At 70.5% G+C, this 57,671-nt stretch carries 49 protein-coding genes (1 of these 49 running past the window's edge); 37 read left to right on the top strand and 12 right to left on the bottom strand.

What is annotated here, in order from left to right:
• From greA to VGO10_RS03495, 15 genes are all read left to right on the top strand, one after another.
• Window positions 1-47, top strand: partial view of a transcription elongation factor GreA gene (gene greA, locus VGO10_RS03565; protein WP_327465220.1) — the end only. It extends 436 nt beyond the left edge of the window; the window shows 47 of its 483 coding nt (coding positions 437-483); the start codon falls outside the window, past its left edge; its stop codon occupies window positions 45-47.
• Between the two features lie 13 nt (window positions 48-60).
• Complete coding sequence (gene lysS, locus VGO10_RS03560; protein WP_327465218.1) at window positions 61-1,569, top strand: lysine--tRNA ligase; 1,509 nt, start codon at window positions 61-63, stop codon at window positions 1,567-1,569.
• A 260-nt stretch (window positions 1,570-1,829) separates the two neighbouring features.
• A complete protein-coding gene (locus tag VGO10_RS03555; protein WP_327465216.1) occupies window positions 1,830-4,445 on the top strand; it encodes an ATP-dependent Clp protease ATP-binding subunit in 2,616 nt (871 codons plus the stop codon).
• A 110-nt stretch (window positions 4,446-4,555) separates the two neighbouring features.
• A complete protein-coding gene (locus VGO10_RS03550; protein ID WP_327465214.1) occupies window positions 4,556-4,948 on the top strand; it encodes a cyclic nucleotide-binding domain-containing protein in 393 nt (130 codons plus the stop codon).
• Between the two features lie 84 nt (window positions 4,949-5,032).
• Complete coding sequence (locus VGO10_RS03545) at window positions 5,033-5,257, top strand: CDGSH iron-sulfur domain-containing protein (protein ID WP_327465212.1); 225 nt, start codon at window positions 5,033-5,035, stop codon at window positions 5,255-5,257.
• Window positions 5,254-6,324, top strand: a complete 1,071-nt coding sequence (locus VGO10_RS03540) for a PLP-dependent transferase (RefSeq protein ID WP_327465211.1) — start codon at window positions 5,254-5,256, stop codon at window positions 6,322-6,324. Before VGO10_RS03545 ends, VGO10_RS03540 begins: the two co-directional genes overlap by 4 nt.
• 11 nt (window positions 6,325-6,335) lie before the next feature.
• Window positions 6,336-7,106: a VOC family protein gene (locus VGO10_RS03535; RefSeq protein ID WP_327465209.1), complete on the top strand. Its 771-nt coding sequence runs from the start codon at window positions 6,336-6,338 to the stop codon at window positions 7,104-7,106.
• A gap of 45 nt (window positions 7,107-7,151) precedes the next feature.
• On the top strand, window positions 7,152-8,003 hold the full coding sequence (locus VGO10_RS03530; RefSeq protein WP_327465207.1) for a hypothetical protein: 852 nt from the start codon (window positions 7,152-7,154) through the stop codon (window positions 8,001-8,003).
• Between the two features lie 14 nt (window positions 8,004-8,017).
• On the top strand, window positions 8,018-9,388 hold the full coding sequence (radA, locus tag VGO10_RS03525; protein ID WP_327465205.1) for a DNA repair protein RadA: 1,371 nt from the start codon (window positions 8,018-8,020) through the stop codon (window positions 9,386-9,388).
• Window positions 9,389-9,462: 74 nt separating this feature from the next.
• Complete coding sequence (disA, locus tag VGO10_RS03520; RefSeq protein ID WP_327465203.1) at window positions 9,463-10,575, top strand: DNA integrity scanning diadenylate cyclase DisA; 1,113 nt, start codon at window positions 9,463-9,465, stop codon at window positions 10,573-10,575.
• Between the two features lie 77 nt (window positions 10,576-10,652).
• Entirely contained in the window at window positions 10,653-11,228 is a 576-nt protein-coding gene (locus tag VGO10_RS03515; protein WP_327465248.1) for a CarD family transcriptional regulator, read from the top strand.
• 11 nt (window positions 11,229-11,239) lie between these two features.
• Window positions 11,240-11,914, top strand: coding sequence for a 2-C-methyl-D-erythritol 4-phosphate cytidylyltransferase (gene ispD, locus VGO10_RS03510; protein WP_327465201.1), 675 nt, complete (start codon window positions 11,240-11,242; stop codon window positions 11,912-11,914).
• Window positions 11,915-11,935: 21 nt separating this feature from the next.
• Window positions 11,936-12,778: a histidinol-phosphatase gene (locus VGO10_RS03505; RefSeq protein ID WP_327465199.1), complete on the top strand. Its 843-nt coding sequence runs from the start codon at window positions 11,936-11,938 to the stop codon at window positions 12,776-12,778.
• A gap of 5 nt (window positions 12,779-12,783) precedes the next feature.
• Window positions 12,784-13,257 (top strand): 2-C-methyl-D-erythritol 2,4-cyclodiphosphate synthase, encoded by a 474-nt coding sequence (gene ispF / locus VGO10_RS03500; protein ID WP_349258914.1) that lies wholly within the window; start codon window positions 12,784-12,786, stop codon window positions 13,255-13,257.
• A 34-nt stretch (window positions 13,258-13,291) separates the two neighbouring features.
• Window positions 13,292-14,878, top strand: coding sequence for a Na+/H+ antiporter (locus tag VGO10_RS03495; protein ID WP_327465195.1), 1,587 nt, complete (start codon window positions 13,292-13,294; stop codon window positions 14,876-14,878).
• Between the two features lie 35 nt (window positions 14,879-14,913).
• On the opposite strand, the gene VGO10_RS03490 is transcribed toward VGO10_RS03495, so the two are convergent.
• Window positions 14,914-17,757 (bottom strand): Ig-like domain-containing protein, encoded by a 2,844-nt coding sequence (locus VGO10_RS03490; protein WP_327465193.1) that lies wholly within the window; start codon window positions 17,755-17,757, stop codon window positions 14,914-14,916.
• 593 nt (window positions 17,758-18,350) lie between these two features.
• On the bottom strand, window positions 18,351-19,298 hold the full coding sequence (locus tag VGO10_RS03485; protein WP_327465191.1) for a HAMP domain-containing sensor histidine kinase: 948 nt from the start codon (window positions 19,296-19,298) through the stop codon (window positions 18,351-18,353).
• Between the two features lie 463 nt (window positions 19,299-19,761).
• Here VGO10_RS03485 and VGO10_RS03480 point away from each other — a divergent pair, with 463 nt between their 5' ends.
• The 16 genes from VGO10_RS03480 to VGO10_RS03405 all read left to right on the top strand — a co-directional run bounded on the left by VGO10_RS03480 (window position 19,762) and on the right by VGO10_RS03405 (window position 40,224).
• On the top strand, window positions 19,762-20,460 hold the full coding sequence (locus VGO10_RS03480; protein WP_327465189.1) for a response regulator transcription factor: 699 nt from the start codon (window positions 19,762-19,764) through the stop codon (window positions 20,458-20,460).
• The gene (locus VGO10_RS03475; protein ID WP_327465187.1) at window positions 20,457-21,176 is read left to right on the top strand and encodes a HAMP domain-containing sensor histidine kinase; all 720 of its coding nucleotides are present in this window, start codon (window positions 20,457-20,459) and stop codon (window positions 21,174-21,176) included. The genes VGO10_RS03480 and VGO10_RS03475 overlap by 4 nt, the downstream gene beginning before the upstream one ends.
• Window positions 21,173-21,571 (top strand): response regulator, encoded by a 399-nt coding sequence (locus tag VGO10_RS03470; RefSeq protein WP_327465185.1) that lies wholly within the window; start codon window positions 21,173-21,175, stop codon window positions 21,569-21,571. Before VGO10_RS03475 ends, VGO10_RS03470 begins: the two co-directional genes overlap by 4 nt.
• A 43-nt stretch (window positions 21,572-21,614) precedes the next feature.
• Window positions 21,615-22,334 carry a response regulator transcription factor gene (locus VGO10_RS03465; RefSeq protein ID WP_327465183.1) on the top strand — a complete coding sequence of 240 codons (720 nt, stop codon included), beginning with the start codon at window positions 21,615-21,617 and terminating at the stop codon, window positions 22,332-22,334.
• 270 nt (window positions 22,335-22,604) lie between these two features.
• Window positions 22,605-23,879 carry a nucleotide sugar dehydrogenase gene (locus VGO10_RS03460; protein ID WP_327465181.1) on the top strand — a complete coding sequence of 425 codons (1,275 nt, stop codon included), beginning with the start codon at window positions 22,605-22,607 and terminating at the stop codon, window positions 23,877-23,879.
• A 9-nt stretch (window positions 23,880-23,888) separates the two neighbouring features.
• Window positions 23,889-24,518 carry a response regulator transcription factor gene (locus VGO10_RS03455; RefSeq protein ID WP_327465179.1) on the top strand — a complete coding sequence of 210 codons (630 nt, stop codon included), beginning with the start codon at window positions 23,889-23,891 and terminating at the stop codon, window positions 24,516-24,518.
• The gene (locus VGO10_RS03450) at window positions 24,499-25,989 is read left to right on the top strand and encodes a sugar transferase (RefSeq protein ID WP_327465178.1); all 1,491 of its coding nucleotides are present in this window, start codon (window positions 24,499-24,501) and stop codon (window positions 25,987-25,989) included. Before VGO10_RS03455 ends, VGO10_RS03450 begins: the two co-directional genes overlap by 20 nt.
• Entirely contained in the window at window positions 25,989-26,732 is a 744-nt protein-coding gene (locus tag VGO10_RS03445; protein ID WP_327465176.1) for a glycosyltransferase, read from the top strand. Before VGO10_RS03450 ends, VGO10_RS03445 begins: the two co-directional genes overlap by 1 nt.
• Complete coding sequence (locus tag VGO10_RS03440) at window positions 26,729-28,063, top strand: FAD-dependent oxidoreductase (protein WP_327465174.1); 1,335 nt, start codon at window positions 26,729-26,731, stop codon at window positions 28,061-28,063. The genes VGO10_RS03445 and VGO10_RS03440 overlap by 4 nt, the downstream gene beginning before the upstream one ends.
• Before the next feature lie 47 nt (window positions 28,064-28,110).
• The gene (locus VGO10_RS03435; RefSeq protein ID WP_327465172.1) at window positions 28,111-29,925 is read left to right on the top strand and encodes a glycosyltransferase family 39 protein; all 1,815 of its coding nucleotides are present in this window, start codon (window positions 28,111-28,113) and stop codon (window positions 29,923-29,925) included.
• Window positions 29,922-30,938, top strand: coding sequence for an NAD-dependent epimerase/dehydratase family protein (locus VGO10_RS03430; protein ID WP_327465170.1), 1,017 nt, complete (start codon window positions 29,922-29,924; stop codon window positions 30,936-30,938). The genes VGO10_RS03435 and VGO10_RS03430 overlap by 4 nt, the downstream gene beginning before the upstream one ends.
• Before the next feature lie 46 nt (window positions 30,939-30,984).
• Window positions 30,985-35,730 (top strand): Ig-like domain-containing protein, encoded by a 4,746-nt coding sequence (locus VGO10_RS03425; RefSeq protein ID WP_327465168.1) that lies wholly within the window; start codon window positions 30,985-30,987, stop codon window positions 35,728-35,730.
• On the top strand, window positions 35,727-37,103 hold the full coding sequence (locus tag VGO10_RS03420; RefSeq protein WP_327465166.1) for a hypothetical protein: 1,377 nt from the start codon (window positions 35,727-35,729) through the stop codon (window positions 37,101-37,103). The genes VGO10_RS03425 and VGO10_RS03420 overlap by 4 nt, the downstream gene beginning before the upstream one ends.
• A 22-nt stretch (window positions 37,104-37,125) precedes the next feature.
• On the top strand, window positions 37,126-38,025 hold the full coding sequence (locus tag VGO10_RS03415; protein WP_327465164.1) for a glycosyltransferase family 2 protein: 900 nt from the start codon (window positions 37,126-37,128) through the stop codon (window positions 38,023-38,025).
• A gap of 15 nt (window positions 38,026-38,040) precedes the next feature.
• Entirely contained in the window at window positions 38,041-39,270 is a 1,230-nt protein-coding gene (locus VGO10_RS03410; RefSeq protein WP_327465162.1) for a hypothetical protein, read from the top strand.
• 21 nt (window positions 39,271-39,291) lie between these two features.
• Entirely contained in the window at window positions 39,292-40,224 is a 933-nt protein-coding gene (locus tag VGO10_RS03405; protein WP_327465160.1) for a glycosyltransferase family 2 protein, read from the top strand.
• Between the two features lie 367 nt (window positions 40,225-40,591).
• Here VGO10_RS03405 and VGO10_RS03400 read toward each other — a convergent pair whose 3' ends face one another.
• The 6 genes from VGO10_RS03400 to VGO10_RS03375 all read right to left on the bottom strand — a co-directional run bounded on the left by VGO10_RS03400 (window position 40,592) and on the right by VGO10_RS03375 (window position 46,910).
• Entirely contained in the window at window positions 40,592-41,950 is a 1,359-nt protein-coding gene (locus VGO10_RS03400) for a glycosyltransferase (RefSeq protein ID WP_327465158.1), read from the bottom strand.
• Entirely contained in the window at window positions 41,950-42,435 is a 486-nt protein-coding gene (locus tag VGO10_RS03395; RefSeq protein WP_327465157.1) for a glycosyltransferase, read from the bottom strand. Before VGO10_RS03395 ends, VGO10_RS03400 begins: the two co-directional genes overlap by 1 nt.
• A complete protein-coding gene (gene pssD, locus VGO10_RS03390; protein ID WP_327465155.1) occupies window positions 42,432-42,932 on the bottom strand; it encodes a PssD/Cps14F family polysaccharide biosynthesis glycosyltransferase in 501 nt (166 codons plus the stop codon). The genes VGO10_RS03395 and pssD overlap by 4 nt, the downstream gene beginning before the upstream one ends.
• Window positions 42,933-43,011: 79 nt before the next feature.
• Complete coding sequence (locus tag VGO10_RS03385; RefSeq protein ID WP_327465153.1) at window positions 43,012-44,577, bottom strand: MOP flippase family protein; 1,566 nt, start codon at window positions 44,575-44,577, stop codon at window positions 43,012-43,014.
• Window positions 44,574-46,091, bottom strand: coding sequence for an O-antigen ligase family protein (locus tag VGO10_RS03380; protein WP_327465151.1), 1,518 nt, complete (start codon window positions 46,089-46,091; stop codon window positions 44,574-44,576). The genes VGO10_RS03385 and VGO10_RS03380 overlap by 4 nt, the downstream gene beginning before the upstream one ends.
• A 9-nt stretch (window positions 46,092-46,100) precedes the next feature.
• On the bottom strand, window positions 46,101-46,910 hold the full coding sequence (locus VGO10_RS03375; RefSeq protein ID WP_327465149.1) for a hypothetical protein: 810 nt from the start codon (window positions 46,908-46,910) through the stop codon (window positions 46,101-46,103).
• Between the two features lie 128 nt (window positions 46,911-47,038).
• Between VGO10_RS03375 and VGO10_RS03370 the strand changes: the two genes are divergently transcribed.
• Window positions 47,039-48,109: a Gfo/Idh/MocA family oxidoreductase gene (locus VGO10_RS03370; protein WP_327465147.1), complete on the top strand. Its 1,071-nt coding sequence runs from the start codon at window positions 47,039-47,041 to the stop codon at window positions 48,107-48,109.
• Between the two features lie 79 nt (window positions 48,110-48,188).
• Here the strand turns inward: VGO10_RS03370 and VGO10_RS03365 are convergent, their stop codons facing one another.
• From VGO10_RS03365 to VGO10_RS03350, 4 genes are read right to left on the bottom strand one after another with little or no spacing between them, the layout of a single operon-like run.
• Complete coding sequence (locus tag VGO10_RS03365) at window positions 48,189-48,890, bottom strand: polysaccharide deacetylase family protein (protein WP_327465145.1); 702 nt, start codon at window positions 48,888-48,890, stop codon at window positions 48,189-48,191.
• Window positions 48,887-49,765: a glycosyltransferase family 2 protein gene (locus tag VGO10_RS03360; protein ID WP_327465143.1), complete on the bottom strand. Its 879-nt coding sequence runs from the start codon at window positions 49,763-49,765 to the stop codon at window positions 48,887-48,889. Before VGO10_RS03360 ends, VGO10_RS03365 begins: the two co-directional genes overlap by 4 nt.
• Entirely contained in the window at window positions 49,762-50,937 is a 1,176-nt protein-coding gene (locus VGO10_RS03355) for a GNAT family N-acetyltransferase (RefSeq protein ID WP_327465141.1), read from the bottom strand. The genes VGO10_RS03360 and VGO10_RS03355 overlap by 4 nt, the downstream gene beginning before the upstream one ends.
• Before the next feature lie 4 nt (window positions 50,938-50,941).
• Window positions 50,942-52,129, bottom strand: a complete 1,188-nt coding sequence (locus tag VGO10_RS03350) for a UDP-N-acetylglucosamine 2-epimerase (RefSeq protein ID WP_327465139.1) — start codon at window positions 52,127-52,129, stop codon at window positions 50,942-50,944.
• A gap of 193 nt (window positions 52,130-52,322) precedes the next feature.
• Here VGO10_RS03350 and VGO10_RS03345 point away from each other — a divergent pair, with 193 nt between their 5' ends.
• The 5 genes from VGO10_RS03345 (at window position 52,323) to VGO10_RS03325 (ending at window position 57,465) form a co-directional block, all read left to right on the top strand.
• Complete coding sequence (locus VGO10_RS03345) at window positions 52,323-53,783, top strand: hypothetical protein (protein WP_327465137.1); 1,461 nt, start codon at window positions 52,323-52,325, stop codon at window positions 53,781-53,783.
• Complete coding sequence (locus VGO10_RS03340) at window positions 53,762-55,366, top strand: glycosyltransferase family 39 protein (protein ID WP_327465135.1); 1,605 nt, start codon at window positions 53,762-53,764, stop codon at window positions 55,364-55,366. The genes VGO10_RS03345 and VGO10_RS03340 overlap by 22 nt, the downstream gene beginning before the upstream one ends.
• A gap of 63 nt (window positions 55,367-55,429) precedes the next feature.
• Entirely contained in the window at window positions 55,430-55,834 is a 405-nt protein-coding gene (locus tag VGO10_RS03335; RefSeq protein WP_327465133.1) for a hypothetical protein, read from the top strand.
• Window positions 55,831-56,805 (top strand): FAD:protein FMN transferase, encoded by a 975-nt coding sequence (locus VGO10_RS03330; RefSeq protein ID WP_327465131.1) that lies wholly within the window; start codon window positions 55,831-55,833, stop codon window positions 56,803-56,805. Before VGO10_RS03335 ends, VGO10_RS03330 begins: the two co-directional genes overlap by 4 nt.
• Before the next feature lie 15 nt (window positions 56,806-56,820).
• Window positions 56,821-57,465 carry a hypothetical protein gene (locus VGO10_RS03325; protein ID WP_327465129.1) on the top strand — a complete coding sequence of 215 codons (645 nt, stop codon included), beginning with the start codon at window positions 56,821-56,823 and terminating at the stop codon, window positions 57,463-57,465.
• Window positions 57,466-57,671 lie beyond the last annotated feature (206 nt).

The following is a 57,671-nucleotide window of genomic DNA, read 5'->3' as shown; positions in this document are numbered from 1 at the left end:
GCCCGGCCCGAAAGCTCAAGATCACCAAGATCGACGTCGGCGTCTAGGCTCCGGGCAGCCATGGTGGATCAGCCCGACAATCCGGCGGGCGATTCGCCCGCGGCGCCCACAGAGGCTGAGCACAACGCCCTGCTCGCGGTCCGGCGCGCCAAGCTCGACGCGCTGCGCGCCGCCGGTATCAACCCCTTTCCGCCCGACTTCCCCGGCGTCGTGCCGACCGCCGACGTCCGCGCCACCCACGAGGGGCTCGAAGCCGGCGCCGAGACCGAGGCCACCTACCGGGTCGCCGGCCGCCTCACGCAGCGCCGCGGCCAGGGCAAGATGGCCTTCCTGGACCTCGTCGACCGTTCCGGGCGCATCCAGTTGCAAGCCCGCCTCGACGTCCTCGGCGAGGAGCGCATGTCCCGCCTCCTCGACCAGCTCGACCTCGGCGACATCATCGGCGTCGACGGCACCGCCTTCGTCACCCGCCGCGGCGAGCTGAGCCTGCGCGTCGACGACTACACCGTCCTGGCCAAGGCCCTGCGCCCGCCGCCCGACGCCCACTACGGCCTGCGCGACGTCGAGACCCGCTTTCGCCAGCGCGAGCTCGACCTGATGGCTTCTGAAGAGGCGCGCGCGCTCTTCATCACGCGCGCCAAGATCGTCTCCGCCGTCCGCCGCTTCCTCGATGAGCGCGGCTTCGTCGAAGTCGAGACACCGGTGCTGCAGCCGCTCTACGGCGGGGCGGCGGCGCGTCCGTTCACGACGCACTTCAACGCGCTGGACCGTGACTTCTACCTGCGGATCGCGACCGAGCTCTACCTCAAGCGGCTGATCGTCGGTGGCCTGGAACGGGTCTACGAGCTGGGCAAGGACTTCCGCAACGAGGGCATCTCCTACAAGCACAACCCCGAGTTCACGATGGTCGAGTGGTACGAGGCCTACGCGGACTACGAGGACATGATGCATGCGGTCGAGGAGCTGTTCCCCCGCTTGGCGGCGGCTGCCGGTTACGACGGCGAGATCGATTTCAGCGCGACGCCCTACCGCCGTGTCGGCCTCATCGAGGTCATCCAGGAGGCGACCGGCATCGACGTCATGGCGCACCCGACCGGCGCCGAGCTGGCCGCCGCCATCAAGGCCGCGAAGATCGAGATGCCGACCGATGGTCTCGAATGGCCCGGCCTCGTCGACGACCTCTTCTCCAAGCAGGTCGAGCCGACGCTGATCACGCCGACCTTCGTCGTCGACTACCCCAAGGCGCTGAGCCCCTTCGCCAAGGACCATCGCAGCAAGCCGGGGCTGGTCGAGCGCTTCGAGGTCTTCGCCAACGGGATGGAGGTCGGCAACGCCTTCACCGAGCTCAACGACCCCGACGAGCAGCGCGCGCGCTTCGAGGCCCAGGTGCGCCTCGCCGAGGCCGGCGACGAGGAGACCACGCCCTACGACGAGATCTTCGTCCAGGCGCTCGAGCACGGCATGCCGCCGACAGGCGGCATCGGCATCGGGATCGATCGACTGGTCCTCCTCCTGACCGGTCACCAGTCGATCCGCGAGATCGTGCTCTTCCCGGCCATGCGTGACTAGCGCGGCGAAACGCCCGCTTCGCAGGACGTTCGCGTCCGGCAGGGCTCCGACAGGCCCTGCGGTAAACTGCCTCATGCCCGCCGAACGGACCCGATTGACTCATCCTCTCGGCCCTAGTAGCCGAATAGGTGGGTAGATCGGGTAACTCGGTGACCTCCAGCACCGTTGTATTTCCTGTCGACGAATTTTCCATCCGGACCACCTCTTCGACCGACCGCTAGCGAATCTCCCCCCGCGCAGTAGGAAGGACGTTCCCCAAGATGTTCGAGCGATTCACAGAGCGAGCCCGCCAGGTGGTCGTGCTCGCCCAGGAAGAGGCGAGGACGCTCAAGCACAACTACATCGGCACCGAGCACATCCTGCTCGGCCTTCTCCGTGAGGAGGAGGGGCTTGCCGCCCGCGTCCTTGAGTCCCTGGACATCACCGTCGAGCGCGTGCGCGCGCAGGTCGTGCGCATCGTGGGCTCGGGCGAAGAGGTCACCTCGGGCCAGATCCCGTTCACGCCCCGTGCCAAGAAGGTGCTGGAGCTCGCACTTCGCGAGGCGCTGAGCCTCGGCCACAACTACATCGGCACCGAGCACATCCTGCTCGGCCTGGTCCGGGAGAACGAGGGCGTCGCGGCCCGCATCCTCCTCGACTTCGACGCCGACTCCGAGAAGATCCGCAACGAGGTCATCCGGATGCTCTCCGGCCCCGGCGGCCGTCGCCAGGGTGGCCAGGCGGGCGCGGGCGCGGGTGCCGCAGGTGGCGCGGGCACCGGCGAGGGCAAGAAGTCCTCCAAGCTGCTTGACCAGTTCGGGCGCAACCTGACCAAGCTCGCCTCCGACGGCAAGCTGGATCCGGTCGTCGGTCGCGAGACCGAGATCGAGCGGATCATGCAGATCCTCTCCCGGCGCACCAAGAACAACCCGGTGCTGATCGGGGAGCCCGGCGTCGGCAAGACCGCCGTGGTCGAGGGCCTGGCCCAGCGGATCACCAACGCCGACGTTCCCGAGCTGCTCAAGGGCAAGCAGATCTACACGCTGGATCTCGCGGCGCTGGTCGCCGGCTCGAAGTACCGCGGCGAGTTCGAGGAGCGCCTGAAGAAGGTGATGAAGGAGATCACCCAGCGCGGCGACATCATCCTGTTCATCGACGAGATCCACAACCTCGTCGGGGCCGGTGCCGCCGAGGGTGCGATCGACGCTGCGTCGATCCTCAAGCCCGCGCTGGCGCGTGGCGAGCTGCAGACCATCGGCGCGACGACGCTCGACGAGTACCGCAAGTACCTGGAGCGCGACTCCGCCCTGGAGCGGCGCTTCCAGCAGATTCGCGTCGAGCAGCCGTCTCCCGAGGAGACGGTCCAGATCCTCAAGGGCCTGCGCGACCGCTACGAGCAGCACCACAAGATCGAGATCACCGACGAGGCGCTGGAAGCAGCCGCGGAGTTGGCCGACCGCTACATCTCCGACCGCCAGCTGCCCGACAAGGCCATCGACCTCATCGACGAGGCCGCGTCGCGCATGCGCATCAAGTCGATGACCTCGCCTCCGATCTACCGGGAGCTCGAAGAGGAGATCGAGGAGACGCGCCGCGCCAAGGAGGCCTCGATCGAGGCCCAGGAGTTCGAGAAGGCCGCCAACCTCCGTGACAAGGAGCGGCGCCTGACCAACAAGAAGCGCGAGCTCGAGGAGCAGTGGGAGGCCGGCGAGGCCGAGGGCGCAGAGCGTCCCGCCATCGGCGAGGAGGAGATCGCCGACATCGTCTCGATGTGGACGGGCATCCCGGTCTTCAAGCTCACCGAGGCCGAAACCCAGAAGCTGATGCGCATGGAGGACGAGCTCCACAAGCGCGTCATCGGCCAGCATGCCGCCGTCGAGGTCATCTCGAAGGCGATCCGCCGCTCGCGCGCCGGACTGAAGGACCCGAAGCGCCCCACGGGCTCGTTCGTGTTCCTCGGCCCGTCAGGTGTCGGCAAGACGGAGCTGGCCCGCACGCTCGCCGAGTTCCTGTTCGGCGACGAGGAGTCGATGATCCGCATCGACATGTCGGAGTACATGGAGAAGCACGCGGTGTCGCGCCTCGTCGGGTCGCCCCCCGGCTACATCGGCTACGACGAGGGCGGTCAGCTGACCGAGGCCGTGCGGCGCAAGCCGTACTGCGTGCTCCTGCTCGACGAGATCGAGAAGGCGCACCCAGACGTCTTCAACATCCTCCTGCAGATCCTGGAGGACGGCCGTCTGACCGACTCGCAGGGTCGCACGGTGGACTTCCGCCACGCGATCGTGATCATGACGTCGAACATCGGTGCCTCGGAGATCGCACGCAACACGCCGCTCGGCTTCGCGGTGAGCGACGACGAGACCGGCATGACCTACGACGACATGAAGCTGCGCGTCATGGGCGAGCTCAAGAAGGTCTTCCGGCCGGAGTTCCTCAACCGCATCGACGACGTCATCGTGTTCCACAAGCTGCAGCGCGACGAGATCAAGACGATCGTCGAGCTGCTGCTGCGTCGCATCCGTGAGTCGCTGGCCGAGCGGGAGCTCCAGCTGGAGCTGTCTGACGACGCCAAGGACCTGCTGGTCGAGAAGGGGTGGGACCCGGCGATGGGCGCCCGGCCGCTGCGCCGTGCGATCCAGCGCTACATCGAGGACCCGCTGGCCGACTTCGTCCTGCGCGCCGAGCTGATGCCTGGCGGCACGGTGATGGTCGACAAGGCCCCCGACGGCGACGACGGTCCCGAGGTCACGCTGTCGGTGGTCGCGCCCAAGAAGGTGCCCAAGCCGGTCGGCGTGGGTGCCTCGGGCGACGACGCCGCCGACGAGCCGGTCGAAGAGAAGGTGCTGCCGGGCGAGCCCGACGCATCGCGCTCCGAGACGCCGGACGTCGAGTAAGCGTCCCGCAAGACCTGAAGTGGTGCGAAGGGCGGCCTGCGAAGGCCGCCCTTCGTCGTCGTGTGACGGTTCTTGCGACGCGGCGTGCCGGTTTCGGGAAGGATGCGCTCATGGACACCGCACGGCTGAAGCGCATCCCGGTCTTCGCCGACCTGGACGACGAGTCCCTCTCGAACATCGCGGCCCTCGCGGCCGAGGTCTCGGTGCCCGCGGGCAAGGAGCTCGTCCGCGAGGGCGACTACTCCTATGACGTGCTCGCGATCGAGGAGGGCACGGCGTCGGTCGAGCGCGGCGACGAGCACATCGCCGACCTCGGCCCCGGCGACGTCATCGGCGAGATGGGCGTCCTGGAGCGCTCACAGCGCAACGCGACGGTCGTGGCGACCTCGCCGATGCTGTTGGTGACGCTGACCAGCTGGGACATCCGCAAGCTGCGCAAGTCGACGCCCGCCGTGGTCGACCACCTGCGCGGCGTCGTGGAGCAGCGCACCGACCACGCCTGATACACGGCCCGGAGGGCCGCGATCAGGTCGCGAGTGTTCGCCCAGAGGGCGAACTCGCACCGCCCGGGGCATAGGCTGAGGTCTATGGAGCCACTGCGCGCCGTCGTCGAGATCAAAGTCCGCGATGACGGGCCCTACAAGGTCACCGGGCCGGTGCGACTGATCGATGCTGACGGTGGGGTCTTCGACATCCCCGCCGATCGCGCGATCGCACTCTGTCGCTGCGGGCAGTCGCGCGAGAAGCCGTTCTGCGATGCCACGCACAAGAGCACGGACTTTGCGAGCTGTCCGCGGGCGGCGCGCGCGTGAGCGACCTCGGCGACTCCACGCGCAGCACGCACGCCGGCCTTCCCGACGCCGCCCAGGGCGAGCCGTTTCTGCCCGGCCCGACGTTCCAGGCGGCCAACCACTGGTCCGGCGATGGCGCGCCCGACGGCTACGGCCGCACCGGCAACCCGACCTGGGCGCGCTACGAGGCGGCGCTGGGCGAGCTCGAGGGCGGGGAGGCCGTCGTGCTGTCCTCCGGAATGGCCGCGGTCGCCGCCGTCCTGCTGCCGTTGCTCGGGCCCGGAGATGTGCTGGTCGCACCGTCAGATGCCTACCCCGGCGTGCGGGTGATCGCCACCGACCACCTCGCCAAGCGCGGGGTCGAGGTCCGGCTCGTGCCGTCTGATGACGCGGCGATCCGCGCGGCGCTGCCCGGCGCGACCCTTGCGTGGATCGAGACGCCGAGCAACCCCGGCATGGCGTGCCTGGACATCGCGGCGCTGGCGACCGCCGCCCACGACGCGGGTGCGCTGCTGGCCGTTGACGGCACGGTCGCCACGCCGCTGCGCCAGCGCGCGCTGGAGCTCGGCGCCGACTTCGCGATGGCCAGCGCCTCGAAGTACCTGACCGGTCACGCCGACCTCGTCCTCGGCTACGTCGCCGCCCGCGACCCCGCTCGCGCACAGGCGATGCGCGCCTGGCGCGGGCTGACGGGCGCGATCCCCGGGCCGTTTGAGGTCTGGCTCGCGCACCGCTCGCTGCCGACGCTGGCCGTGCGGCTGGAGCGCCAGGAGGCGAGCGCCCGTGCGCTGGTCGAGCTCCTGGAGGCACACCCCGCCGCCGGCGACGTCCGCTGGCCCGGCTTCGGCGCCGTGCTCGTCTTCACGTTGGCCGATGCCGAGGACGCCGACCGCTTGTTGGGGTCCTTGAAGCTCGTGGCCGAGGCGACGAGCTTCGGCGGCGTGCACTCCACCGCCGAGCGTCGCGCGCGCTGGGGCACCGACGACATCCACGAGGGCTTCATTCGCCTCAGCGTTGGGATCGAGGACACCGCCGACCTGCTCGCCGATATGGGCGATGGGCTCGACGCGGTCAACATTGCGAGATAGCGTCGCGCTTCATGGGACGACGCACGACCTACACGCCCGGGATGCCCTGCTGGGTGGACCTGACCACGACCGACGTCGAGGACGCGACGCGCTTCTACGGCGCGGTGCTCGACTGGACGGTCCGTGAGGCGCCGGCGATCAACTACACGTTCTTCGAGCGCGAGAGCGCGACGGTCGCGGGACTGCACGCGCTGACCGATGAGCAGCGCGAGCAGGGGATGCCGCCGTCCTGGTCGATGTACGTGCACACCGACGATGCCGAAGCGACCGTCGCGCGTGCGGCGCAGCTTGGCGCGACGGTGATGAGCGAGCCGTTCGCGATTCCCGGGGCGGGGCGGATGGGCGTGATCGCCGATCCGCAGGGTGGCGTCATCCTGCTCTGGGAGCCGGCGGAGTTCGCCGGCGCCGCGCTCGTCAACGCGATCGGCGCGTGGGCCTGGGACGACCTGCAGACGACCGACCCCGAAGGCGCCGCGCCCTTCTACGAAGCGCTCTTTGGCTGGGCGACCGCCGAGGTGCCGGGCAGCGGTGGCGTCTATCGTTCGATCGCCCATCAGGGCCGCACGATCGGCGGGATCATGCGGGCGCAGCGGGAGATCGCTCAGCCCTACTGGACCGTCTACTTCGGCGTTGCTGATGTGGACGCCGCACTGGAGCGCGTAACGGCTGAGGGCGGCCGGATGCTGGTCGCGCCGATGGCCGTGCCCTCGGGGCGCTTTGCCGTCGCGCTCGATCCCCAGGGCGCGGTCTTCTGCCTCGTCGACGGCGAGTTCGACGACTGAGCGCGCACCCGCTGACGCCGCCGCGTCGGGCATGCTGCCCGCCCCGTGGCCGTCCTCGCCCTCAAGCTGATCCTCGCGCCGGCGTTCGTCGTCGGCGCGTCGCTGACCGCGCGGCGCTTCGGCCCGCGGATCGGCGGTCTGGTCGGCGGCCTGCCGGTCGTCGCCGGGCCGATCCTGCTGGTGCTCGCGATCATCCACGACCGCGCGTTCGCGACGCGCTCGGCGACGACCTCGCTGCTGGGGCTCGTGTCGCTGTCGGCCTTCGTGCTGGTCTACGGGTTCGCCGCGCAGCGGCTGCGCTGGCCAGCCACGCTGGCCCTTGCGTGGCTGGCGTTCCTGGCCATGACCGCGTTCGCGTCGGCCTTTCACATCGCGGCCACGCCCGCGCTTGTCGTGGCCTTCGCGAGCTTCGCGCTCGCTCGCGCCGTGCTGCCGATACCCGCGGCCGGTTCAGCACCGACCGCCGTCGCGCCCGGTCCGTGTCGAGCTATGGGTCATATGGACCCTTTGTTCGACACGGTGCCCGGACCTCGGCGGGTGGTCGCGCCGCCGTCCTGGGATCTTCCCGTCCGCGCCGCCTGCGCCGCCGCGATGGTCCTCGCGATCACCGCTGCCTCCGCCGGCCTCGGTCCGCGCCTCAGCGGCCTGCTCGCACCGTCGCCGATCATCACCACCGTGTTGGCGGCGTTCACCCACGCGCAGCTGGGCTCGGACGCCACCCTGCGGCTCCTGCGCGGGATGCTCACCGGCTTCTTCGCCTTCGCGCTCTTCTGCTGGACGGTCGCGCTCACGCTGCCCCACACCTCGATCGCGCTCGCCTTCGCGCTGGCGACCGCGGTCGCCCTGCTGACCCAGGCGGCGATCCTGGGGGGCGAAGTCGTCGGGTCCCGACCCTAGTCTCCGTGACCGTCATGGCCCGCCCGTCCACCGTCCACGTCTGCTCTGTCTGCGGCCATGCCGAGGCGCGCTGGCACGGCCAGTGCCCCGGCTGCGGGGAGTGGAACACGCTGGTGGAGGAACGGGCGCCGGCGCGTGCCGCCAGCGGCGCCAACCCCAACGGTGCGGCCCGGCGCGCTGCCGGCGCACCGACGCCCGTCGCGCTGCGCGACGTCCAGGCCGTGACGCACTCGCGCCTGTCCACCGGCATCGGGGAGCTCGATCGCGTGCTCGGCGGCGGCCTCGTTCCGGGCTCGCTCGTGCTGCTCGGTGGCTCGCCGGGCATCGGCAAGTCGACGCTGACCGGCATGGCGATGGGCAACCTCGCGGGCGCCGATCGCAAGACCCTTTACGTCTCCGGCGAGGAGTCCGCGGCGCAGATCCGGTTGCGCGCCGAGCGGCTGGAGCACGGCGCCTGCCACGCGCTCGACGTCCCCGTCCTGGCCGAGACCGATCTGGACGCCGTGCTGGCGGCCATCGACGCCCACCGGCCCGAGGTCTGCGTCATCGACTCGGTGCAGACGCTCCACGCGCCCGACCTCACCGGCGCGCCCGGCTCGGTCGGCCAGGTCCGCGAGGTCGCCGCGCGGCTGATGCGCACCGCCAAGTCCGTCGGCACGACCGTCGTCCTCGTCGGCCACGTCACCAAGGACGGCGCGATCGCCGGCCCGCGCGTGCTGGAGCACCTCGTCGATTGCGTGCTGCAGTTCGAAGGCGAGCGCGAGCGCACCTACCGCACCCTGCGCGCGCTGAAGAACCGCTTCGGGTCGACGTCGGAGACCGGCGTCTTCGAGATGAAGCAAGGTGGCCTCGTGGAGGTCCTGGACCCGAGCGCGCGGTTCGTGGGGGAGGCCACCGGCAAGCCCGGCTCGGTCGTCCTCGCCGCGATGGAGGGCAGCCGGCCGCTGCTCGTCGAGGTCCAGGCGCTCGTCTCTCCGAGCGAGATCGTGCCGCCGCGGCGCGTGGTGACCGGCATCGACCGCAACCGCCTCGCGCTCGTGCTTGCGGTCCTTGGCCGCCACGCCAACGTCGGCACCGGCACCGCCGACGTCTTCGTCAACGTCGTCGGCGGCGTCCGCGTCGATGAGCCCGGCGCCGACCTTGCGGTGGCGCTGGCGGTCGCTTCAGCACAGCGCGGGGTGGCCCTGGGCACCGAAGACCGTCCGCTGGCCTGCTTCGGCGAGCTCGGCCTGACCGGCGAGCTGCGCACGGTCGGCCATCCCGAGCGGCGCGTCGAGGAGGCCGAGAAGTTCGGCCTCCGCGACCCTGTCCATCCGGGCACCTCGCGGACCCTGCGCCACGCCCTTCGGGCGGCCTTTGCCGCTGCTGAGCCCGTCGCGGCCTGAACGGTTGTCCAGGCTCCGGGAACACGGACGACACGGTAAGGCCGATCTAAAGAAGCCCTGGTAGAATTGCCTTGATGGCGCAGCGATCCGGCGACGATCTGAACGAGCTGGAGAGCCGTCAGGAGCCGCGCCTGGTCAAGGCGTTGGAGATGGTGGCGCCCGGCACGGCGCTGCGCGAAGGCCTCGACAACATCCTCCACGCGCACACGGGCGGCCTGCTCGTGATCGGCGACCACGACGAGCTCAGCTTCCTGTTCTCCGGCGGCTTCCAACTCGACGTCGACTACACGCCGGCGCTGCTCTACCAAGTCGCGAAGATGGACGGCGGCATCGTCCTCAACGCCAACGCGACCAAGATCGCGATGGCCAACGTCCAGCTCACGCCGGATCCGACCGTCCTGACGCTGGAGACCGGCACGCGCCATCGCACCGCCGAGCGCGTCTCCAAGCAGACCGACGCGGTCGTCATCGCCATCTCCCAGCGGCGCGAGGTCGTGTCGCTCTACGTCGACGGCGCGAAGTACATCCTCGAGGACATCCCCGTCGTGTTGGCCAAGGCCAACCAGGCGCTGGCGACGCTCGACAAGTACCGCACCCGCCTCGACCAGGTCTCCACCCGCCTGACCGCCCTGGAGTTCGAGGGCGGCGCGACGCTGCACGACGTCCTGACGGTCCTCCAGCGCTCCGAGCTCGTGACGCGCATGGCCGTCGAGATCGAGCGCTACATCGTCGAGCTCGGCACCGAGGGCCGGCTCATCGAGATGCAGCTCGAGGAGGTCATGGTCGGCGTCGCCGCCGACAAGGCCGCCCTGATCCACGACTACTTGGCGGCGGACTCCGACGAGACGTTCGCCGCAGCGCTCGACCAGCTCGGTCGCATGCCCCATCAGGATCTGCTCGACTTCGGCCGCCTCGCCGAGCTGATGGGCTATGACCGCAAGCTGAACACCCTCGACTACCCGGTCTCGCCGCGCGGCTTCCGGATCCTGGGGCGCGTGCCTCGGCTCCCGAAGCTCGTCGTCGCCCAGATCGTGAAGGAGTTCGGGGGTCTCGACGAGCTGCTCGCCGCCACAGACGCGGAGCTCGAGACCGTCGAGGGCGTCGGAGAAATTCGTGCGAAGGACATCCGCGAGGGCCTTCGCCGGTTGCAGGAGATCAATCTCGTCGATCGGTACCTGCAGACCTGATCGTGGTCTCGGACGAGACCCGGCTGGAAACGTGGCCGCCCATCCCCCGGTAGGCGACCCAACCAAGGAGGACCATCATTCCCGCTAGCACCGAAGAGCAGATCCTGGAAGACCTCGACATCCCCGAGATCGTCAACATCGATTTCGAGATCGGCGACGATGTCGTATATCCGCATCACGGGGCCGGGCAGGTCCTCAAGAAGGAAGTCAAGAAGATGTTCGGTGAGGAGCGCGAGTACCTCACCATCAAGATCCTGCACAACGACATGACGGTCATGGTCCCCTGCGAGAACGCGGGCATCGCGGGCCTCCGTCGCGTCATCGACGAGGAGAGCGTGCAGAAGGTCCTCGGCGTGCTGCAGGACGAGCTGTCGGAGATGCCCAAGAACTGGAACCGCCGGTTCAAGCACAACCGCGACAAGATCAAGACCGGCGACATCTACGAGCTGGCCGAGGTCGTGCGCAACCTGGCGATCCGCGAGCACGACAAGGGCCTCTCGACCGGCGAGAAGCAGATGTTCACCCGTGCCAAGAAGATCCTCGCCTCCGAGCTGATGTACGCGCTGGAGAAGAGCGAGGACGACGCGGAGGCGTACCTCGACGACTTGCTGAAGTCGTCGGCCGAGCGCCTGGCCGCCGCCGCGAAGGTGTAGGACATCATCTGATGTCAGCGGTCGCGCTCGTCGTGGCCGCCGGACGTGGCGAACGCCTTGGGTCCTCTGGTCCCAAGGCGTTCGTCATGTGTGGGGGCCGTTCCATGCTGGAGTGGTCCATCGACGCCCTGAAGGCGGTGCCCGAGATCGCGCACATCGTCGTCGCGACGCCTCCGGGCATCGAGGCGCCCGCCGGCACCACAGGCGTCTTCGGCGGCGATGAGCGCTCGCATTCGGTGCGCGCGGCGCTGCACCACACGCTCGCCGGCGACCCTGTCCTCGTCCACGACGCGGCACGGCCACTGGTGACGCCGGAGATCATCCGGGCGGTCCTCGCCGGTCTCGACGCCGACGCCGACGCGGCGATCGCGGCGGCCCGGGTGACCGACACGATCAAGGAGCAGGCCCACGGTGATGTCGGCCCACCCACCCCGCCCACCGTCGCTCGGACGCTGGACCGCAGCGGGCTGTGGGCGATCCAGACGCCGCAGGTCTTCCGTCGCGACGTCCTGGAGCGCGCGCTGGCCCAGCCCCACGAGATCCTCGCCGCCGCGACCGACGACGCCTCGCTGGTCGAGACGATGGGCGGGACCGTCCGCCTCGTAGAGTCCCCGCGCGAGAACCTCAAAGTCACGACCCCCGACGACCTGCGCCTGGCCGACCTGCTGCTGCGCAGCCGTCGCTGAACAGACTCCTTCCCCATCACCTTGCTGACCGATTACCACGTCCACCTCCGCCCCGACGCCGAGAACACCACCGCCGCCGAGTACTTCACGCAAGACAACGCGCAGCGCTACCGCGAAGTCGCGACCGAGCTCGGCATCGCCGAGCTCGGCGTCGCCGAGCACGTCTACCGCTTCACCGCCGCGCTCGATGTCTGGCAGCACCCGTTGTGGGTGGAGAACGCCCGCGACGACATCGACCGCTACTGCGAGTTCGTCCGTGGCTCCACCGACCTCAAGCTCGGCATCGAGGCCGACTTCATCCCGGGCCGCGAAGAGCAGATGCGCGCGCTATTGGAGCGCCAGGACTGGGACTACGTCGTCGGCTCGATCCACTTCCTGGCCGATGGCGCGCTGGACTACGATCGCTTCGACGTGTGGAGATCAGGGCGCAGCGCCGACCACGTGTGGAAGACCTACTTCACGTGGCTGGGCGAGGCGGCGGCCAGCGGGATGTTCGACATCCTGGCCCACCCCGATCTCGTCAAATATTGGGGTCCCGCCCACCCGGAGCGGCCCTGGCCCGAGAAGGACCTGCGCTTCTACTACGACCTCGCGATGGAGCAGATTGCCGAGTCGGGCATCGCGATCGAGCTGTCTACGGCGGGGCTGCGCAAGCCGGTCGGCGAGATCTACCCCGATCGCGCCTTCCTGGAGATGGTCGTCGACGCGGGCAACCCCATCGCCTTGTCCAGCGACGCGCACACGCCCGAGCAGCTCGGCTTCGAGTACGACCAGGCGCTGGAGCTGCTCAGCGACGTCGGCGTCACCGAGATCGCGGTCTTCGAGCACCGCAACGTGACGCTGCAGCCGATCGGCGCGACATGAGCGGCGTGCGCACCGGCATCGGCTGGGACTCCCACAAGTTGGTGGAGGACCGCAAGCTGATCCTGGGTGGGGTGGAGCTCGAGCACAGCCACGGCCTGCTCGGGCACTCCGACGCCGACGTGCTCACCCACGCGATCATCGACGCGCTGCTCGGCGCTGCCGGTCTGGACGACATCGGCGCGCACTTCCCTGACACCGACGCGGCCTACAAGGACGCCGAGTCGCTCGTGCTGCTGCGCGACGTCGTCGACCGGATCGCCGGCGCCGGGTTCACCATCGAGCACGTCGACACGACGGTGATCATGGAGCGCCCGAAGCTCTCGCCACATCGCGGGGCGATCCGCGCCACGCTTGCCGCGGCGCTCGGCCTCGAGGGCGGGCAGGTCAACGTGAAGGCGTCGACCGGCGAGGGGCTCGGCTTCGTCGGCCGCGGTGAGGGCGTCGCTGCGTTGGCCGTGGCCACGCTCAGCGTGAAGTAGATCCCGCCCGTCCGCCTTCTACTCTTCGGCACTCATGCACGGCGACTTGGTGGTCCTCGCGGTCCTCGTCGGGGCCGGCGCCTTCCTGCTGCTCGCCGACCGGACGCAGATCCCGTACCCGATCCTGCTGACGGTCGGCGGGACCGCGCTCGCCTTTCTGCCGGGCGTCGACGAGTTCGTCCTGGACCCCGACATCATCCTCGTCGCGTTCCTGCCGCCGCTGCTCTACGGCGCCGCGTTCTTCACCTCGATCCAGGACCTGCGGGCCAACTACAAGCCGATCGGGCTGCTCGCGGTCGGCCTCGTCACCGCGACGACGATCACCGTGGCTGTGGTGGCCCACGCGGTCGTCGGCCTGCCGTGGGGCGCGGCGTTCGTGCTCGGCGCCGTCGTCTCGCCGACCGATCCGGTGGCGGCCGCCGAGATCGCCGTCCGCTCGCACGCTCCGCGCCGGCTGGTGACGATCGTCGAGGGCGAGTCGCTGATCAACGACTCGACGGGGTTGATCGCCTACAAGTTCGCGATCGCCGCCGTGCTGTCGGGCACGTTCTCGCTCTCCTCGGCGCTGGGGGACTTCGTGCTCAGCGCCGGGGCCGGCGTCGCCCTGGGTCTGGCGATCGGCTGGGTCATCGCCGAGCTGCGCAAGCGTCTCGATGACGCTCCGACCGAGACGGCCATCTCGCTGCTGACGCCGTACATGGCCTACCTGCCCGCCGAGGCGCTGGGCATCTCTGCGGTGCTGGCGGCCGTCAGCGCCGGCCTCTACCTCGGCTGGCGCTCGCCCGAGCTCGTAACGCCGTCGACACGGATCCAGATCGTGGGCTTCTGGGAGATCCTGACCTTCGGTCTCAACGCCGTGCTGTTCGTGCTCATCGGCCTGCAGCTGCGCACGGTGATCGACGGCCTCGACCAGTACTCGGCGGGCGAGCTGGCCGGCTATGCGGCGGTGGTGGCCGCGACGGTGATCGCCACGCGCATGGCGTTCCTGTTCCCCTTCAACTTCCTCTCGCGGTTGCTCGTAAAGAAGCTGCCACGCCGGACCGGTGAGCCGCCGCCGGACTTTCGGCTGACCGCGCTGCTGGGCTGGTCGGGCATGCGCGGGGCGGTCTCGCTGGCCGTCGCGCTGGCGATCCCGCTGCACACCGACGCCGGCGACCCGTTCCCCGGGCGCGACCTGATCATCTTCCTGGCCTACGCGGTGATCCTGGTCACCGTGGTCGGGCAGGGGTTGACGCTGGGCAAGCTGATCGACCTCGCCGGCGTCTACGACGACGAGGAGACGGTCGCCGAGCAGGAGGCGCGTGCGCGCATCGCCGCCTCGCAGGCGGCGATCGACCGGCTCGGTGAGCTCGAGAACGAGGAGTGGGTGCGCGACGCCTCGGCGCAGCGCATGCGCCAGTCCTACGAGTTCCGGATCCGCCGCTTCGAGAGCCGCCTGGACGAGGACGACGACGGCGAGATCGAAGAGGGCTCGCAGGCCTATCAGCGACTGCGGCGCAAGGTGCTGGAGGCCGAGCGGGCGGAGATCATCCGCCAGCGCAACCGCGGTGACATCACCGACGAGATCATGCGGCGCATCGAGCGCGACATCGACCTCGAGGACGCGCGGCTTGAAATCTGAGGGCGCCGGCCTTGCGGGCCGGCGCCCCTGTTCGCTTACTTGGTCAGCGTCACCGATGCGACGCAGTAACTGCCGTCCGGGACCGAGAGGCCGGCGCGGCCCGTCTTGCTCAGCCGCACCGCGAGGGTCTTGACGACCTTCGCCTGGCCGTCACCACAGGTGGTGAGGCCGATCGCGACCGTGCCGCTCTTGGGCCCGGTGGCCAGCAAGGCGGTGCTCGTATCGTCGCTGGTCGCGGCGACCTGCACCGGCTTGCTGCTTGCCGTGCTGGCGCCGGTGACCCGCTGGACCACGGTGCCCAGCGAGGATGACAGGCCCTGGTTGTCGATCGCGCGGGCGACCAGCGTGTGGTTGCCCACCTTGACCTTGTCAGTGTCCAGCGTCCCTGCGTACGGGGCGCGGGTGTCATAGGCGAACCGCTTGCTGTCGAGCCAGAACTCGACGTGATCCACGGCCTGGTCGTCGGTCGCCGCGGCTGACGCCTTCAGCGACGAGCGGAAACGCGTGCCGCTCGTCGGCTTCAGTAGTGACAGCGTCGGTGGGATCAGCGGCGCGGCCACTGGCGGCGGCGTGGTGTCGGTGGGGGTGGACGTCGGGTCCGGAATCGGGGTCGACGGAACCGGAGCGGGTGCCGGGTCCGGGGTCGGAGCTGGCGGCGGCGGCACCGCGATCACGGTCCACGATGCCGATGCCGGCGCGGAGACGTTGCCCGCCGCGTCGGTGGCCGTGACCGCGAACGTGTGGAGCCCGAGGCCGAGGTTGTCGACCGCGGCCGGCGACGTGCAGTCCGCGGCGGCGGCACCGTCCAACGTGCAGTGGAAGGTCAGCGCGTTGGCGGGCGTCGTGTCGTCGTCGCCGGTGAACGCGAACGATGCGCTCGTCGACAGCGACGGGATGAGCGCCGACGGCTGCGAGGTGATCGTCACCGTCGGGTCGGTCGTGTCCGGCGCCACGATCGTCCAGGTCGCCGTGGCGGCCACCGACTGGTTGTGCGCGCCGTCGGTCGCTCGGACCGAGAACGTGTGGCTACCGACCCCGAGACCGCTGTAGCCCTTCGGTGACGTGCAGCTCCCATAGGAGCCGCTGTCGAGCTTGCACCGGAAGGTGAGCGCGTCGGCCGGGGTCGTGTCGTCGCTGCCGCTGAAGCCGAAGCTCGCGGTCGTGTCAACCGTGCCCGACGTGGGCTTGGACGAAATCGTCACCGCCGGCGCCGTGGTGTCGGCGGGCGGGACGGTCGAGATCGTCCACGTGGCCGTGTCAGGCGAGGCATCCGTGTTGCCCGCCGCGTCGGTCGCCCGCACCGAGAAGGTGTGGCTGCCGGTGGCCAGGCTGTTGTAGGCCTTCGGTGAGGTGCAGCTGGCGTAGGAGCCGCTGTCGAGCTTGCACGCGAAGGTGCTGCCCGCCTCGCTGGAGCTGAAGGCGATCGAGGCACTGGTCGACGTCCCGTCTGCAGGGGCCGAGGTGATCGTCGTCTCCGGTGCCGTGGTGTCGGCGGGCGGGACGGTCGAGATCGTCCACGTGGCCGTGTCAGGCGAGGTATCCGTGTTGCCTGCCGCGTCGGTCGCCCGCACCGAGAACGTGTGGCTACCGACGGCGACGTCGGTGTAGCTCTGCGGTGAGGTGCAGGCCGCGTAGGCGTCGCCGTCGAGCTTGCACTCGAACGTGCTGCCTGCCTCACTGGAGTTGAACGCGAACGCGCCGCTGGTGGAGGTGCCGTTGGCCGGGGCCGAGGTGATCGTGGTCTCCGGCGGGGTGGTGTCGGCCGGGGGCGGCGGGGTGCTGATGGTCCAGGTAGCGGACGCCGGTGTGGTGTCGGTATTGCCGGCGGCGTCGGTGGCACGGACGCTCACCGTGTGGCTGCCGACGGCAAGGCTGTTGTAGGCCTTGGGCGACGTGCAGTTGGCGTAGGAGCCGCCGTCGAGCTTGCACTCAAAGGTGCTGCCGGTCTCGCTGGAGGTGAAGGCGACCGACGCGCTGGTTGACTCACCGTCGGCCGGGGCCGAGGTGATCGTCGTCTCTGGTGGGGTGGTGTCGGCCGGTGGCGGTGGCGGCGGGGTGCCGATGGAGCCGGTCTCGTACGCGCCGACGTCGGGGGCCAGGCCCGCATAGCGGGCGTTGCCGAGAACGTCAGCAGCCGGGTAGGACGCGCTGTCGCCGGCGTCGATGAGCGGGCTGCCGCTCTGTGGGCTGCCGTCGCTGTTGACCTTGATCGAGCTGACCTGCTTGTCGCTGGTGCCGCACTTCTGCTCGGTCCAGATGTTGTGGCTCATCGTGGCGCCGGAGGCGCCGCCGCTGCCACAGCCGGCCGAGAAGCCGGCGCCGGCGTTGTTGGTCCAGGCCTGGTGGATCCCGCTGGTGGTCGGGGTCTCCTGGATCTCCTGCGTGCCGGGGAAGGTGTTGTTGCGGGCGACGATGTTGGCGTAGCCGACGTCGATCGCGTACCAGCCGCAGCCCGAGATGCCCTTGTAGGAGTCGCCGAAGCTGTTGTTCTCGATCGTGACGTCGTCGCCGGGGTTGGTGCGCAGGTTGATGCACTCGTTGTCGTAGAACTTGTTGCGCAGGAGCTTGATCCCGGTATGAGGCTGCCCGTTGTTGTACAACTGGATCGCATCCGAGTGCGCGGTGCTCGTCGGCGAGCGCAACCCGTGCAGCGTGCTGTCCTGGATCGTGATGTTGTGATCCGGCGCGTTGTTGCGGTCGGGGAAGATGTCGACGATGTCGCCGTTCTCCCACACCTGCCCGGCGGTGGCCGGCTCCCACATGATGTGATCGAACACCATGCCGTTGGTGTTCTCGATGTAGGTCTGATTGTTGATCGTCGAGTTCGTGACCGCGACGTTCTTCGACCCGCTGGACATCAGCCCCGTGACAAACCGCATGCCCGTCACGGTCGGCCCGTTGGCCGCAGAGAAGTTGAGGTAGTTGACGACCGTCGAGGCGCCTTCGCCCTGCAGCGTGACGGCCTTTGTGCACTTGAGTGTTTGCGAGCCGTAGGACCCGGCGGGGACGGTGATCGTGTCGCCGGCCGACGCCGCGCTACACGCAGCATCAAAGGTTCGGCCATTGAGAGGGACAGTCGCGGCTGAGGCCGCGGAGGCGAAGACGGTGAGGACGGTTACCGTCAGGCCAAGGATGGGCGCAGGCAGCGGCCTACGCCTGCAGCGGGAAAGCTGAAGCATGGGATGGAGTGGCGGCGTAGAGGGTCGGTCGGAACCCCTGCCAAGGACCTCGACCGGAACACTGAGAAGGTCGGTTCTCGTATCTCTCGGCGCGAGCGAACGCTCTAATGCTTGGACGTTTGTCCGGACGGGGACGGTGGGACTCGCGTCTCCGACCACCTCGCGGCTACCGCGGGTGACGGAGAGCCGCCACCCTCACACGGATCGGGTGGTCGTGTGTGATCGACCTGTGCCAATGCACCGGCTCGGCCCCGGATAACGCCCGAAAGGCGCGGTAATTCCGGCTTCGGCTGCTAGCCGCGGTGCGGCAGGGGGCGGAGCCCGGCGCCTGTACCGGACTCCAGATCGGCGCGCAGCTCCTCGATGATCGCCGTCTGGCGATCGGCGAGCATGAGCGAACGCTGCGGGCCGGGACGCGGCGAGCCGGCGCGCTGGGTGCGCAGGGGCAACTCCACGGTGAAGAGGGCGCCGCCCTCCGGAGCATCGCCGATGGCGACCGCGCCGCCGTGCAATTGGGCGATCTCACTCACGATGGCCAGCCCGAGGCCGGTGCCGCCCGAACCTGGGTCGCGGCGGTAGCGCTTGAAGATGACGTGGCGCTGGTCGGCTGGGACACCCGGGCCATCGTCGGCGACCTGCAGGATCAGCCGCCCAGGAGCGGTGCTCAGCGAACAGCGCACGACACCGCCGTTGGGCGCGTGGCGGATCGCGTTGGCGAGCAGGTTGCTGACGACCGAGACGATCTTCTCCTCGTCGGCGACGGCCGGGAGCCGGGCAGGCACGCCGATGCGGAGATCAAGGTCGCGCTGCGCGGCGATGCTGCTGAAGCCCTCGGCGCAAGTGCGCACGATGGCGGCGACGTCGACGACGGCGGCTTCGAGCTGGAGCTCGACGCTCTCCAGGCGCGACACGAGCATCAGGTCCTGCACGCGGCGCAGCATCGTGTAGGCGTTGGCACGGATGCGCGCGACATCGTCGGCGTCTTCGGGCGCGAGGCGCCCGGCCTCTTCGAGGCGCGTGCAGAGGGCGAGCATGATCGACAGCGGCGACTTCAGCTCGTGGCCGACGTCGGCCAGCTGCTGGCGGCGCTCGTCCTCACCGGAGGAGGAAGCTGTCTCGCCGATCGCGTCGTCGACCACGCTTTGCGCGCGGCTGCGCCACCAGCGCGACGACGTGCGCCGCCGACGCTCGTCGTCCTGCGCGTCGTCGCCCTCCGACTCCACGTCAGCTTCGGTCCTCACGATTCGCTCAATCCCCGTTCCGTACGACGTCGTGTCCTCCGGAAACCTGCTCAACCCATTGAATCGGCAGTCCCGGCCGGCGTATGGGGGAACTTCCTGCCCCACCTGCCGCTGATGACCTCCCTCGCCGGGCCGAATGCAAGTCACCCGCGTGTCGCTTGGCGCCGCCGTAGGTTTCGCTACGCACGGTCCGCCGGCAGGAGAGCCCTAGATCGTGCAACGCCGCGTGGAGCTGGGAGCGCACCGGACGGTCCGTGCTCAGCGGCGCGTGGCCGCGTGGCGGTTCCCTTCAATCCCCAGGGAACCGCCTGCGCGGCCGCAAGCCTCAAGAACCGCCCCGATTGTCCGAATTCCTGCATGGGGGTCAAAAAATACCCCACGCTGCAACCGGCTTTGCTCTTTTCTATGTCGCTCTATAGCGAGAGGCACCGGTTGTGGACGAGACCGGGAAGGGCTCATGGGGATGGAATTCAAGGTAGAAGGGGACGCGCCGCTGCGCGTCATCGTGGCGGACGATGATCCGCTGGCCCGACGCATGCTGCGCGATGTGCTGCAGCTCGCTGGGATCACGGTGATCGCGGAAGCGGGAAGCGGAAGAGAAGCGGTTGAGCTGACGGCGTACTACACGCCCGACGTCGTCGTGATGGATCTGATCATGCCCGGGATGGACGGGCTGGCCGCCATGAGCGAGATTCGGCGCATCGCGCCGGACGTGCGCGTGGTGATCCTCACCTCCAGCGACGACGACGAGGTCGGCCTGATGACGCTGCGCGCGGGCGCCTCCGGGTTCCTGTGCAAGAACGTCGGGATCGACGCCCTGCCGCGGGCGCTGCACTGCGCCAAGAACGGCGAGGCCGTCATCACCCGTCGTCTGACGATGCGGCTGATCGAGGACCTGCGCCTGGTGCGCACCGACAGCGCGGGCCTGCGGCCGATCCGCAGCCAGCTGACGTCGCGCGAGTGGGAGGTCCTCGACCTCCTGTGCCAGGACCTGTCGACCGACGAGATCGCCGACCGCCTGGTGGTGTCGGTCGAGACCGTCCGCTCGCACGTCAAGAACGTCCTGCGCAAGCTCGAGGTGCGCTCTCGTCGTGATGCGGTCGCGGCCGCCTCGCGCCTTCGCGCCGGCATGCTCGAGGACGGGCTTCCGGCAGAGGAATGACCGCCGAGGAGCCTGCGCTCACACCGCAGGACAGCCTCGAGGCGTTCGCCGCTCTGGCGGCACATCAGCTCGGCGAGGCGATCGCGCTCATGCGCGGCGCCGCCGCCGTGCTCGAGCTTCAGCACGGCGGGGCCGGCGCGGGCGCCGGGGAGCAGGATGCGCTGCGTGCGCTGAACGCCGGCGGCGAACGAGCCCAGCGCTACGTCGACGATCTCCTGGATGTGGCGCGCGCGGCCACAGAGCCCGACGGTCCGGCGCCCTCGGCCGATCTCGACCTGGCCTTCGACGCGGCTGCCGCCGAGCTCGAGAGTTTCCTGAGCCGTGTGCCGGTGCACGTCCAGCGCGAGCCGCTGCCGCGCGCCGCGCTGGAGTCACGCGAGGCCCAGCGCCTCTTCCTCCATCTGCTGCGCAGCGCGCTGGCGGCCGGCGCCACGCGCCTGGGCCTCACCGGCCGCACCGCCGGCGACGGGGTCGTGGTCGAGCTCTTCGACAACGGCACCCCCCCAGAAGCCGACTCCGATCCACCCGCTCAGGCGGCCGCAGGCCCGTTCGAGCCGTTCGCCCGCCCCCGCGGGCGCGGCGCGCTCGTCGGCGCCGGCGTGAGCCTCTCGGTCTGCCGCCGGCTCGTCGAGCGTCGCGGCGGGAGCATCGCCATGCAGGTCCGTGCCGACGGTGCGACGATCGTCACCGTGCACCTCCCAGCCGCTGCTCCATGAGCGCGCCGCTGCGCATCCTGCTGGCCGACGATGCCGCCGAGATGCGCGCGCTGCTGCGCTGGGCGCTGCAGCGCCGGCCCGAGGCGGCGATCGAAGAGGTCGTCGTCGTCGGCGAGGCCACAGACGGGCGCGAGGCGCTGGCGATGGTCGCAGAGCTCGAGCCCGATGTCGTCGTGCTCGACCTGCAGATGCCGGGGCCGCCCCCCGGAGAACTGCTGACCGCGATGGCGGGCGCCGCGCCGGGCGTGCCGATCGTCACCTTCTCGGGCTTTGAGCCTGACCTGATCGCGCCGGTCGAGTCGCGGCTGGTGACCCTGCACATCCCCAAGACGACCGATCTCGCGCTCGTGCGCGCGGCGATCGTCGACGTCGCCCGCGGTGCGGGCGGCGCATGACGGCGCTGACAGCGCCCCGCCCACCCGCCATACTGGGCCGATCGTGGCGCGTGGCCGACAGGATGTGACCCAGCCCGCGCGCGTCGTCGTCGTCGACGACGACGAGGGGCTGCGCGCCGAGCTGCGCGCCGCCCTGCAGGAGTCCGGCATGACCGTCATCGCCGAGGCCGACAACGGCCGTGACGCGATCGACCTGGCCGCCCACTTCCGGCCCGACGTGATGATCATGGACATCGTCATGGCCAACATCGACGGCCTGACGGCGACGCGGCAGATCGTGGCGCGCGCGCCGAGCGTCCGGATCCTGCTGCTGACGGCTTCTGATGACGTCGAGCTCGGCATGGTCGGGCTGCGCGCCGGCGCTGCCGGCCACCAGGTCAAGGGCGGGGTGGGTGGGGAGGCGATCTCTCAGATCGTCAGCGCGGTGGCGCGGATGGCAGCGGGGGAGCCCGTCGCCGGGCCCGAGCTGACCTGGCGCCTGATCGAGAGCCTGCGGGCGCTGCCGGTGGGCGGTCAGGGCGTCCGACCGGTGCGCAGCAAGCTCACCCCGCGTGAATGGGAGGTCCTCGACCTGCTCTGCGCGGGCCTCTCCGTCGACCAGATCGCCGACGAGCTCGTGCTCGCGCGCGACACCGTCCGGACCCACGTCAAGCGCCTGCTGCGCAAGCTCGGTGCGCACTCGCAGGCGGAGGCGATCTCGATCGCCAACGGGATCCGGGCCACGTTTGCCGCCACCGAGGGCGACGCGCCCGAAGAGCTCTGAGCGCCGCCCGGCCCGCTCACTGAGCGGCGCCGTGCCAGCAATGGGCTCCCTAGCGCATCGGCTAGTGGGCGTGGGGGAGTGATCTCACCCACGGGGGTGGCGGTCCTGCCCCGCACGTTTGGGGGAACATCACCGTCGGGTTACCCCAGATATCCCCTGCCATCGAACCCCCTCGAGCCGCAAGATCCTGGTCGTAGGGCGAGCGTCGCCAGATCGCAGGAAGCAGGACGGCGGCGAGCGTGGCCCGAGAGCAACGTGGGGTGGAAACGAATGAGCGTTGGGATTGTTGGACTCGGTTACGTGGGGCTCCCACTGGCCGTCAGTTTTGCCGAGGCAGGTGAGCACGTCGTCGGCATCGAGGTAAACGCACGTCGCGTGGCGCAACTGCGCTGCGGCGAGTCATACATCGAGGACGTGCCGTCCGAGCAGCTGCGAGCGGTCGCTGACCGCTTCGAGCCGACGACGCGGATCGCCGCGCTGGCCAAGGTCGACGCGATCATCGTGTGCGTCCCGACGCCGCTGACGCCGAACCGCGAGCCGGACCTCACGCCGCTGGTCGACGCGTGCCAGTCGATCGCCACCGTCTTGCAGGCGGGGCAGCTCGTGGTCCTGGAGTCCACGACCTACCCGGGCACGACCCGCGAGCGGGCGCTGCCGATCCTCGAGGAGTCCGGCCTGCGCGCCGGGGTGGACTTCCACCTGGCCTTCTCGCCCGAGCGCGTCGATCCGGGCCGTACGGACTGGACGCTGAAGACGACGCCCAAGATCGTCGCCGGCCTCACCGAGACCTGCGGCAACGCGGCCGAGGCGCTCTACGCGCTCGTCTGCGACCAGCTGGTGCGCACCTCCGAACTGGAGAGCGCCGAGATGGCCAAGCTGCTGGAGAACATCTTCCGCTCGGTCAACATCGCGTTGATCAACGAGATGGCCGAGCTCGCAGACCGGATGGGCATCGACATCTGGGAGGTCATCGACGCGGCCTCGACCAAGCCCTATGGCTTCATGCGCTTTGAGCCGGGCCCTGGCATGGGCGGCCACTGCCTCCCCGTCGACCCCTTCTACCTCGCCTGGAAGGCGCGCGAGCACGACTTCGCCACCGAGTTCATCGAGCTCGCCGGCAAGGTCAACCAGCACGCGCCCTATCTCGCGGTCGAGAAGGTTGAGCTCAAGCTCAACGACATGGGCATGCCCGTGAAGGGCACCCGCATCGGCATCCTCGGCGTCTCCTACAAGGGCGGCGTCGGCGACATCCGCGAGAGCCCGGCGCTGAAGATCATCAAGCGCCTCGGCGAGCTGGGGGCGGAGATCGCCTACCACGACGAGTACGTGCCCGAGCTGACGCAGTTCGACCTCCAGAGCACCACGCTCGAGCAGGTCGCCGAGTTCGCCGACCTGCTCGTGATCGTCACCGCCCACCCGGGCATCGATCACATCGGGATCGCCGACCAGCACGAGGTCGTCGACCTCCGCGGGGTCACCCGCCGCCAGCGCGTGCAGGCCCGTCCGCCTCAGCGCGTGTCCCTGAAGTCCGTCCAGGCGGCCTGAGGTCACATCATGAAGCGTCTGCTGATCATCGCTGACCATTCGCTGGTCGTCCACGCCATCCGCCTGGCCCTGCGCCAGACCGCCGGCTTCAAGGTCGTCGGCTTCATCGACGGCCGCCAGAGCGCCCAGCCGCATCTGCTGGAGGCGCAGCCCGACATCGTCCTCGTCGACGACATGCACGTCCGCCAGCACGCGCTCGACCGCCTCCGCGAGGTCACCGAGCACGCGCCGAACGCCAAGGCGCTGCTGCTGTCGGGCCAGATGGACGAGGAGTCGCTCGACGAGGTCTTCGAGGCCGGCGCCACCGCCGTCCTCTCCAAGGCCGTGCACCCGGTCGCGCTCGGCACGCTGCTGCGCGAGGTCGTCCAGGAGAACATCGTGCACCGTCCGCGGCGCACGCGGTCGGCCGTGATCGCCGAGGACTGCCCGCTGACGACTCGTGAGCTGGAGATCCTCCGCCTCGCCTCGCAGGGCTACACCAACGGGCGCATCGCCCGTGAGCTTTGGGTGACCGAGCAGACGGTCAAGTTCCATCTGTCAAACACCTACCGCAAGCTCGGGGTCGCCAACCGCACCGAGGCCAGCCGCTACGCGCACCTCCACGATCTGGTGGTGCCGCATGAGCAGCTCGCGTCCTGACGGCGCGACGGTCGCTCTCGCGCCCAAGCGGGCGCGCTCGGCGCGTCCCGAGCGGCAGCTGCCCCCGTTGGAGAACGGGCGGACAGCGCTGCTGGCGCTCACCGATGCCTTCGCGCTGTTCGTCGCGGGGGTAGCGACCTTCACGTTCGCCAATCAGATCGCCGGGCCCGCCATCGTCTCGCCGCAGTGGGCGACGGCGCTGCTCGCCCTCGCCGCGCTGGTCGGCTGGGTCGCGCTCTTTACGATCTACGGCCTCTACGAGCGCCAAAGCTCGACGATCGTCGCTTCGACGTTCGACGAGACCGCGACGATGCTCAACGCGCTGCTGGCCGGCTCGCTGATCATGCTGCTCGCGGGCCAGGCCCTGCAGAAGGTCGCCTCGATCAAGGTCTACTCGCCGTCGGAGGCCGTGCTGTTTTTGACCTTCGCGCTGGCGCTCGTGCCCGCCGCGCGCTGGACGCTGCGCAACCGCTTCTTGTACGGCTTCGTCCGGGCACGCCGCACGCTGATCGTCGGCGCCGGAGCGACCGGCCGCCTGATCGAGTCCAAGATCGCCGCGCATCCCGATTACAACCTGGAGGTCGTCGGCTTCCTCGATGATTCGGCAGCCGGCAACGGCGCCGACGTCCTCGGCTCGGCCGCTGACCTCACGCGCGTCATCGACGAGCACGAGATCGACTGGGTCGTCCTCGCGGGCGCCGACAGCGCGCACCACTACGAGGAGACGCTCGAGATGGTCCGGCGCGTCCGCCGCCCGGACGTCCACCTCTCGATCGTCCCGACCTACTTCGAGCTCTTCGCGTCCAACGCGACGATCGAGGACCTCCAGGGCATCCCGGTGGTCAGCCTGCCGCCGATGCGCCTGTCGCGCAGCGCGCGGATCCTCAAGCGCTCCTTCGACCTGACTGCATCGCTGCTCGGCCTGCTGGCCGTCAGCCCGGTGCTGCTCGTCGCGGCGATCGCGATCAAGCTCGACAGCCGCGGCCCCGTCTTCTTCCGCCAGGTCCGCAACGGCCGCGGGGGCAAGGCCTTCAAGATCATCAAGTTCCGCTCGATGGTCGACGGTGCGGAGGGCCAGCGCTTCGAGCTGGCCCACCTCAACCAGATGGACGGGCCGCTCTTCAAGATCCAGGCCGACCCGCGCATCACGCGCACCGGCGCGTTGCTGCGCAAGTGGCGCATCGACGAGCTTCCGCAGCTGTGGAACGTCGTGCGCGGTGAGATGAGCCTGGTGGGTCCGCGCCCGTTCGTGGTGCACGAGGCCGACAAGATCACTGGCTGGGCGGGACGCCGGCTGGAGTCGCTGCCCGGGATCACCGGCCTTTGGCAGGTGCTGGGCGGCAACGACCTCTCCTTCGAGGAGATGGTGAAGCTCGACTACGTGTACACGACCAACTGGTCGCTCTGGTGGGACATCAAGATCCTGTTCCAGACGCTGCCCGTGGTCCTCGGCCGACGGGGTGCTTACTGATGCAGGTCTTCGTGATCCCGGCGTTCAACGAGGAGGAGAACCTCCCGCGCCTGCTGCACGATCTTGAAGAGCGTCCGATGCTGTGGTCAGGCGGGCACGTGATCGTCGTCGACGACGGCTCCAGCGATGGCACCGTCGCCGTGGCTCAGGCCTACGACGGCCCCGTGCCGCTGATCCTCGTCCGCCAGATCCGCAACCAGGGCGCCGGGCGCGCGTTCGACCGCGGCTTCCGCTTCGCACTGGAGCTGTGTGACGACGACGACCTGATCGTCACGCTGGAGTCCGATACCACCAGCGACCTCGACGCGCTCGAGGCGATGCTGGCGGAGGCCCGCAGCGGCGCAGACGTCGTCCTGGCCTCGGTGCACGCCGCCGGCGGCGAGATGGTCGGCGCGGGCAAGTTCCGCGAGTCGCTCTCGCGCGCCGCCTCGACGGCGGTCCGCGTGACCGCCGGCATCGACGCCAGCACCGTCTCCTCGTTCTTCCGCGTCTACCGCGCAGGGATGCTGCGCACCGCCTACGAGCGCCACGGCAGCGCCTTCATCCGCGAGGGCGGCTTCGCCTGCAAGGCCGAGATCCTCGGCAAGCTGTCGCGCATGGACGCCGGCATCGTCGAGGTGCCCGTGGACCTCGACGCCTCGCGACGCATCGGCGAGTCCAAGCTGAAGGTCCTGCCGACGATGGCGGGCTACACGCGCCTGATGGCACGCCAGGTGGCGACCCGGATGCGAGCAAGCGCATGACGCGCCCCAGCGTCGGCATCATCGGCGGCGGCCTGCTCGGCCTCACGACCGCCTACCGCCTGGCCCAGGCCGGCATCGCCGTCTCGGTCTACGAGCGTGACGGCCAGCTCGGCGGCCTCGCGGGCACGGCCGATCTGGGCGGGATCCCGGTCGACCGCTACTACCACGTCGTGCTGCCGACCGATGAGCGCGTCCGCTCGCTCGCGGCCGAGGTCGGCATCGGCGAGGACCGGTTCCGCTTCCGGACGACGCGCGTCGGCTTCTACCAGCAGGGCCAGCTCACGTCGATGTCCTCGCCGCGCGAGCTGCTGACCTTCCCGGGCCTGAGCCCGATCGACCGCGTGCGCCTCGGCGCCTTCGCGGCGCGCTGCCAGCTCAAGAGCGACAACTCCGACCTCGAGTCGCTGTCGCTGGAGACGTGGCTGCGCAAGATCTGCGGCGATCGCCTTTGGGAGCGCCTGTGGCGCCCACTGCTGGACTCCAAGTTCGACGGCCAGTACGACGACCTGCCCGCGACCTACCTGTGGGCGCGCACGCGCCGCATGTCGGCCACGCGCGACAAGGCCGCTCGCGAGGTCATGGGGACCATCGACGGCGGCTACCAGGTGCTCGTCGACGCGCTGGCGCGCGAGATCCGCGCGCTCGGCGGCGAGGTCTCGCTCAACACCGATGTGCAGTCGGTGCCGGCCGCCGGCGGTCGCGCCCTGGGCGTCGTCATCGACGGCACGCTGCGCCCCCACGACTACGTCGTCACGACGCAGCTGCGCCCCGGGCTGCAGGGCCTGCTGGCCCCGGAGCTCGAGCGCACGCTCGGCGCCGATCCCAACCGCTACCTCGGCGTCGTCTGCGTCGTCGCGCGCCTGAGCAAGTCGATCAGCCCGTACTACGCGCTGAACATCACCGACCGCCGGATCCCGCTGACCACCGTCGTCGAGACGACGCACGTCATCGATCCCGAGCGCGCCGGCGGCACGCTGCTCTACGTCCCGAAGTACGTCACGCCTGACAATCCGGATCTCGACCGCCCCGCGGCCGACGTCAAGCGCGAGTACCTCGATCACGTGCGCACGATGTTCCCGGCCCTGCAGCCGTCAGACATCCTCGCCTCGCAGCTCGCACGCGCTCGTGTCGCCGAGCCGATCCACACGGTCGGCGCCGTGCGGCCGACCGCTGAGAGCCTCTTCCCGGCGCCTGGTCTGGCCACGGCGTCCTCGGCACACATCTACCCCGAGCTGGTCAACGGCCAGGCGGTGCTCGGCGTCGCCCAGACGCTCATCGCCGGTCTGCTCGAGCGTGTCGGCTCCGAACAGCGCGAGGAGCAGGCGGCGTGAGCGCGCAGGCGCCACCCAGGCCCATGCCTCGTGCAGCTGCCCCCACCGTGACGCGCGAGCGCGCGGTCGCCCTCACTTCCGAGCGCGTGGCGATCGCCGTCGTCGCGTTCGTCGGGCTGGCTCTGCTGGTCCTGACCTGGAACCGCTGGGGCGACCTGACGATGGACACGGGCTATGACCTCGTGGCCGCCGGCAAGGTTTCCCATGCCCACGCGCCTTACGTCGACTACGACTACTACTACGGCCCGCTCGGCATCTTCATGCTGGGCGCGCTGTACGAGGTGTTCGGGATCGCAGTGTGGCCGTCGGTGGCCCTCGGGCTCCTGCTGGCCGTCGCTGGCATCACGCTCGGCTACGTGCTGGCGCGCCGGTTCGTCGAGCCCGCCGCGGCCGCCGTCGTCGGCGTCTGCTGCGCGGTGCCGGCGTTCTCCTCGGCCAACATCTCCTGGGTCCAGCCGCACACGCTGGGCGCGCCGCTCGGCGTCTTGGCCTGCGTGGCCGCCGTCCTCTGCGCGGCGCGCTTCGCGCAGACCGCCGGGGCGCGCTGGCTGGTGGCGACCGGTGCGGCCATCGGTGCCGCCACGCTGACCCGCCCCGAGGCCGTCGGCACCGCGGTGCTGGCGATCGGCGGCTGGCTGGTCGTGCGCTTCGTGCTGGCGAGCGATCGCCGCGCGGTGCTGCGCGAGGCCGCGACCATCGCCGGCGTGGCGCTGGTGATTCCGGTCGTGGTCTACGGCGCGTTTTTGGCCGGCGGCAGCCTCAGCCTCAACGCGCTGATCCACAACAACATCTTCCCGCGCGGTCTGCTCGACAAGTCCGTCTCGACGGTCTACGCCGATCTGGCGCCGCGCACGGCCAGCAGCTTCGCCGCGCTGATCGGCAAGACACTGCTCTACGCCGCCGGCGTGGGCGCGATGATCGTGGTCGCGCGCATCATCGACCTCGGTGGTCGTCGCCGCACGATCGCGCTCGCGGTGCTGGGGACCGGCGTCGTCCTGTTCCTCGCCGTGCTCGTCGCACGGCCCGACACGGTGCGCTTCTATCTCAAGGCCGCCTTCGCGTGGATGCCCGCCGGCGCGGCGATCGCTGCCGCCGTCCTGACCGTCGCTGCGCTGCGCGGTCGCCGCGACGCGCGCGGTTGGGCGCCGCAGGCGCAGCTCGAGCTGCTGCTCGCGCTCGCGCTCGTCGGCTTCTCCTACAGCTTGTACGCCAAGTTCTGGCCGATCCCGAGCAAGACGTTTGCCGAGAGCTCGTCCTACGCGATGCCGTTCATCGCGACGTTCCTGGTGTGGCTGCACGTCTCCGTGCTCCCGCGCCGGTTCTCCGGCAACGCCGCGACGCTCCGCGCCGTGGGCCTCGGCTGGGTTGCGATGGTCGCGGCCGCGCTGGTCGTCATCCAGGTCTCCGATGCGCGCGAGGAGAGCTACACCGTCCACGGTCCCGGCGGCAGCATCCGCGCCACCGCGACCGACGGCCCGGTCTATCAGCAGGCGATCAACATCATCGAGCGCAACACGGCCCGTTCGGAGCCGATCCTGCTGGCCCCGCAGATGACGGCGTTGTACATCATGTCGCGCCGCGACGATGTGCTGCCGGCGCTCTCGCTGCTGCCCGGCGCGCTGCAGACGCCGGCCGACGAGGACCGTGCGATCCGCCAGCTCGAGCACCAGGACCTGCGCCTGGCGATCATCGATCGCAACCCCCTTCCCCGCTACGAAAGCGGTGCCTTCGGCACCGGCTATGACCGCCGCATCGGCGCGTGGCTGCGCAAGAACTTCACGCACATCTCGACCCTCCGCGGCGCTGCCGACGGGTCGAGCGACCCTCGTACTCTCGACGTCTGGCTTAGGAGGACGCTATGACCAACCCCGCCACGGTGGGCATTACGGGTGTGGCCGGTTTCATCGGATCGCACCTCGCTGAGCGACTGCTCGCAGAAGGCCGTTCGGTCGTCGGCATCGACGACTTCTCGCACGGCTCGCCGAGCAACATGGACACGTTCCGTGACCACCCGAACTTCACGTTCCTGGAGCTGGACTGCCGTGACGCCCTGCGCGTCCGCCGCACGTTCGGTGACTGCGATGCGCTCGTGCACCTCGCGGCCGAGAAGATCCCGAGGTACGGCGGAGCGCTCAAGACGCTGCAGGCCAACGTCGCCGGCGCCGAGTCGCTCTACGAGGCCGCGCTGGCCCTCGACATCCCGGTCCTGGTCGCCTCGACCTCCGATGTCTACGGCAACGCGACGCCGCCCTTCGCTGAGGACGCCAACCTGACGCTGGGTCCGCCCACCACACGGCGCTGGGCGTACGCGACCTCCAAGCTCTACGACGAGCACGTCGCCCTTGCGATGGCCGCCGAGCAGGGCCTGAAGGTCAAGATCATGCGCTTCTTCGGCTCCTACGGCCCGCGCAACAACCCGTCGTGGTGGGGTGGCCCGCAGGCCGCCTTCTTCGAGATCCTGCTCGACGGCAAGCTGATGGAGATCCACGGCGACGGACGGCAGATCCGCACGTTCACCTACGTCTCCGACACGGTCGACGGCGTGGTCCGCACGCTGGACTGCGATGAGGCCGAGGGCGAGATCCTCAACATCGGCGGCGAGGAGCCGACGACGATCTACCGGCTCGCCCACGAGTGCCAGGCGGCGCTCGGCATGACGGGCCCGCTGCGCGCGACGATGGTCCCTTACGAGGCCATCGGCGGCAAGTACCAGGACGTCCGCGTCCGCATCCCCGACACGACCAAGGCCGCGCGCATGCTCGGCTTCCGCGCAACCGTGGGCCTCGCCGAGGGCCTGGCCGTCACCGCTGACTGGCACCGCGCTCGTCGCGACGCGCTCGAGACCGCTGGTCTCGACGTGGCCAGCGTGGCCTAGCAGTACCAGCGCACTCCGAACCCGATTGACCGAGAAGGCGAACCTTATGAAGCGCTACCTGACGATCCTTTTGGCCGCGGCCGCGGCAGCAGTGGTCTTTGCACCAACGCTGGCGCACCCCGCGCTGACGGCACCTACGGGTGTCACGGCCTTCGCTCAGGATGGCTCTGTCACCATCGCCTGGCAGCCGGTCTCCGGTGCCACGGGCTATCGGGTCTATCGCGGCACGTCGGCGGGCTCCATCACCACGTTGGTGGGCTCGCCGACCAGCGCGAGCTACACCGACACCGCGACCAACAACACGACGTACTACTACGCCGTGACCACCATGGGCGGCGGTGAGTCGGTCAAGTCCTCATCGGCCCAGGCCAAGCCGACCGCGCGCAGCTGCTCGACGGGCAACGCCGTCGTGGTGGAGAACTGTTACCCCGGCTCGACCGGGTGGAAGCTGACAAACGCCGGCCGCGCCTACGACAACGGCATCGAGGGCTTCGCGACCGCGACCAGCATCAACCAGGGCGGCAGCGTCGACCTCAAGGTCAACACGGGTCCCAGCGGTGACAACGTCCCGTACCACATCGACATCTACCGGATGGGTTGGTACGGCGGCAGCCACGGGCGCCTGGTCTCCTCGCTGCCCGGCCTCAAGGGCGTCGCACAGGACTCCTGCCAGGACGGCAGCGGCAACACCGGCCTGCTCGACTGCTCCAACTGGGACACCACGTCGAAGATCACGACGACGACCGCGTGGCCCAGCGGCGTGTACTGGCTGCGCCTCGTGCGCGATGACAACGGCGCCGACAACTCGATCTTGCTCGTCGTGCGCAAGGACGGCAGCACCTCGCAGGTCGTCTACGGCCTTCCCACGTCGACCTACCAGGCCTACAACAACTACGGCGGCAAGTCGCTCTACACCTGGAACAGCTCCGGCGACCCGACGGTCTCGGGCACGGCGCGTGCGGTCAAGGTGTCCTACGACCGCCCGTACACCGAGAGCTACAACGGCCAGGACGACTTCTTCCCCTTCGCCGACATGCCCAACGTGGGCTTCCTCGAGCGTCAGGGCTACGACGTCACCTACATCACGAGCACCGACATGCACACGTCGGGCTCCCAGCTCAACAACCACAAGGCCTACATCTCGCCGGCCCACGACGAGTACTTCTCGACCGAGATGCGCACCGCGGTGACCAACGCACGTACCGCGGGCACGGGCATCTTCTTCCTCGGCTCCAACCAGGTCTACTGGAAGATCCGCTACGAGGCCAGCCCGTTCTCCAGCACCGCCAACCGCGTCGAAGTGGGCTACAAGACCACCGAGAGCGGCGCGACCGACCCGGTCTCTCCGACCGGCACGTGGCGTGACCCGGCGGGTGCCAACCAGCCCGAGAATGCGCTGGTGGGCAACGCGTACGTCGGCGATGACGACAGCCACGTCTGGGGCCTGACGGTCACCGCCGCGCAGGGCAAGACGCGCGTCTGGCGCCACACCGCGCTGGCCAACCAGGCCGCCGGCACGTCGACCGACGTCGGCACCGGGCTCGTCGGCTGGGAGTGGAACGACCGCGTCAGCAACGGCTCAGAGCCGGCGGGGACGACGTCCTTCTTCTCGACGGCGACGACCGGTGAGATCCTGCAATCCGACGGCCACACCTACGCGCCCGGCGCGCCGGGCAAGTCGACGGGCACCTACTACAAGGCCGCCAGCGGCGCTTGGGTCGTCTCCACGGGCACCAACTACTGGAGCCGCGGCCTCGACGTCAACGACGCCGGGACCGGTGAGCCGCGCCTCGACGTTCAGCAGGCGACGACCAACATCCTGTCCGACATGGGCTCGACGCCGACGACGCCGATCTCCGGCATCGTCGCCGACACGACCGGCGCGCCGACGCTGAGCGCCTCGACCCCGACCGCGGGCGCCACCGGCGTTGCGCCGTCGGCCAACATCACCGCGACGATGAGCAAGTCGCTCGATCCGTCGACGGTGACGACCACCAACGTCACGGTGACGCCCACCGCGGGCGGCGCGGCGCTGGCCGCAACCGTCAGCTACGACGACGCCACCCAGAAGATCACGCTCGACCCGACCGGCCAGCTCGACCCCTTCACGGCCTACACGGTCAAGATCAAGGGCGGCAGCACCGGCGTCGCGAGCTGGACCACCCCGGTGGCCGCCGACATCACGTGGACGTTCACCTCGGGCAGCGGTACCCCGCCGACCGTGTTGAGCACCACGCCTGACGCGGGCGCCTCGAGCGTCTCGATCGACGGCAACGTCACGGCGACCTTCGATCGCAGCATGGACGCGACGACCCTGACGGGCACGACGGTCAACCTGCGCTCGGCCGCCGGCACCGCGGTACCGGCGAGCGTGTCCTACAACGCGAGCACCCGGGTCGTGACGCTTGATCCGACCGCGGCGCTGGACCCGACCACGCAGTACGTGGCGACGGTCACCTCGGGCGCGAAGGCCACCGACGGCACGGCGCTTGCCGCTGACGTCTCCTGGACCTTCACGACCGCGACGGCGCTGACGCTGACCACCCGCACGCCGGCGCCGCTGGCGACGGGGATCTCGCCGGGCACACAGGTGCGCGCCGTCTTCTCCACGGCGGTCGACGCCTCAACGCTGACGAGCTCCAGCTTCAAGCTGACCAACAGCGGCGGCACGCAGATCGCGGCGACGATCGGCTACGACGCGACGACGACGGCAGCGACGCTGACGCCGAACGCCGCGCTGGCCCTCGGGACCACCTACACCGTCACGGTGTCGACCGCGGTCACCGCGACCGACGGCACGCACCCGGCGGCAGCCATCAGCTGGACGTTCACGACCGCGGCGACCGCTCCGACGGCGCCGACCGTGACCTCCCTGGACCCGGCGGCCTCGGCCACCGGGGTGGCGCTCGACGCGAGCCTGGCGGCGACCTATGACCGCGCGCTCGATCCGAGCACGGTCACCGGTTCGAGCGTCCTGCTCCGTGACAACCTCAACGCGACGGTCGCCGCGACCGTGTCCTACGACGCGGGCGCCAAGACGATCCGCCTGACGCCGCTGGCCAACCTGGCCGCCGGCAAGGTCTACACCGGCCAACTGACCACGGCGATCCGTGCTGCCGACGGCACGCCGATGGCCGCGGCGGTCTCGTGGACCTTCACGACCGCCGACTGCCCGTGCTCGCTGATGGGCTCGACGGTGCCGACGTCCACCAACAACGACGTCCGCGACGGTCGCGGCGGCACCGGGCCGTGGACCTATGAGATGGGCACCAAGGTGACGCCGTCGGTGAACACCTCGCTCGTCGCGGTTCGCTACTACAAGGATCCGGGCGAGACCGGCACGCACATCGGTCGCGTCTGGAACGCGAGCGGCACGCAGCTGGCCCAGGTCACCTACGACAACGAGAGCGCCTCGGGTTGGCAGCGTCAGGCGCTGACCAACGCGATCACGCTGACGGCGGGCCAGACCTACACGATCTCGGTCGGCCTCAACACAAAGTACGTGCTGACGACGAGCGGCCTCGCCACCCCGGTCACCGCCGGTCCGTGGAGCAGCGTCGCCGGTTCCAACGGCGTCTACGCCGCCACGGCTGGGACGTTCCCGACGTCGAGCTGGAACAACAGCAACTACTTCGTCGACGGCGTCGTCAAGACGCCGGGCTCCAACCGCACGCCGCAGGTCACGACGCGCACGCCGGCCTCCGGGGCGACGAACGTCGACCAGGCGACCACGGTCACGGCGACGTTCTCGACCGCGATGGACGCGGCAACGGTCAGCTCCTCGACGGTCAAGCTGGCGACCGCCGGCGGCACCGCGGTGCCGGCGACGGTGACCTACAGCAGCGCGACGCGCACGGCGACGCTGACGCCGAGCTCACTGCTCGATCCGTCGGCGTCCTACACGGCGACGCTGACGACCGGGCTGCGCTCCGACGACGAGACGGCACTGCCGGCCGCGGTCAGCTGGTCCTTCTCGACCACGAGCAACGCACGGCCGACGGTCTCGAGCACGGTGCCGGTCTCCGGCGCCACCGGCGTCGGGACCACGCAGCCGGTCAAGGCGGTGTTCTCGGTCGCGGTCGATCCGACCACGGTCACGGGCTCGTCGTTCACCCTCACGGGTCCCGGCGGGAGCTCGGTGCCGGCAACGGTCTCCTACGACGCGCCGACGAAGACCGCGACGCTGACGCCGACCGCGGCGCTCTCGGGCACCACGGCCTACACGGCGACGCTGAGCACCGCGATCACCGGAACCAACGGCCAGACGCTGCTCTCGCCGGTCACGTGGTCGTTCACCACGTCGGCCTGCCCGTGCATGACGATGGCCTCGCTGACGCCGGCGGTGACCAACCTCGACGTCCGCGACGGTCGCGGCGGCACGGGTCCCTGGACCTACGAGATGGGCACCAAGATCCAGGTCGTCTCGGCGGCGTCGCTGAACGCGATCCGGTTCTACAAGGATCCGGGCGAGACGGGCACCCACGTCGGAACGCTGTGGGATGCCAACGGCGGCGTCGTCGCCCAGGTGACGTTCACCGGTGAGAGCGCCTCCGGCTGGCAGCAGCAGGCGCTGAGCTCACCCGTGGCGCTGTCGCCGAACGCGACCTATGTCGTCTCGGTTGGCTTCAACACCAAGTTCACGATGACCTCCGGTGGCCTGGCCAACATCCTCTCCAGCGGACCGCTGCAGACGATCGCGGGCGGCAACGGGGTGTACGGCAACTCGGCCGGGACGTTCCCGACCGGCTCCTACGCGTCGAGCAACTACTTCGTCGACGCTGTGGTGCAGTGAGCGCCGCAACCCTCACCGAGATCGATCCCGCCCCCGAGGCCGTCGCGAACATCGCGGCGGTCGAGGAGGCGGCGGCGAGCCGCGCGCCGGGCGCCCTGCTGATGTCGGCGGGGACGGTGGGCTCCGGCCTACTGGCCTACGCGTTCAACGCGGTCGCCGCACGGACGCTGGGCCCTGACGCCTACGGGCCGATCGCGGTCCTCTGGGCGGCGATGTTCCTCGTCGCGGTCGTGCTCTTCCGTCCCGTCGAGCAGACGCTGTCGCGTGCGGTCGCCGAGCGCACCGCGGTGGGACAGGACGCCCGACCGGTCGTCCGGCCCGTCGCGGCGCTGGCGGTCGCCACGGCGCTGGCGGCGATCGCCGCCTGTGCGGTGGCGTGGGGTGCGATCACCGATCGGCTCTTCGACGGCCAGTCGATGCTCACCGCGATGCTCGTTGTCGGCATCGCCGGCTACGGCGCGTCGTACTTCGTCCGCGGGCTCGTCGGCGGCCGGCGCTGGTACGCCGGCTACGGCGTGCTGCTGCTCGCCGACGGCGGCGTGCGGCTGGCGCTCGTGCTGCCGCTGTACGTGTGGGCGTCGAGCTCGCTGGCGGCGGCAGCGCTGGCAGCCGCGGCGATCGCCGGTGCGGTCGCACCGCTCGTGCTGCGCGGACGCACGACGATCACCCACCTCTCGGGCACGGAGGCCGGCGCCCCGTTCCGGCTGGGAAGCGCCGCGGGCTTCGCAGCGTCGACCATGGTGCTCGCGGCGGGCGACCAGATCCTGCTCAGCGGCGGTCCGGTCCTCGTCATGCTCCACGGGGGCGAGAACGCCAGCAAGGCGGCGGGCCTCGTGTTCGCCGCGACGATGCTCGTGCGCGCGCCCGCCTATCTCTTCCAGGGCGTGGCCGCCGCGCTGCTGCCCAACCTCACGACGATGCTCGCCCAGGACGACGAGCACGGCTTCCGCCGCGCGGTCGCGCGCACCGTCGCGATCCTCGCGGCGTTCGCCGGCCTGATGGTGCTCGGCGCCTTCGCGGTCGGCCCGACCGTGATGGGCATCCTCTACGGCGACGGCTTCGACGCCGGGCGCACCGAGCTGGCGCTGTTGGCCGCGGGCGCGGGCGGCTACCTCGTCGCCGCGACGCTCTCCCAGGCCGCGCTGGCGCGCGACGAGGCCGTCGGCGCCGCCGCGATCTGGGCGGCCTCGGCCGCGATCTTCGTCATCCTCGAGCTCACGCTCTCCGGCGACGCGCTGATGCGCGTGGCGCTGGCGTTCTGCGTGGCGACGCTCTGCAACGCCGCGGCGTTCTGGGCGCTCTCGTTCGTCCGCCGCACCGGAGCACGGACCGCTCCGAACCTGCGCCTTGCGGCCGCAGATGCCGATCAGTGACCATGGAACAAGGACAGTGACCATGCGCGTCTCCGTGATCATCCCCACCAAGAACGGCGCACGCCGCCTGCCCGACCTGTTCGCCGCGCTGGCGGCGCAGACCGTCGGTCGCGACGCCTTCGAGGTGCTGGTCGTCGACGATGGGTCGACCGACGACACCGCCGCGGTCGTGGAGGCCAGCGGCATCGCGCGTGTCGTCAGCGCCGGCCGCTCGCTCGGCCAGGGTGGGGCGACGAACCTGGGCATCGAGCACGCCCGCGGCGAGATCGTCGCGTTCACCGATGACGACACGGTCCCGGCGCCCGATTGGATCGAGCGCGGCCTGGCCGCGGTGGCGGCATCGCCGTCGGGCCTGGTCGCCGGTCACGTCGAGCTGATGCTCGAGGACCAGCCGACGGTCCCGGCGCTGATGGACTTCGGGCGCGGGTACCTGGACCAGCGCTCCTACGTCGACGACGGCTTCGGCGCGACCGCCAACCTCTGGGCGCGCCGCGAGGTGCTGGCGCAGATGGGCGGCTTTGACGCTGGTGCCGCATGGCAGACGCACGACCGCGACTTCGGTGAGCGCGCGCGGCTGGCGGGCCTGACGATGGTCTACGCGTCCGACGCGATCGTTCGCCATCCCACACGCGACCGCGCACGCGACCTCGCGAAGGTCGCCTACCGGCTCGGCCTGGGTGCGGCGTGGCTGCGGGTCAACGGCCGTGGGGAAGTCCGCGAGCGCTCCCCGGAGTGGACCCGTGTCCGCTATTGGATCCCGTGGCGTTCGATCTGGGGCATCGAGCGCCTGCAGGAGCGGGGGCACGCGACGACGCGCCTCGAGCGCCTCCAGTTGCGTGCCGTTCAGTACGCCTGCCTCCAAGTCCCGCTCGTCGCCGGCTCGCTGCGCGGGTCCTGGCAGCAGACGCGCGGCGTTCGCTGACCGCCGTCTCGTTCGATGCCTCGCTCTCGCTCCCTCCTGGTGGTGGGCCTGCTGGCCATCGTCGCCGCGGCCGTCGGAGGCCTGGCCGGCGCGCGCTGGCTGGCCGGCGACTCGTCGCGCGTGATGCCGCCGATGCCCGTCACCACGCCGGCCGACGATCTGTCGGCGGTGCCCCGGAACCTGCCGCCGGCCACGCTCTTCGTCGCCCCCGGCGGCGACGACGCGGGCTCGTGCAGCGCCGGCGCCCCGTGCGCCACGTTCGACGCCGCCTACCACCGGGCGCGCCCGGGCCAGGTGGTCCAGTTGGCGGGGGGCGACTACCGCTCCCAGACGCTGACGCCGGACCCGGCCAAACGCGGCACCGGGTGCGAGAGCGACGGCGATCTCGACGCGTGCGTGATCCTGCATCCGGCGCCGGGCGCGCACGTGATCGTCGATGACCTCGACTTCGGCGACAACTACAAGAACGCCGGCCCTGCCGGCCTGGCGATCGTGGCCGACCGGCCGCGGGCGCTGACGACCGTCTCCACCAACTTCAACCAGGCGCGGGAGATCGCGCTCTGGGGCATCGACCACCGCAACATCTACGTCACCGGTGGGCGCGACATCGCGATCCGCGGCGGTCGCATCGGCGGGCAGACCTCGCGTGACGGCCTCCATCCCGAGATCCAAGGCGTCTACGGCAGCGAGCCGGCGATCGTGCCGACGCGGCTGACGATCGAGAACGTCCTCTTTCACGACATCAACACGACGAGCCCGACGGCGCACGTCGACTGCCTGCAGATCGAGAGCGGGACCGACCTCGTGATCCGGGGCAACCAGTTCGTGCGCTGCGGCAGCACCGGGCTGCGGGTCTCCTATGGCGGCGGGGCCAACGAGAACCCGCCACGCCATCTGCTGATCGAGGACAACGTCTTTCGCAGCTGTCTCGACACCCCGGTGTCGGCGTGCTACTACGCCGCGCAGGTCGGGATCGGCCACGACGTGCTGGTGCGCCACAACACCGCCGAGCAGGAGTTCCAGCCGTCGGGCGATCCGCAGCTTGCCAGCGACGTGCGTTACGTCAACAACCTCGCGCCGGGGGTGGCGTGCGAGTCGGGCGTCTCCTACGTCGGCAATCGCTGGGTCAAGGGCACCTGCTCGTCCAGCGACCGTACTGTGGCGATGAGCAAGATCGAGGCGGCACTGCGCTGGCCGTCCGCCGGCCGCCCGGCCGGCGCACGCACACCGCTGGCGGTCGGCTGACCGGCGTAGGCTGCGCGGCCGATGAGCAGCACCGTTGACGTCGTCGTCGTGGCCCACGCCAGCCGCGACACGCTGCGCACCTGCGTCGCGCCGCTGGCGGGCGCGCCGGGCGTGCACGTGATCGTGGTCGACACGGCCTCGGCCGACCCGGCGTTTGACACGGTGCAGGGGCTGCCGGGGCTGGATCTCGTCCACGCCGAGCGCAACGGTGGTTTCGCCTACGGGTGCAACCTCGGGACGGCGCGGGGGAGCGCGCCGTATGTGCTGCTGCTCAACCCCGACGCAGCGCTGGAGGCGGCCGAGTTGGCCAAGCTCGTCGCGGTGCTGGAGGGCGATGCGCGCGTTGGGCTAGTGGCGCCGCGGATCGTTGACGAGGAGGGCGAGCTCCAGCGCAGCGCCCGCCGCTTCCCGCGCCTGCGCTCGGCGCTGTCAAAGGCGCTGCTGCTGCATCGGTTCTGGCCGAACGCGGCGTGGAGCGACGATCTCGTACACGCGGCGTCGGCCTATGAGCGTGCATGGGACCCCGAGTGGGTCTCGGGCGCGTGCATGCTCGTGCGTCGGGATGTGCTGGAGGCGCTCGGTGGGTTGGACGAGGGCTTCTTCATGTATGCCGAGGACACCGATCTGTGCTGGCGGATCTGGGACCGCGGGCTGCGGGTGCGGTTTGAGCCGGATGCGGTGGTGGTGCACGGGGGTGGGCACTCGGCGCCGCGCAGCCAGCTGCGGGTGGCGGATGTGCGGAGCCACATTCGCTATGTGATTCTGCGCGATGGTGAGGTCGCCGCGCGGTGGGTCGCGTTGGCGGTGGCGTTGGATGAGCTGACGCACTTGCTGCTGCGGGCCCGTCGGCCGGGCTATGCGCGCGGCCATTGGGCCGGGCTGCGCGCGGCGCTGGCGGCGGCGTGGTCGCCGGCGCGCTGCGCGAAGCTGGCGGGGCGCTCGCCGTTTGGGTGATGCGTCTGGGCGCTGGCGTTTGTGGCGCTCAGTTCGCGGCGTGGTTTGGGTGCGCGGCGTGGTTCGTCGGCATCGAGGGAGTGAGAGCGGAGCGGCACCTCGGGGCGGGGTCCGTCGTCCGTTGGCGCCTGGGCCGGGGGATCGAGGTCGCTCTAGCCCCGGTATGTGGGGGAGAAGCGACCCGGATCGCGGCTCGGAAGATCCGGGTCGTCTTATGACTGCGTGGTGATCATTTGGCGACCCGGATCCCTCCCAGGCGCTGGCGGATGACCGGAGGCGGTTGTGCGGCGAACGCCTTCACCCCCTCGATGCCGACAGACCACGTGGCGCGGCGCGATCAACGCCCGCGCTGGGCGCCGCTGACGCCTCAGGCCACGGACGTCGACGTCGACGCGGCTAACGGTGCGCCGCTAACGCCCAGCACCACGTCGATCGTCTCCGCCAACCTCCGCGTGAGCTCGCGGCGCTCGTAGGGCGCCACCGCGTCGGCGTTCGCTTCCGGTAACGCCGCACCCGACCGCGCGCGCTCGATCGCCGAGCGCAGGAGCGCGGCCATCTCGTTGACATCCGCCGGCCGGCAGAAGTCGGCCGTGCCGACGGCGCCGAGGATGTCGCGGACATCGCCGTCGGGGACCGCGGCCAGGATCGGCCGCCCCGAGGCGAGGTACTCATAGGCCTTGCCCGGGACGAGGCCGGCCTTGTGGCCCAGCGCCAGGTCGTGCATCGGCAGGAAGAGCAGGTCGGCGGTGCGCACGAGCGCCAGCGTCTCCTCGTGGGAGAGGTAGCCGAGCAGGCGCGGGAACTCCGAGCCTTCTGCGATCTCGCGATCGGCGTCGGTCAGCACGCCCGCGAGGTGGACCTCGACGCCCTTGACGAGCGCCGGATCCGACGCCTTCAACCGCTCCAAGGCCTTGAGCAGGTAGACATGCGAGCGCGGCAGGAAGTCGACGTGGGGGGTCACCCCGCCGAGCCAGCGGCGTACGCGCTTGCGGCGGCGCAGGCGCAGGCCGGTCGTCGTGTGCATCGTGCCGGTGTGGACGATCCGGAAGGTGCCGTCGTCCTCGCGCGCCGGCATCGGACCATCGAAGTCGGCGGCGTCGAAGCCGTTGGTGATCGATACGACGATGCGCGAGGCCAGCTCTGGGAACTCGCGCGTCAGCCGCGCGGCGGCCTCGGGCGTGTTCATCACGATCGCCGCGGCGGTCGCCAGCTGCCGGCGCATCCGCCGCTTGTCGATGCGGTGGTGCAGGCCGGTCGGATACAGCCACATCTCGTCCAGCGCCCACGGGTCCTGGAGGTCGGCGATCCACGGGATGCCGAGCCGCTCTGACAGCGTGATCGCCGTCTGCGCCGTCTCATACGGGACCAGCGATGCGAGGATCGCGTCGCAGGAGCGGCCGGCCTCCAGGCCGGCGCGCAGCGAGCCGTCCAGCCACCAGCGCAGGTGCGGGTCGGGGCGGTCGATGATGCCGTTGACCAGCCGCGATGTCCCGGTGTCGCCGCCGGGCTCGGGGCCCTGGACCCGGTGGGTCTCCAGGTCGGCGAGCGCCGGGTCGGCGATCGTCGCGTCCAGCGGGCTCCAGCGCGCGTCGCGCGTGCCGGTGCCGGTGATGACGACGGGGTCATAGCCATAGCTGCGCAGGTGCTCGGCAAAGCGCCGGTTGCGCTGCACGCCGCCGCCGCCGACCGGTGGGTAGTGGTAGGCGAGGAAGAGCAGGCGGCGCATCAGGCAGTCGCCGTCAGACGTTGCAGGGTGGCGCGCAGCTCGTCTACCAGTGGGCCGTTGACCGGGCCGACGGCCGCTCGGGTCAGCAGTCCGTCGGCCTCAGAGAGCACGGCGCGGTGCAGCGCGGCCTCGTCCTCGACGAAGGTCACCTCGCCACGCTCATGCAGGCGCCGGCCGAGCTCGATCTGATGATCGTCGACCGCCTCGCCGAGTCCGACGCGCCGCGGCAGGACCACGGGGCGCTTGCCGCAGCGGTGCGCGAGCAGGATCGAGCCGACGCCGGCGTGGGCGACGACGATCCGGGCCGCCGTCATGTGGCGAGTCATGTCCTCCCACGGCATGAACGCCTCCCAGAGGCCACGGCCGTGAACCTCGGTCGATGAGCCGTGCTGCACGATCAGATCCTCGTCACCGGGCATGTCGCGAGCTGCGCGGACCAGACGGTCAAAGCCCTGCTCGTTGGTTCCGGTCGTGACGAAGATCATGCGGCGGTGGCTAGGTTGCTGCCCTCGTAGCGGGCCCCGCGCACAGACTCGGCGAGCTCGGGCCATTGGACGAAAAGATCGGACGCGACGGGCTTGATCATCCGGCCCGACAGCGACAGCGAGCTGATGCGGGTGACGCTCTCAATGTAGACGACGGGGATGCCCATCAGCTTGCCCAGCCACGCGAACGGGACGGCGACGCCGGCGCCGGTCGAGACGATCGCGCGCGGGCGCTCACGGCGCAGCACCCGGAAGGCCAGGTACGAGTTGCGCAGCAGGTTGGAGATGTTGCGGTTGGTCGGCCCGAAGGCGTAAAGCACGCGCTCGTCGGCCAGCAGCGCGCGGGCATCGGGCTTGTCGAAGGTCACCCAGACCCGCGGGAACGTGGCGAACGCCTCAGTAAGCCCCACGAGCTGCAGCAGGTGGCCGCCGGAGGAGCACACGAGCAGCAGCGGGCGATGCTCGCCGGCAGGACGGGATCGGGACAGTCCATCCATCAGGGACATACCACCCATCATCCGCCCTCTCGCGCGCGCGGGCCCCGGGACTTCGGGGGGGTCGGGACTAACCATTCGTCTAGGCCTCGGCGGGGACGGGTAGGGATGCGGGGGCCAGATCACTGCGGCCCTTGCGACGCGCTCGGAGATCCTTGACTTCTTCGAGGATCTCCGGCTGGCGCCAAGCGGCCAGGGCGGCGAAGACGACGGCGCCGATGAGGACGCAGGCCAGGAGCCGCAGTGGCCCGGGCACATCGGCCTGTACGAGGCCGTAGTGGGCGCCGAGCACGACGAGCCCCATGCCCGCGGAAGCCTCAAAGACGCCCGCGACCGCCTCCAGGAACCGCCACGGCGACATCCCGACCGCGCGCGAGGTCAGCAGCAGGTAGGACGGCTCGATCAGGGTGGTGGAGATGCTGTAGCCGACCGCGACGCCGACGATCCCCCAGTGCAGGCCGACGACGAAGGCCGTGAGGTGGGCGACGAAGAAGACGACCGTCCACCGGAAGATCGCGCGGGCGTGGCCCAGCGCCTCCAGGATCCCCGTGTTGAGGCTCTGCAGCGACTGCAGGATGCCGACCCACGCCAGGACCTGGATGACCGTCGTCGCCTCGTGCCACTTGGAGCCGAGCACGAGGTTGACGAAGTCGCCGGCGACGATCGCCAGCCCGACCAGCGACGGGACCGTCACGGCCGCGACCATCCGCGTGATCCGGATCCAGCCCTCGCCGATCCGCTCCTTGTCGTTCTGGATGCGCGAGAACGCGGGGAAGACGACGTCCTGGATCGGCGCCGCGATCCGGCTGAACGGCACCAGGATCACGTTGTAGGCGATGGCATACGCGCCCAGCGAAGCGGCGCCGACGAAGCGCCCGATCAGCAGGTTGTCGCTGTTGCGATGCAGGTAGTACAACAACCGGTGGCCGAAGATGTAGGTGCTGAAGCCGGCCATGCTCTTCAGCGAGGCGAAGGAGAACTGGAACCTCGGCCGCCACGGCGACATCGTCCACAGCAGCAGCGTCGAGAAGATGCTCAGGCTCAGCGCCTGCAGGATGATCGCCCACGAGCCGCCCCCCAGTGCCGCGGAGGTGATGCCGACCGCGGCGCCGCCCACCGTCGCGATCATCATCCGCGTCTCGAGCACCTTGAAGCTCAGCTCGCGGTTGAGCAGCGACTCCTGGACCGTCGACAGCGACGTCGTCAAGAAGATGAAGGACATGACGCGAAACAGCGGCTCGACCTGCGGCTCGTTGTAGAAGTCGGCCAACGGGCCGGCGCAGACGAAGCCCAGGGCGGTGAAGAAGACGCCGAAGAGCGTGCAGGCCCAGAAGGCCGTGCTTTTGTCGAGCTCGGAGATCTCCTTGCGCTGGATCAGCGCCGCCCCGAAGGCGAGGTCGGCGAAGACGATGACCAGCGAGGAGACGACCAGCACCTCGGCCGAGACGCCGAACTGCTCGGGCGTCAGCAGCCGCGCGAGGATCAGCGCGACGATCAGCCGCGAGCCCTGGCGGAAGGCCTGGGAGACGATCTTCCACATCACGCCCGAGAGCACCTGGGCGCGCAGGGCCAGCGATGAGACCGGCGGGTCCGGGGTCGGAGCGGGCTCCGGTCCGGCGGCCGGAGCGATGAGGGTCTCGGCGCTCATCGGGCCGGAGGCTCCGAGTCCTCGGGTCGCAGCGTGGCGACGCCGAGTGCCGTGATCAGGAACAGCAGCATCGTGACCTGCACGAAGTTGAAGGCGTCGAAGGTCAGCATGCCGATGGCATAGGAGGCGATCGAGGCGGCGAAGGCCGTCAGCAGCCAGCTGTTCTCGGTCTGGTCGCGTTTGGCCAGCCGCCCGAAGCGGCGGACCGCCACCACGAAGAACCACAGCAGCGCCACCACGCCGAAGACCCCGAGCTCCAGCAGCGACCACAGCCATTGGTCATCGAGGATCGGCGCGTTCATCTTGGGGTCTTCGAGGTCGGAGACCCGTGTGCCTGCACCTTGGCCGAAGAGCGGTGTGATCTCCCACTCCTTCAACGCCGGTCCCCATTCGCCGACGCGGCCCTTGCCGTAGTTGCTGTGCCAGGAGACTTCGGCGTTGGTCTCGGCGCTGAGCACGCCGCCGCTGGGGAAGAACGCGCTCTTGAAGGTGCCGAGCGTGCCCGGCATCGCGACGTGCGCGACGACCAGCAGCGGCAGGATCAGCTTGGGGATCATCCGCCGCGTCTCGACCGGCTTGAGGATCCACAGCACGATCAGGATGACCACCAACATGATGATCGCGGTCCGCGACTTGGTGGCCAGCGCGCCGAGGATCAACAGGCCGCAGCACAGCCACCAGCGGCGCTGGCGCGTGCTGTGGCCGAGGTAGATCGCCAGCGGGAAGACCAGGGCGAACGCGGCCCCCATCGCGATCGGATGCTGGGCCGACGCATAGGCGCGCACCCCGCCGCGATCGGTCGTGTAGGGCACGCCCTGGAAGCGCAGGATGGGGAAGTACTGCTGCAGGTGGTCGAAGAAGTTGTAGTGGCCCCACTCCTCGATCACCGCGGACACCGCCACGATCGCCGCGCCCATCACGAGCAGGCGCAGCAGCAGCTCGACGTCGCTGCGCCGCCGGACCGCCAGCGTCACGAGGTAGAAGACGATCAGGTAGGTCGCAAAGAAGCTGATGCTGCGAAACGAGTACTTGCCCAGGCCCTCGCTGAGGACATAGCCCGAGCGCGAGAGCACCGACAGCGCCATCGCCAGCGCGAGCATCGCCAGCGGCCCGTCGAGGCCGGTCCTGCGCAGCTGCAGCCGCGAGTCGATCAGCAGCGAGGCGAGCATGCCCGCGCCGACCCCGAGGACCAGGAGCCGGTAGGGCTCCAGCTGCATCGGCAGGGTGACCGGCAGCTCGTAGCGCTTGATCGGGATGAAGAGGATCGTCAGGACGATCGCCCCGAGCATCGTGCGCCACGACAGCAGCCAGGTGTGGGCGGCCGCGAAGGTCAGACAGCCGGTGATCACCAACAGGATCGGGAGCGTGTGGACGCCCGAGGCCGCTGCGAGCAGCGCCAGCAGGACCGCCAGGGCCAGACCCGAGTAGGTCAGCCGGTCGACGCGCCGCAGCGGCGGGCGTCGGCCAGCAGAGCCGGCGGCGGCGCCGGCTGGTGCGAGCGAGGGGGCCTGCATGAGCCCGGGTCAGCGCAGGTTGCGCTTCGGTGCGTCGGAGAGGGAGGCCGAGCCACCGAGCGTCGGGTGTTCGACGAGGGCGCCGTGCTCTGCCGCGTTGGCGGCGTTCTGGCGGCTCAGCCGCAGGCTCTCCAGGACATAGCTGGCGGCGACGCCGCCTGCGCCTGCCAGGAAGATCAGGGCGAAGCCAAGCGCGATGCCGTGCGAGGAGGTCATCGTCGCCTCAGGCTTGTTGAGCACCGCGAGCTTGACGCGCTGGCCGTCGGGGACGTCGTTGGCCTGCTGCTGGCGGGCCAGGTAGCTCGACAGCGCCTTGCTGCGGTCCACGTTGAGCGCGGTCGCCGCGGCCTTGCTGTAGCCGGTGGTCGTCAGCTCGATCAGCGGCAGGCTGCCCGACTGCTGGTTGTTGAGCGGCAGCGCGGTGACCGTGCCGCCTGGGGGCAGGCGCGTGCCGGCGATGTCGTGGATCGTGTTGGACTGGCTGATGAAGGAGTAGATGACGGCCAGCAGCGAGAGCCGCGACGGGTCGGCGTAGTCGGGCGTGGACGGATCGGCGTTGGCCTTCTTGTCGGCCAGCGGCGAGTTGAGGTCGGCGCTCGTGCCGCCGGGGAGCGTGGTGCGGCCCCACGGGAAGCCGTTCTGCGTCACGAGGATGCGTGACGTGCTCTGCCACTTCTCCGGCCGGCGCCAGTCCACCTTGCCGTCCTTCGGTGGCACTTTGATCGTGAAGAGGGCAGCCAGGATCACGCCGAGGAACAGGCTGGCCAGGATGACCTTGCGCCAGCGGCCGAGGACTGCGAGGTGCTGGGTGATGTCCACGGCTTCGACTGTACGCAGGGATCGGCCGAAAACCCGCCGCCAAACCCCCGATCCCCGACCATCGGCTAGGTGCCTCCTGACCGTGCTGCGGGTGCCCTTTGGCGCCGGTGAGAGGACGATGGTTCTCGATGAGCGATCTCAGCACGAACCCGGTCCGCGTGGCCGCCCTCGGCCTCGGATACTGGGGTCCCAACCTGGCTCGCGCCTGGAGCGGGCTGGAGGACACCGAGCTCGCGTGGCTCTGCGACCTCGACGAGGCGCGGCTGGACCGCATGGGCCGCCAGTTCCAGGAGGCGCGCACCACCAACGACTTCGACGAGGTCCTCGCCGACGACACGGTCGAGGCGGTCTCGATCGCCACGAGCGCTCCGACCCACGCCCAGCTGGCGCTGCGCGCCATCGAGGCCGGCAAGCACGTCTTCGTCGAGAAGCCGCTGGCGCTGACCAGCGCCGATGCCCGTGCCATGGCCACCGCGGCCGAGCGCGCCGGGCTGCTGATGGTCGTGGGCCACCTGCTCGTCCACCACCCCGCGGTGGCCAAGCTCAAGGAGCTCGTCGACTCCGGCGAGCTGGGGCGCACGCACTACCTCTACACCAACCGCCAGAACCTCGGTCAGGTCCGCAGCGACGAGAACGCCCTGTGGTCGCTGGGCGCGCACGACATCTCGGTGCTGCTGCACCTCGTCGGCGAGTTGCCCGAGAGCGTCTCGGCCCAGGGCCAGTGCTTCATCCACGAGGGCATCGAGGATGTCGTCTTCGGTGTGCTGCGGTTCCCCAGCGGCGTCATCGCGCACATGCACCTGTCCTGGATGGACCCGTTCAAGATGCGCAAGATGACGATCGTCGGCTCCGACAAGATGGCCGTCTTTGACGACATGAACCCCGACGAGAAGGTCAAGATCTTCAACAAGGGCGTCACGCACTCGGGCAACGGCAACGGCCAGGCCTGGCAGCCAGCGTCCTACGGCGAGTATGTCCAGCTGCGCCACGGCGACACGTCGATCCCGCGCATCACCAGCGAGGAGCCGCTGCGGATTCAGTGCCGCCACTTCGCGCGCTGCGTTCGCGGGCTCGAAGAGCCGCGCAGCGGCGCCGCGCAGGGCCTTGCGGTCGTCGAGGTCCTGGAGGCGCTCCAGCGCTCGCTGGAGAACAACGGCGCCGTGCAGCCGTTTGACAGCTCGCTGATTACCACCGCTTAGCAGCTCTCGGGAAGGGCGGGCGGGCGCCGACGGATCGGCGCCCGCGCCGCTCGTCGGGCTGCGCCGCGTGGCGCGGTCGCTACAGCTCGCGCAGCGGGCGCACGGCGAGGCCGTCGGCGCGTGCGGCGACCAGCAGGCGCTCGGTCACGTCGAGCACGAAGTCGATCCGCTCGGCGGGCCGGGCCTCGCTGTGGTCGTGCAGGAGTACGACGCCGCCGCCGTCGGCGCGGGCGCGCTGGACGGCCATGTCGGGCGCAGGCAGCTCGTCGAAGGTGTCGCCGGAGTCGATCGTCCACCACGCCACGGGCGCGCTGCGACGGCGCAGGGCACGGCGGGTCAGCAGCGTCTGCTTGCCGCTCGGCGGCCGGAAGCGGCCGTCGGCCGCGACCCACGGCGCCAGCGTGGCGTAGCCGTTTGCGATGTCGGCCAGGGCCGCCCACGGCGCGGTCTTCCACGCGTTGTGGTGCAGGAGCGAGTGACAGCCGATCTCGTGGCCGTCGGCTGCGACGCGATCGAGGATCTCCGGCGCCACCTGGGCGCGGCGGCCGAGGGCGAAGAAGGTCGCGTGGGCGTCGTAGCGCTTGAGCAGCTCCAGGAGGCGCGGGGTCAGCTCCGGGCCAGGGCCGTCATCGAAGGTCAACGAGACCACGCCCGCCTGGCGGCAGCGCGCGCGCAGCGCCGCGATCTCGCGCCGCTTGGCCGCATACGTGGCCGCCTCGCCGGCGGCCGCGGCGCCACCCGCCGCGACGATCGCGCCCGCGATCAGCGCCGGCCCGCTCACGTGCGCGCGGGGAAGCCCTCGCGCAGCAGCGTCTGCAGCGCTTGGCGCTGGCGGACGGCGGCGACGACCTCGGTGTCGGCGCAGCGCGGGCTGCGCTTGGCCGCCTCGGCGAAGTAGCCCCAGATCATCGCGACGGCGGCCGGGTCCCGGCGCGCGCGGTGCAGGGCACGCAGGATCAGGAAGCTCGGGCGGTAGCCCATGAACCACGACGCGCGGCCGCTGACGGCGCGGGCGCGCAGGCGGTGGCGCTCGCGGCCGCCCTCGGGCCGGTAGTGGCGGAAGGCGATCTCCGGGAACTGCTGCGTGCGATACCCGCGCAGCTCGGCCTTGATCTCGTCCAGGCCGTCCCAGCCCATCCGCGGCTCCAGCGCGCGGATGTCCTGCACGAGCGTCCAGCGGTAGGCGCGCGAGGCGCCGCGCGGATGCGACGCGGCGGTGGAGCGCAGGACCCAGTCGCCGTCCTCGCGCTCGTAGCAGCCGCCGCCGGCGATGCCGAGGTCGGGCTGCTCGGCGAACTTCGCCAGCAGCCGCTCGAAGTAGTCGGGCTCGAAGGCGGTGTCGGCGTCGACCTTGATGACGACGTCGGCCGGCGCCGGCAGCGCGTCGAGCCCCGCGCGGAAGGCGTGCAGGTCGCGGGCCTCGCGGCGCCCTTCGGAGAGCGCGCCGGTGTTCGGACCCTCCCACGCCTTGGCGTGGATGAACGCGTGCTCGGCGGCGAGCCCCTCGGTCCAGGCGAAGCTGCCGTCGTCGGAGTGGTCGTCGACGATCACCCATGCGGCGGGCGGCAGCGTCTGGGCGATCACCGACTCGGCGAGGCGCGGGAGGTTCTCGGCCTCGTTGCGTGCCGGCGTGACGAGCGCGTAGGAGAGGTTCACGAGGAAGGCTCCGACGATAGAGAGGTCATGGTCGGGACGCGGCGCGAACGCCAGCGGGACTTGATCTTGGCGACGCGGTCGCGGCCGGCGACCCGTCGCGCCGTGCGGTCGGCGCCGACGATCGCCGAGTGCAGCGCGTTGATCGCCAGAGGTCGAGCCCGCCTGGCGTAGACCGTGAGATCGGCCTCGTCCCAGCCGCCGTCGCCGAAGGAGCGCTTGTAGTCGGCGTCGCCGAAGCCGAAGTCGATGCGCTGCGCGGAGCCCTCGCCGATCAGCTGGGCCAGGACGTGCAGGGCGACGTAGTTGCCCAGGCTCTTGTCGGCCATCTCGGGCACGTAGCCCTTGCCGCCGAGGAAGTAGGTGCCGCCATGCAGCTCGCCGTACTCGAACGCCACCGGCGCGCCGTCGATCGAGAGCACCCAGGCGTTGTAGCGGCCCGCGGCCAGCCCGGTGCGGACGATCTCGCGATCGCGCTCGGCGTGAAAGCCCGCGTCCAGGCCGCGCTGGTAGGTCCGGTGCGCGACGGCCTCGACGTCGGTCAGCAGCGTCTCGAGCTGCTCGGGGCGGCGCAGACGGGTGAGCGTGACGCGGTCGCCGTACTCCTTGTCGAGGCGGCGCATGTAGTACTTGAGGTGCTTGCGGCGCTTCAGCGACGACAGGAACGTGTCGTAGCTGTCGGGCAGCTCGCGCGTCCAGTGGCGGTCGACCGCCAGGAAGCGCTGGCGCCGGCGCGGCGGCACGGCGCGCAGCACCGCCTGGTGCAGCGGCGAGTCCAGCGCGAGCTTGTGGAAGAAGAGCGCGTCGGCCTCGCGCGCGTCGACGGCGGCGACCAGGGCGGCGGCCAGCGCATCGATCACCTCGGGGTCCTGCGCCTCGCCGACGACGCCCCCGTGGACGAGCGTCAGGGTCTTGAGCCGTGCGCGGTGCAGCGTCGCATAGCCGAAGCGCGCCTCGGCGGTGCGGTCCTCGATCCTGCCGACGGCCAGCGCGACCGGCGCGCCGTCGCGCTCGGCGACGACCACGTGGGCGGCCTGCACCTCGTCGCGGCCGTCGAGGACGGCGCCGAAGACGTCGGGCAGCGCGTCGATCGACTGCGGCTGCAAGCCGAGCCAGACCTCGCCCAGCGCGTCGAGCTCCTCGTGCGTGCGGGCCACGCGGACGGCAACCGTCATGAGGTTAAACCTCGACGCTGAGCGCGCGTTCGAAGATGTAGTTGCTGACCAGCACGTCGGCGGCGCGGATGCCCGTGCACCCATCCCAGAGCGGGATCGGGTCGCCGGCGACCTCGGGTGCGGGCGCGCCGTCGAAGTCGACGAGCATCAGGTCGGCCGGATCGTGGCCGATCAGGACGTTGGTGCCGTCGGTGACCGTCGCGACGCGCTCGGCCGTGTCGGCCAGCGTGAAGCTGCGGCGCCCGAGCGCGGTCAGCTCGTCCTGCACGGTGATGCTGTCGGTGATCACGCCCGCGGAGCGGAGCTTGAGCGACAGCAGGTCGACGTAGCTCAACGGCCCGACGCAGAGCAGGCCGAGCGCGCGCAGCTGCTCGGCGCGGCCGTCGCGGCGGAACTGCGGGTTGGCCCAGCCCGGGACGGCGAAGACGACGGGGCGGGTGCGGGCCGTCACGGCTAGGGCCTCGATGATCGCGTTCAGGCGCTCGTCGTCGGCGAGGTTCTCGCGCCGCTCCAGCACGACGAGCGCGTAGTCGTCGGGGCGCACGCCGATGCGGCTCCAGACGGCGCGCTCCTCGGCGCGGCGGCGCCAGCGGTCCAGGAGGTCGACGGCGAGGTTGCCGACCTCGTGCACGCGGCTGTTCAAGGTGCCTTCGTGTTCCAGGGTGCGGACCTCGGCGGGGCCGCTGACCAGCACCGTGTCGGCGAGGCGGTCGATCAGCGTGCGGTTGATCTCGTCCGGGCGGCTCCAGTCACCGGCGCGCATGCCGCCGTCTAGGCGCAGGATCGGCACGCCGGCCTTGGCGGTCGCCAGCGCGGCGGCCAGCGTGGCGTCACCGGCGCCGACCAGGACGACCACGGCCGGCAGGTCCTCGTCGAGGATCGCGCCGAAGGCGTGCAGCGCGACGCTCGTGCGCTCGGTCGGGTCGTGGGCGCCCAGGTCGAGCGTGCGCTGCTCGGGGCGCAGGCGCACCGAGCCCATCAGCGCGAGGTCGTTGAACGTCTCGCGCGTGGCGGCGCTCGTGAAGATCACGACGGGGTTGACGTGCGTCTGGCGCCGCAGCGCGTGCAGCAGCGGGACGACGTGGATGCTGTCTGACGGCTCGTCGACGACGAAGAGCACGGAGTCGGCGACGACTCCTGGCGGTTCGACGGCGGCGAGGCGCAGCCCGGGGGTACGAAGGATCTCGGTCACGTTTCAGTCAGCCCTCGATCGAGAGCCTAAGTCCGGAAGGGGGCCCCGCTGGCGCCCTGGGCGCCAAACCCCGAACCATCGGTTAGGTCGGACCATCCTTTGGTGATCGGGGTGGGGCGGGGTTGGCTCCCCGTTGCGCTTCGTTAAGGCGCACGGGAGATCGTCCCCTGTCGGGCATACCCTCCTCACCGCCGTGCTGGTCGAGGAACGCTCCGCTGCCATCGAGGTCCCCCCGACGCCGTCCGGTACGGCGCTGGCCGGTGCGCGGGCGCACGCGGGCCTGCTGCTGGTGGCCATCTGCGTCGCGCTCGCCGCGCTGACGCTGCTGTTGCCCAGCGCCCCGACCTACGACCCGTGGTCGTGGATCATCTGGGGCCGCGAGATCACCCACCTCGACCTCGTCACCTCGCAAGGACCGTCGTGGAAGCCGCTGCCGGTCCTGTTCACCACCATCTTCTCGCTCTTCGGCTCGTGGGCGCCGGACCTGTGGCTCGTGGTCGCCCGTGCGGGCGCGATCGCCGCGGTCGTCCTTGCCTTCCGGGTCTCGCGCCGGCTCGGCGGCGGGATCGTGGGCGGCGTCGCCGCTGCCGCCGCGCTGGCGATCGCGCCGTGGTGGATCCGCAACGCGGCGCTCGGCAACTCCGAGGGGCTGATCGTCGCGTTCCTGCTGGCGACGATCGATCGCCATCTGGCGGGCGACCGGCGCGCGGCGTTCCTGCTCGCGGCCTGCGCCGGGCTGCTGCGGCCCGAGGCGTGGCCGTTCCTGGGGCTCTACGGGGTGTGGCTGCTGTGGCGCCGTGAGCTGCCGGCCCGTCTCGTGCTCGGCGCCGGGGCCGGCGTCGTCGCGCTCTGGCTGCTGCCGGAGTGGTGGGGCTCGGGCGACCTGCTGCGCGCCGCCCACCGCGCCAAGGACGTCAACCCGGGCGCGCCGACCTACGCCGACAGTCCGGTTCGCGCCGTGCTCGAGGACGCGAGCGAGATGCTGACCGCCCCGTTGGTGGCGGGACTCGTCGCGGCGGTGGTCATGGTGGTGGCGCGCCGCGACCGTGTGGTGGCGTTCCTCGCGGGAGTGGCGATCTGCTGGCTGGGGCTCGTCGCCTACATGACCTCGGACGGCTTCTCGGGCAACCAGCGCTACCTGATCGCGCCGGTCGCGTTGCTGGTCGTCCTCGGCGGTGCCGGCGCGGGATGGGGCCTGGAGCGGATCATCGAGCTTGCGGGTCGGGCCCTGCCGGCGCTGGCGCGCAAGCACCAGGCACGCGCGCTGGTGGTCGTCGTCGCGGCGGCGATCGGCCTTGGCTTCGCGTTTCCGAGCTTCCAGAACTTCGCGCCGATGATGCGCGGCCTGCAGTACCAGGCCGACCTGGCCGACGAGCTGCCCGGTCTCGTGCGCGAGGCGGGCGGCGCGGATCAGCTGAAGGCCTGTGGCAGGCCGTTCACCGGACCGTTCTTGGTGCCCGTCGTGGCCTGGAACCTTCACGTGCACACACAGGACGTCTCCCTCGTACCGACCCGCCCGGCTGTCGTCTTCCGTGTCAAGACCACGGGCCACAGCCGACCCGTGCCGTCGCTGCGCGGCGTCGGTGACGAGCGGACGGCCGCGACGGGGTCGAAGTGGCGGATCGTGACCGCATGCGGGAGCCCGACGGCGTGAGCGCGGTGGCGCAGGAACGCGCCGGCGCCAAGGCGTCCGGCGTCGCGCTGTGGCGCCGCCCCGCGGTGCTGCGCACCCTCGGCGTCCTGGCGATCATGGCCCTGTCGGTGTGGCTGCGCACCCACGCGATCACCGCGAAGTTCTGGATCGACGAAGGGCTGTCGGTCGGCATTGCCCACCACCCGCTCTTCGACATCCCGGGCGTGCTGCGCAAGGACGGCTCGCCGCCGTTGTACTACATGCTGCTCCACGTCTGGATGACCGTGGTCGGCGGCGATGGCGAGTCGCGCACGCACGCGCTGTCGGTTCTCTTCGCGACGCTCACGATCCCGGCGGGCTGGTTGGCGGGCCGCCGCCTGTTCGGCGAGCGCGCCGCCTGGGCGACCGCGGCGCTCTGCGCGACGCTGCCGTTCCTGACGTACTACGCGCAAGAGACCAGGATGTACGCCTTGGTCGCCTTCCTGGGGCTGGCCAGCAGCGCGGCGTTCGCGATGGCCTACGCGGTGCGCGACCGGCGCTGGCTGGTGCCGTTCAGCGTCCTGACGGCCCTGACCGTCTACGCCCACAACTGGGGGCTGTTCCTCGGCGTCGGCATGGGCGCGGCGTTCCTGGTGCTGTGGCGCACGGCGCCGGAGGCGGAGCGCAAGCCGCTGCTGCGCGACGGGCTGATCGGCTTCGGGGTGTTGGTGGTCTTGTACCTGCCGTGGCTGCCGACGCTGCTCTTTCAGGCCAAGCACACCGGCGCGCCGTGGTCGGACACGCCGCCGTTCAACGGGTTGATCCAGGGGTTGCAGAACCTCGTCGGCGGCGTGTCGACCGCGCTGCTGCTGACGGTCGTGGCCGCCGGGGGGCTGGCGGTGCTGCGCGGTGGGGAAGAAGGTCCCGCCACCCGCGAGCGCTCGCGGACCGTCGTCGCGCTGGGCGTGACGCTCGGCGTCGCGGTGGCGCTGGCGTGGCTGGCCTCGCAGGCTTCCCCGGCGTGGGCGACGCGCTACTTCTCGATCTTCGTCGGGCCGGCGCTGCTGCTGGTCGGCGCGGGGATCGTGCGCTTCGGCAAGGTCGGGCTGGTCGCGCTGGCGATTGTCTTGTTCTTGTGGTGGAACCCGCACGAGCGGTCGATCCGCGGCAAGAGCGATGCCTATCGCGTCGCCCGCACGCTGCAGGACGATGGGCTGATCGCGCCGCGCGACCTCGTCGTCGCGATCCACCCCGAGTACGGCCCGACGATGCGCTACTACCTCGGCGACGGCTACCGCTGGGCCGACGCGCTGGGGCCGGTCAGCGACAACCGCGTCTTTGACTGGCGCGACGCGCTGGACCGGCTGAAGGCGGCCGGGCCGAAGCGCACGCTGGACAAGCTGGCGCCCGAGGTCACGCCCGGCCAGCACCTGATCTTGATCCAGCCGATCATCCGCACCGGCCGCTGGGGTGCGCCGTGGACCGCGGAGATCCGCCACCGCGCGCCGCAGTGGGAGCGCGCTTTGAACCACGATCCGCGCTTCCAGCGGATCGCGCCGGTGCCCAAGTTCGGGCGCCACGGACTGCCCAAGGGCGTGCGGGCCGTGGTCTACCTGCGGCGTTAGCGGCTCAGGAAACGCCCAGGCGCAGTTCAGGACGACTTCAGGTCCGGCGTCGATCCTGACGTCATGCCGCAAGAGCCTGCCACCCCACAGCAGCGCCCGCCCCGCCGCCGCCGTCGTGTTCCGAGCGCTCGCCGCTTCGCCGCGGGAGCGATCGCGAGCTTCGTCGCCATCTTCGGCGTGCTGGCGCTTCGGGTTCATGATGGTGATGACCCGGCGCTGGCGAGGGTGGCGAAGACGAAGGCGTCGTCGAGCACGACCTCGTCGACCACGTCGAACGACCCGTATGACTCGTCGTCGTCCTCCAGCGACGGCTCGTCGTCGGGCAGCTACGACGACGGGTCGTCGAGCGACGACGGATCGTCGTCGGGCTCGTTGGGGGATGACTCATCGTCTTCGTCCTCGTCGTCCGGCAGTGACTCCTCCGGCGCCGTCTCCTCCACCCCCAGCCCGAGCACGAGCGCGTCATGAGCCTGCTTGACCGTCACTTTCCGACCATGGGCTCGCACGGGCGTCTCGTGCTCGCCGATCGCGTGGCCGGTCCGGAGCCCTCACCGCGCCTGGAGCACGCGGCCGCCGACGCGCAGGCGCTGCTCGTCGAGCTCGAGCGCCGATGGACGCGGTTTGATTCGGCCTCCGACCTCAACGCGCTGACCGACGACGCGCGCTCCGAACTGCCCGCCCACGAGCACGTCCGCGCGCTGATCCGCGCCGGCGCGTGGGCGGGGCGTCTCTCGGGCGGTCTAGTGGACATGACCTTGGGCGCGCAGCTCGCCCAGGCGGGATACGACCGACACTGGGCCGGCGAGCCGGCTCCCCTGTCGGAGGCGCTGGCGGCCGCTCCGCCCCGAGCGGCCGCCTCGCCCCATCCCGCCGCGCGCTGGCAGGCCCTCGGCGTCGACCGCCGCGCCGGCACGATCCGCCGGCCACCGGGTGTCGTGCTCGACAGCGGGGGCCTCGGCAAGGGCCTGGCGGCTGACCTCGTCGCTGCGCGCCTCGTCGGCCTGCGCTTCATCGTGGACGTTGGCGGCGACCTCGCGCTCGGCCACGGCGGTGGCGGGCCGCACGAGGTGGTGGTGACCCATCCGCTGACCGATGAGATCGCTCACCGTTTTCACCTCGGCGGCGGTGGGGTCGCGACCTCCGGGATCCACCGGCGCTTGTGGCTCGACGAGCACGGCGCGCCGGCCCACCATCTGCTCGACCCCTCCACCGGGCGGCCGGCGTGGACCGGCCTGCTGGCCGCGACCGCCGTCGGACGCAGTGCGCTGGAGGCCGAGGTGCTGGCCAAGGTCGCGCTGCTGCGCGGGCCGCGCGGCGCCCGCCGGGCGCTGGCCGCGCTCGGCGGCGTGCTCGTGCACGAAGACGGTGCCGTCGAGGTCATCCCTGCCTTGCAGCGCGCTGCCCAACACGCCGTCCGCAACCTGGCCGCCGTGGCCTAAGAGAAGGCCATCATCATGCTCAACCCCTTCAACTACACCTGGTGGCTGGCCAGCCGGGCGGCCGGCATCGTCGGCTTCACGGCGCTGGGCATCGTCGCGATCCTCGGCCTCGTCTCGGCGCTGAAGCTCGTCAAGCCGGCGACCGCTGCGCGCATGCGCCCCTGGCACGAGCGCCTGGCGATCACCGGCCTGGTCGCGATCTCCGCGCACGGCTTGCTGCTGCTCGCCGACCCATGGCTGCACCCGGGGGTGACGGGCATCTTCGTGCCCTTCACGATGGGCTACCGCCCGCTCTGGACCGGGTTCGGCATCATCGCCTTCTACTGCCTGGCCGCCTTCGGCCTCTCCTTCTACCAACGCCGCCGCATCGGCGCCCGCCGCTGGCGCTCGGCCCATCGCTTCGCCTCGCTCGCCTTCGTCCTCGGCGGCATCCACGCCCTGATGGCCGGCACCGACGCGCGCAGCCCGCTGCTGCTCGGCCTCATCCTCGGCTTCGGCGCGATCATCACGATCCTCGTCGCCGCCAGGGCCCTGGGATTGCCCGCAAAACGGGGGCGTGCCGAAGTTCGGGCGCAAGCGGCTGCCGCGGGGCGTGCGGGCCGTGGTCTACCTGCGTCGGTAGCGCCGCGTCGCGTCGCGCCGGCCCCTCGGCGACACTGAACCCGCGATCAACGCGGGTTCAGTGTCGCTCACTGCGGGTTAGGACACGACCTGGTCGCTGTAGGTGTCGACGATGCGGTTCAGCGCTTCGACGCTGTGGCGGTTGGCGTGGATCTCGGCCAGGATGATGGCGAGGTCTTCGGCGTCGTCGCCGATGTCGTCCAGCAGGTCGAGGTTGGTGTCGAGCAGGTCGCTGCGGCGCTTGT

The organism is Baekduia sp. (genome assembly GCF_035996765.1).
GTDB lineage: Bacteria > Actinomycetota > Thermoleophilia > Solirubrobacterales > Solirubrobacteraceae > Baekduia.
This window is presented reverse-complemented; position numbering and strand designations above follow the sequence as displayed.

Coding starts and splice junctions, on each gene's coding strand:
- lysS (WP_327465218.1), top strand. CDS start 61: ATGGTGGATCAGCCCGACAATCCGGCGGGCGATTCGCCCGCGGCGCCC.
- VGO10_RS03555 (WP_327465216.1), top strand. CDS start 1,830: ATGTTCGAGCGATTCACAGAGCGAGCCCGCCAGGTGGTCGTGCTCGCC.
- VGO10_RS03550 (WP_327465214.1), top strand. CDS start 4,556: ATGGACACCGCACGGCTGAAGCGCATCCCGGTCTTCGCCGACCTGGAC.
- VGO10_RS03545 (WP_327465212.1), top strand. CDS start 5,033: ATGGAGCCACTGCGCGCCGTCGTCGAGATCAAAGTCCGCGATGACGGG.
- VGO10_RS03535 (WP_327465209.1), top strand. CDS start 6,336: ATGGGACGACGCACGACCTACACGCCCGGGATGCCCTGCTGGGTGGAC.
- radA (WP_327465205.1), top strand. CDS start 8,018: ATGGCCCGCCCGTCCACCGTCCACGTCTGCTCTGTCTGCGGCCATGCC.
- disA (WP_327465203.1), top strand. CDS start 9,463: ATGGCGCAGCGATCCGGCGACGATCTGAACGAGCTGGAGAGCCGTCAG.
- ispD (WP_327465201.1), top strand. CDS start 11,240: ATGTCAGCGGTCGCGCTCGTCGTGGCCGCCGGACGTGGCGAACGCCTT.
- VGO10_RS03495 (WP_327465195.1), top strand. CDS start 13,292: ATGCACGGCGACTTGGTGGTCCTCGCGGTCCTCGTCGGGGCCGGCGCC.
- VGO10_RS03490 (WP_327465193.1), bottom strand. CDS start 17,757: ATGCGGTTTGTCACGGGGCTGATGTCCAGCGGGTCGAAGAACGTCGCG.
- VGO10_RS03480 (WP_327465189.1), top strand. CDS start 19,762: ATGGAATTCAAGGTAGAAGGGGACGCGCCGCTGCGCGTCATCGTGGCG.
- VGO10_RS03475 (WP_327465187.1), top strand. CDS start 20,457: ATGACCGCCGAGGAGCCTGCGCTCACACCGCAGGACAGCCTCGAGGCG.
- VGO10_RS03470 (WP_327465185.1), top strand. CDS start 21,173: ATGAGCGCGCCGCTGCGCATCCTGCTGGCCGACGATGCCGCCGAGATG.
- VGO10_RS03460 (WP_327465181.1), top strand. CDS start 22,605: ATGAGCGTTGGGATTGTTGGACTCGGTTACGTGGGGCTCCCACTGGCC.
- VGO10_RS03455 (WP_327465179.1), top strand. CDS start 23,889: ATGAAGCGTCTGCTGATCATCGCTGACCATTCGCTGGTCGTCCACGCC.
- VGO10_RS03450 (WP_327465178.1), top strand. CDS start 24,499: ATGAGCAGCTCGCGTCCTGACGGCGCGACGGTCGCTCTCGCGCCCAAG.
- VGO10_RS03445 (WP_327465176.1), top strand. CDS start 25,989: ATGCAGGTCTTCGTGATCCCGGCGTTCAACGAGGAGGAGAACCTCCCG.
- VGO10_RS03440 (WP_327465174.1), top strand. CDS start 26,729: ATGACGCGCCCCAGCGTCGGCATCATCGGCGGCGGCCTGCTCGGCCTC.
- VGO10_RS03430 (WP_327465170.1), top strand. CDS start 29,922: ATGACCAACCCCGCCACGGTGGGCATTACGGGTGTGGCCGGTTTCATC.
- VGO10_RS03425 (WP_327465168.1), top strand. CDS start 30,985: ATGAAGCGCTACCTGACGATCCTTTTGGCCGCGGCCGCGGCAGCAGTG.
- VGO10_RS03415 (WP_327465164.1), top strand. CDS start 37,126: ATGCGCGTCTCCGTGATCATCCCCACCAAGAACGGCGCACGCCGCCTG.
- VGO10_RS03410 (WP_327465162.1), top strand. CDS start 38,041: ATGCCTCGCTCTCGCTCCCTCCTGGTGGTGGGCCTGCTGGCCATCGTC.
- VGO10_RS03405 (WP_327465160.1), top strand. CDS start 39,292: ATGAGCAGCACCGTTGACGTCGTCGTCGTGGCCCACGCCAGCCGCGAC.
- VGO10_RS03400 (WP_327465158.1), bottom strand. CDS start 41,950: ATGCGCCGCCTGCTCTTCCTCGCCTACCACTACCCACCGGTCGGCGGC.
- VGO10_RS03395 (WP_327465157.1), bottom strand. CDS start 42,435: ATGATCTTCGTCACGACCGGAACCAACGAGCAGGGCTTTGACCGTCTG.
- pssD (WP_327465155.1), bottom strand. CDS start 42,932: ATGGATGGACTGTCCCGATCCCGTCCTGCCGGCGAGCATCGCCCGCTG.
- VGO10_RS03385 (WP_327465153.1), bottom strand. CDS start 44,577: ATGAGCGCCGAGACCCTCATCGCTCCGGCCGCCGGACCGGAGCCCGCT.
- VGO10_RS03380 (WP_327465151.1), bottom strand. CDS start 46,091: ATGCAGGCCCCCTCGCTCGCACCAGCCGGCGCCGCCGCCGGCTCTGCT.
- VGO10_RS03370 (WP_327465147.1), top strand. CDS start 47,039: ATGAGCGATCTCAGCACGAACCCGGTCCGCGTGGCCGCCCTCGGCCTC.
- VGO10_RS03355 (WP_327465141.1), bottom strand. CDS start 50,937: ATGACGGTTGCCGTCCGCGTGGCCCGCACGCACGAGGAGCTCGACGCG.
- VGO10_RS03340 (WP_327465135.1), top strand. CDS start 53,762: ATGCGGGAGCCCGACGGCGTGAGCGCGGTGGCGCAGGAACGCGCCGGC.
- VGO10_RS03335 (WP_327465133.1), top strand. CDS start 55,430: ATGCCGCAAGAGCCTGCCACCCCACAGCAGCGCCCGCCCCGCCGCCGC.
- VGO10_RS03330 (WP_327465131.1), top strand. CDS start 55,831: ATGAGCCTGCTTGACCGTCACTTTCCGACCATGGGCTCGCACGGGCGT.
- VGO10_RS03325 (WP_327465129.1), top strand. CDS start 56,821: ATGCTCAACCCCTTCAACTACACCTGGTGGCTGGCCAGCCGGGCGGCC.